Origin of the sequence: Chryseobacterium soldanellicola, from assembly GCF_900100115.1 — a bacterium.
In the GTDB taxonomy this organism is placed as follows: Bacteria; Bacteroidota; Bacteroidia; order Flavobacteriales; family Weeksellaceae; genus Chryseobacterium; species Chryseobacterium soldanellicola.
Genome location: NZ_FNKL01000002.1, coordinates 57,672 through 115,342 on the forward strand (window position 1 = coordinate 57,672; position 57,671 = coordinate 115,342).

Here is a 57,671-nt window from a genome sequence, read left to right on the forward strand (position 1 = left end):
CTATCTGTACATTTCTTTTCATTAAAGATTGAAATCTTAATTTTAATAAGATTTGTCTGCCTTCGATTGTTCTTGTAAAAATTAAATCAGATTTATCGAAAGTCTTATGCCACGTTTTTTGGAAAAATTCTGCATTTTTTTTATTTTTCGCAAAAACTTCAGGAACGGGAAAATATAAACTTTTCTTCCAAAAAAAGAATTTATTTTTCTGTTCTAATAAATATCTCGGATTATCAACCGTAGTTATCAGCTCCTGTAACGTCTGAATGAATTGTGATTTTTCATAGTTGGTTCCACCTTCCAAATGACAGATCGAATTTTTATAAACATCACTTGAAGTTATTATTTTTAATTTTTCAATAGGTGTTTGAATAATTTTTTGATTGATAAGACTTTTTAGCACAACATTTCCTATTAGTTCAAGATGTTTTGCAATGTTTTTATATTTTAAATATTGTTTTGTTGCTCTATAAAATTTTCCTCCATAAACAACCATTCCCATAATACCGGCAATCAAAGAAACCTTGAAAAAACCATCCATCGAATGAATATCATCGAATGATTTCGCCACTTCTGAAACAACCTCATACAAAAACGTAAAGAAAGTCGAAAGCATTATTCCTGAAAAATTTCCTATCATTTTTTTCAAATAGTTCATTTTCATTTCTTCATTTTCCGGCAACTTTCCAATCGGGATTTGTATTTCTTCGATTAAAATACTCCCTTTATCTAAAGCTTTTTTCCAACGTTTAGAAAGATTTTCTCGATCTCTCGCAAAAGAAAATGTTTGCAAGTTGATCAATGAAAATTCTTTCTTTTCTTCATTTATTTTAATATTTAGTCTTTCAAAACTGTTTTCAATAGAAGGATCATGATTATTTGAAACTCCAACGAAAGTTTTAAATCTTCTTTTTAAAATATCAAAATCCTGTCCTCCGTTTTCACTTTTTTCGTCAAAACACACAAGATGCCAAATATTTCCTGTTTTATGCGGATTATCTTTATCCGTCCGAATTACTCTTCCCCTCATTTGGTTTGAAAGAACGAATGAGCTTACGAAACTTGCGAGAATTAGGGAATTCATTTTCGGAGCATCCCAACCTTCTCCTAAGAGTGATTTTGTCCCAATCAAAATCTGAATTTCACCACATTGAAAAATCTCTGTGATCATGTGAACAATATCGTGTCTTACTTGATCTGTAATATTGATTAAGAAATAATCCTTGTCATACGGAAGTTCAGAAATTGAAACATTAAAAATTTCTTTTTTATTACAAAATTCAATAAAAATATTTTTGGACGTCTTGGGAATAATTACAATGCTTCCCGTAAGAACTCCTATCTTTTTCTTATCAGGATTTTCTCTTCTTAATTTTTCAAAAATAGAAATTGCTCCAATTTTATCCAATTCAAAATTATTTTGAATATTATTCGTTAGAAATTCTTTTTTAATGAAATCTGTAAGAATTACCATCTTTAAATTATCCCTGAGTATTGAATATTCAAAGTCCACCACTTCTTTTATTCCCTGAAGCTTTCCGATACTTGAATTAAAGATTTGCGTTAAATTTTTATTATTGAAAAAACTCACCATTTTTTTCTCCAAAAAACCATTTCTTCTTAATCTGTTTTCGAGATTGGTGCGATGTTTTTCAAATTGTTTAAAATTAATTTCATCTACAAAAAGATAAAAATCAATTAATTCTTCAAGCCAGAAAAAATCAAAATGAGGAACAAATTTCTGTTGATCACCAACGATTTCAAAATGAATATCTTCAATTTTCTTTCTTCTGAAATTTAAATAAACCAACCCCGAAGTATATGAAGACAGATTTTCGTAAATCCAATCAAGATAGAGTTCTGGGTTCCGATAAACAGGATGATTTTCTAAGGCATGGAGAAGAACTTTATCATTTTTAATTTCCTCGAAAAAGTCCTTGGCATGTTGATAATAATTTTCAATTTTATTTTGTTCAGCCTTAGTTGGCAAAGTAAAATAGACAAGATCCTGATGTGGACAAAGATCTCCTTCTATCATCAATTCCGGAACTGAAATTTCTACGTTAACATTTCCATTTAGCTGAATATATTTTTGCCATTCCGCAATAGATACATCGAAGGGAGGGGTCGCAGTAAGTGCAACAAGCGTTGGATTAATTTTAGTTTTAAGTTCAATCAAACTTTTCCACCATGCATTTTTCAGGTGATGAGCTTCATCAAGAATGAAGGTGCCTATTTTTTGCTTCTTTAGATTTTTTAAAACACTTGAAAGGTTGCCGTCGAAAGAAATTTCATCCAAATTTTCGTTCTCAGTTTCATTTTCTTTAATGTTATTACATGCTGAGTGAATACCTTGGTATGTTGTGACCGTAACAAAACCTGGATTTTTAATATCTGTTGAGATCCAATCGGGAACATTTTCCTGATCTAAAAACAATTCGCAAAATCGATGAACCCATTGATTTCTTATTGCTAAAGTTGGCGCAACAATGAGCGTAGGTTTGTTAAGACGTAACATGACTTCCAAACCAAGAATGGTTTTCCCTGAGCCAGGAGGCGCAACAATATGTAAATGATTATCAGATAAATAATCTTTTGCATTATCTAGAAAAGTTTTTTGGTATTTTCTCCAGTTATATTTAAACTTTAAATCTTTTGGAAATGAATTCATTCAGTAAGAACTTTATTAGAACCCTTTATGTTTTGCTTCTATTTTTTCAAAGCTAAAATATATTTATCAATATACAATTGTTTATCCTTTAATTTATATTGCTGAATATATCTCGGATGTTCCAAAACTGTCATTTTATCAAAAAGCTTGGCTTCTTTATTAAGTTTTGCAATAAAATCTGCATTTTTCTTTCCTAAAATAAAAACTTCTGACGTGTCGAGATGTAAGCTGATATGTTTTTTTAAAGAATCAATCATAAAATCTTTTACCTCATCAAACAATCTTTTATCATCATAATAATTGGCATTAAGCCAGCCCGTTTTTGTTTTTCTGACAATCGCAAGAGGAAAAGGTGAATTAATATAAATATCGTTATAAAATTCTTCGGCGCCTCCATATTCTGCAATCATGTCATACATAAATACTGAGGAAATCTCGTGCGTGTGAGCGGATTCCATTTTAATGCCGCAAACGCTTTCCAGACGTTTTGTATCTGTGAACGGAACCCCCGTAACACCTGCTCCGTGACGGCTCGGATTGATGCCAACAATGAATTTTCTCCGGTTGGAATCATTGTAATATTTTTCATAAAACTTTTGCATGACTTCCATCGTTTCCGGATTATCCAGATAAGGATTCAGGACCTGAAAATCATCGGGAAGATTTCCGTCATATTTTAAATTCTGGTTAAAATCAATAACTTTATCAGCAAAAGATTTATTCATGATTAATCCTTAAGAAACACGAAATTTTCAGGTTGATCATCATCATAATCTTCCTCATCACCTTCTTCACTTAAGGCCAACTCAATGTCAATAAACTGAATATATAGTCCGGAAATTTCTCCATTTTCATCGTAGCCAAAATAAACGGGATAGCTTCCGTCACCAAAACCGCTTGCAAACATCGGAATCTGATAATCTGTATTGGGAATCACCCAATTGATCCAGTCACCGGCATCTCTCTGATTGTTGGGATGATCTTTATAACTTTGTGCGAAAAGCTCTGCAAAATAATCATCATACATATTGTCGACCTCTGCCTCAGCTACAAATTTATCTACATAAGGAAGCACGTGTGCATCAGTAATACAACCCAAACCGGCATCTACACCAAAACCAAAAAAATCATCTTCGGTTACGCCTTCCAATTCTTCAATCCCGACTAAAGCTTCTCTGTAGATAACGGGTTTTTGTTTTGTAAATTCAACTTTTACCACTGCATATCTGTCTCCCCAATCTTCAGATTTCACAACGGCAATGGTAACAGGGAAATTTCCTTTCGGAGCCTGAATAAAATAAGGCGATTGATTTGCATTCAGAGAAACAAGAGGATCTCTCACCACAACTTTCCCGGAAGGAAGAGAAACGTTCCCGATTTCCATGGTTTCTAATGGCTGTCCCGCGATTTCATGTAAAGTAAAATAAGTTTCCAGGTCGGTCGGGCAAACCAAGATATCTTTAACTTCCTCATACTTCTGCATCCAGTTTTCGTTCATTTTTTTACTATTTTAAATTGAGTTAATAATTAAAAGTACAGTTTATTTATTCGGTATCAAATTCTTCTTCATCCTTTAAGCCTTTAATAAAAGTTTCAAAATCTTTAGCTAAAAATGTCTTTCTGTAATCATTTTCCTGATCGATATGCACCACTTCGGGTTCGCCGTCTTTTCCACATTTTGAATAATCTAGTAAGATCATATCATGCCCTGCCGAAGGGCAATCTGCAATATAAACCCCGGTTGCAGGATATCCCCATTCATCGATCATAAACTGGCTTCCGAGCTCTCCGCAAACAGAATATGTTTTCTCTCTTCCGATTCCCATAATTCCTGTAATCGCAACATGATCTTCTGCCCAGGAATTGCCTTCTGTTGTCGGAAAGCAGGATTTATCAACCAGTCCGCCATTTTGAATTCTCATTAATTCAATGTAGGACGCAGGCAATTTATAGCCCAATTCTTTTTCGATTGAGGCAATCATTTCATCATCCGGATATTCTTCGATATAATCTCTTACCGAATAACTGCTTTCATTCCAGAAATCTGTAAAATCGAAGTCTTTGAAAAATTTTAATTCCATATTTTGTTTTAGATAAATGAGATTCTGATTTTACTGTAAAAGTAACTATCATTTTTTAATAAAACACTTCTTCAACTAAGATTTTGTATGGACATTAAAGATGCTTAGAATCCTTGTCAAGTTTTTAATCCTGACAAGGATCTTGAAACTCATAAACTATTTAATCATCAGTAATAACGACATCTGCAACACCAGAGATAAGATTGAATTCAGCTTTGATACCACCTGCCGTAATATTATAAATTCCTCCACCCATGCATCCTCCACCCAAAGTATAATCTTGCCCGTTTGGAGCATAGATAATTACCTGATGCCAACTAACAAGATCGGTATCAGAAGTACTTAATGGTGCTAATGTAAGATCATAAGTTTCTTCAAAACTACCTCCTACAAGATGCCAATATCTTATTGGCAGATCGTTTACAAGACTGTCATTAATCTGACTGTACGAAATTGAATGCCCAGCCGGCAATACAGCAGGAATTTCATTGTATATAATAGGAACACAATTCATTAGTGGTTCCGAAAGATTCATACTTACTGCTACAAACGAAATGTCATGTGAGGAAAAATTTGTTATTTTAAAATGATTAGTCTGTGCAAATAAAAGAGCATTGAAGCACAATAGAAAAAGTGATATTATATTTTTCATGTTAATTTTAAATTTAAGCGATTAGTTTTTATGTTTTGAAGGTTTTGTATTCTCAATATAAATATCCAAAGCCCAGTTTATAATGGCTCCTTTATCTCCTGAAGTTTCTGTATTTATATGAGAATCGCTGATTCCCGTAGATTGTATAAGTTCTTTTGCAACCGGTAAAAGCAAGCTTTTCCTTCTATCACTCATTTCCGGAAAATTTTTCATTCGTTGTTCCTCAGGCGTTGCTAAATTTTCAGGTTTGCTCATATTAATCATTGCCTGTCTGAAATTTTTCATTGCATCAGTCTGCAAATTCTCCTGAGATGTAATGGCTAAGCTCTCATTACTACAGGATGCAAAAAATAATGCACCTGCAATTATTAAAATTGTTTTTTTCATGGTAAAAATTTTTTAGTTTAATAAAAATATAAATTTTCAATAAATATTTCAATAATTTGTGAATAAAAACCCCTTTCAGTATAAAACCAAAAGGGATAATAAAAAAATTATATTTTAAATTAAATCAATCTAAATTTAAGAATCAGCACATATATAACATGCTCTCGGAATATCTGGCCATCTTCCAGGGAGGCAACAACTTCCCGGAGGACAAGAATTAGGCAGACAAGCCCAGTTTGGACCGGCGCCTTTAAGAGATCTCAATTCATTTCTTGAAAGTTTTTTTAAATTTTTCATAGTAATAGTTTTTGATGTTCTTTCCTACTCTATACGCTTTTCGGATTCCGCCTACTAAAGTTACTCATTTTTAATATAAACTTCACATAACTATACAATTTTTCAGCTCATTAGATTTTATTTTGATTCTTAAAAATTCTCATTGCAAAAAAAATGCAGCAATTTATTGTTAAACTGCTACATTGTTATACTGTAAATTAATTAGATTAAACCAATCCAAACTGCTCAAAATGATGCGTAAAATGTTTTTTATGAATCAGTTCCCACATTTCTTTATTTAATGTTCCGAAAACAAAATTCATATGCTCAGCCTGCGGATTTTCTTTATAATAAATGGAGAACTTCTTCAAATTATCCATGAAAGACTGTTTGGCAACTTCAAGGTTTTTATGTCTTAAATCCAGCAACTTTTCATCTTCCGCTAAGAAAGGCGCAGGAAAATCTTTCGGCATTTTTCTGTGATTGTACAGAGAATCCTGCCATTTTTCCAACTGCTCTTCAGGAGTGAAACATTTATCGGCTTCCGGCTCGCCAATGCTTACCAAAACACTGTGCTCTAAATGCTCTATCATTTGCTGAGGAGACATTTTACCCCAATTTGGCTGCGTATTTTCGGTTAAACCATTTACAATTTTCTGAATATTTTTTATGTTTAAATCGATGAAAGGGGATTTTTTTGCCACCAACGTCAAAATCGTTGCCACACAAACAATCTCATCTCTCTGATTGACAACCTCAACCAGCCATTTTACAACACCGGAAGGTATATTTCTTCCTTTTACTCCACGATTGATTTTCTCTTTTGCCGTTAAATAAACCGTAATTGTATCTCCTGCATAAACAGGCTTAAAGAACGAACAGTTTTCTAATCCGTAATTGGCGATAACCGGTCCTTTTTTCCCTGAAACAAACAATCCTGCTGCCGCAGAAAGGATGAAATATCCGTGAGCAACTGTTTTATCGAAAATAGTTCCCGTTAAACTCGTAGCATCCGTATGTGCATAGAAATGATCCCATGAAACATTAGAGAAATTAACGATATCGGCATCAGTAACCGTTCTACCGGCTGTTTCAAGAGAATCCCCGACCTCAACATCTTCAAAATATTTCTGGAAAGGATGTTTGTCAGCAAATTTTTTCTCTGCTCCTTGCTGATATACTTTCGTAATGGCCGTCAAAACGTCCGGCGAACCTTGAATGGCCGTTTTTTGAAGGAAGAAATGAAGACCGTTCAGTCCGCCCATTTCTTCACCACCACCTGCTCTTCCGGGACCTCCGTGCATCAAAGTCGGAAGTGGTGAACCGTGACCTGTACTTTCTTTAGCGCTATCTCTGTTTAGCACGAAAATTCTACCGTGCTGAGAAGCCATTTTCCAGGAAGTTTCTGCCACAAATTCATTATCATAAGATACAATTGAACCTACCAAACTTCCTTTTCCTCTTTTTGCCAACGCTGCAGCTTCTTCCGCATCTTTGTAAGGCATTAATGTAGAAACCGGACCGAAAGCTTCGACATCGTGAGAGATATTTTTAGTGAAAGGAGAATCATTTAAGAACAATTTCGGACTCATAAATGCGCCATTTTCATAGTTGGCATCTACTAATTCGTGCTGTCCGTCATAAACAAGCTCATTTTCAGTTTTTAAGATATTTATTTTTCTTAGAACTTCGTCATATTGCTGTTTTCCTACCAAAGAGCCCATTCTGGTTTCTCGGCTTAACGGGCTTCCGATTTTAGTTTGATCTAAAGCTTTAGATAAAGCATTCTGAACATCTCCAACCAGGTTTTCAGGAACGATAATTCTTCTGATCGCCGTACATTTCTGTCCGGCTTTTGTCGTCATTTCGTTACGGACTTCTTTGATGAATAAATCAAATTCAGGCGTTCCCGGTTTTGCGTCCAAACCAAGAATTGAACAGTTCAAAGAATCGGCCTCCATATTGAAACGAACAGAATTCCCTGAAACAGAAGGTAAAGACTTCAATTTTCTACCTGTCGTTGCAGAACCTGTAAACAATACAGAATCTCCATCTTTAACATAATCCAGAATATTTCCCGGTTCACCACAAACCAATTGAACGGCTCCTTCAGGAAGAATTCCGCTTTCGACCATGTCCTGGAAAACTGCGTTGGTTAGATATGAACCATACGGAGAAGGCTTTACGATACTTGGTACACCCGCCAATAATGAAGTGGATAATTTTTCCAACATTCCCCAAACAGGAAAATTATAAGCGTTGATTTGTACAGAAACGCCTTCACTCGGTGTTAAAATGTGAGTTCCTAAGAAAGTTCCGTTCGCAGAAATCTTCTGCGTATCACCATCCACCCAAAACGGGGTATTTGGAAGCATTCTTTTCGCCAACCCGGAATAGGTGAAGAAAGTACCGAAACCTCCTTCAATATCCACCCAAGAATCAACATGTGTTGCTCCGGTTTTATATGATAATTCGTAATATTTTTTCTTTCTTTCTAAAAGGTAAAGCGCTACTTTTTTTAACATCTCCCCACGATCATAGAATGTCATTGAAGAAAGATTTTTGTAACCTACCGTTCTACCGTAATCCAGCGCCTGCTCAAAATTAAGCCCTTCCGTATCTGAAACAGCAACCTGCTCTCCTGTCACGGCATTGTATAAAGGAATTCCGTTTCCGGTACCTTCTACCCATTCGCCGTGGATATAGTTTTTTAATTTTTCCATATAGTTTTTTACTTTTTACTTGATTTTAATATTTTAGGTTTAAAAACTTCTCTAATGATCAGATAAGGAATAAATACTATTAACCAACAATCTAAAATAAAGAGAAAGCCGAAAAAAATTGAATAAATATTTTCTTTCGTCTTAAACTTTTGGATTACTTCTTCAGGTTCTGCATGCTCATATATATCTAAAAAATCTGGTGAAGTTTTAATTAAATAAAATCCCAAAAAATTAATTGCAATAAATACAATCAGAATTAAAAGCCAATATTTCTTTAAAACAGTTATCATTCCAACGTTGATTTATTTCGGTTCATGATAAGGAAACATTTTCACCAAACCTTCATACAAACTTCTGTGAAGAATCGTTGCGTGATTATCTCCTTCCATCATTTTATATTCTACCGTCCAGTTTTTTTTGTTTGATTTTTTCAGGATATCAAATAAATTTTCGCCATCTTTAATCATCACCGGATGTTCACCTTTTCCTACAGAAACGTAAATAAATTTCTTTGTATCCGGTATTTTAGTTAATAATTGATTGGCCTGCTTTAAAAGACTTTCATCATCCCACCATAAACTCGGGCTGATGATAAAATAATTGTTGAACATTTCCGGTTTTTTCAATAAAATTTCTGTTGCCAGAAGTCCGCCAAGTGATTGTCCGAAAATGTAAGTATCGGTCGTTTTAAACTGACTTTCGATATATGGTTTTAATTCTTTTTCCAGGAAATTAATGAACTTATCAGAATGTCCTGTCGTAGGATAATCTTTCTGTAAATCTTTTAAATCGATGTGAAAAGTGAAATCCCTTTTTCTGTCAATATTGGCAATTCCGACTACAATTGTTTCCGGCATGGAATACATTTGATTAAAGAACTGCACCAAACCCGTTACGTGAATAAAATCCTCATTCATACTTCCATCCAAAAGATAGATAATCGGATACGATTTTGTTTTGTCGAAATTTTGCGGAAGATAGATGTTTAAGATTCTTTCTTCATTTAAAATTTTAGAATTTATTGTTCTGATTTCTCCAATAGTTAATGGTTTTACATTTCCGTTTTGGGCGAAAACCATACTTTGAAATGCAAATAAAATACTACAGAAAATAAGAATCTTTTTAATCATATTTAATTTTGAAGTTGAATTATTTCACATCATCCCAAATGCTGTAATCAACAATTTTTGTTGGGATCTGCTGTACATATTCTGTAAACGGTTCGCAAGGCAGGATCGCATCCTTTCCTTCTCTTGCCAACTCCTGATAGAGCTTTGTTCCTTCCGTTTTCCATTTAATCATTTCATCCGAAACATCACGGATGATTTTTGCCGGACTTCCTACAATTAATTTTCTCGCTTCACATCTGAAATTGGCAGGCACAAAAGCCAATGCGCCGATGATACATTCATCACCGATAACGGCTTTGTCCATCACAACAGCATTCATTCCAACCAGACAGTTTCTACCAATATGCCCGGAATGGATAATCGCACCGTGACCGATGTGTGCAGATTCTTCCAAAATCGTTTCAATACCCGGAAAAACGTGAAGTGTACAATTTTCCTGAACATTTGCCCCGTCTTTGATGATAATCTTACCCCAGTCGCCACGGATTACTGCGTTTGGACCGATGTAAACTTCTTCACCGATTTCCACATTTCCGATAATCACCGCTTGAGGGTGAATGTAAGCGGATGGCTTTATGATGGGGCGAATGCCGTGATATGAGTAGATATTCATCTTATTTAATTTTATTATTAAATTCTTTTGTCTTGAAATCGAAGATTCGACGTAGTCAAACAAAAGAACCAAAAATTCAAGACTGTAAACTTTTATGCTACAAATTGAAAAATTCCCTAAAAAGTTTAAAACTTGCTTCGCTCAAACATAAAACTTTTCTTAACGGTAATTTTGAAATTTGCTTAACGCTAAAAGTTTAAATGTCATTTTTAGACACGCTCAATTACCATTGCATAGCCTTGTCCGACGCCGATACAAAGGGTACACAATGCATATTTTTTATCTTGTTTTTGAAGTTCTATGGCTGCAGAACCGATGATTCTTGCTCCGGAAACTCCAAGTGGATGACCGATTGCGATCGCCCCTCCGTTTGGATTTACTCTTGAATCGTCATCTTTCAACCCTAAACTTCTTGTTACTGCTAAAGATTGAGCAGCAAAAGCTTCGTTCAGTTCGATAACATCCATATCTTCTAATGAGAGATTTAATCTTTTTAATAATTTCTGAGTCGCTTCAACTGGTCCGATTCCCATAATTCTTGGTTCAACACCGGCAACAGAAGATCCTAAAATCTTAGCTTTTGGCTTTAAACCATATTTTTTAACGGCTTCTTCGCTGGCTAAAATAAGAGCTGCCGCTCCGTCATTCATTCCGGAAGCATTTCCTGCTGTTACCGTTCCTTCTTTTCTGAAAGCAGGACGAAGTTTTCCTAATCCTTCCATTGAAGAAGTCGGCTTGATAAATTCATCTTTATCAAAGATTTTTGGATCACCTTTTTTTTGAGGAATTTCAACTTTTACAATTTCTTCTGCCAGTCTTCCGCTTTCCTGAGCTTTTGTTGCTTTCTGTTGTGACCAAAGGGCAAATTTGTCCTGATCTTCACGGCTGATATTATGCATATCTGCTAAGTTTTCAGCGGTGTCGCCCATTCCGTCAACGCCATACATTTCTTTCATTTTTGGATTAACGAATCTCCATCCGAAAGTCGTATCAAACATCTGGCTGTCTCTACCGAAAGCTGCGCTTGGTTTTGACATTACATAAGGCGAACGCGTCATGTGCTCTACTCCACCTGCAATGTAAATTTCACCTTCTCCGGAAGCAATCGAACGGAAAGCATTTGCTACCGCGGACATTCCTGAAGCGCAAAGTCTATTTACTGTTTCACCTCCGATTTTGTAAGGAAGTCCGGCCAATAAAAGTCCCATTCTTGCTACGTTTCTGTTATCTTCACCTGCTTGGTTAGCGCATCCGAAAATAACGTCCTCGATTTCCTCAACAGGAACTTCAGGATTTCTTGCAACAATTTCCTTAAGGACAACCGCTGCCAAATCGTCTGCTCTAACTTCTGATAATCCTCCCTGTAGTTTCGAAATAGGGGTTCTGATGTAATCTATGATATATACGTTGTTCATAATTTTGCTTTAGGCTTTAAGCTATATGCAGTAGGCTTTACCAGCTTTGAACAAAGCTTACTGCCTATTGCCTGAAGCTTACTGCTTATTTATAATTCTGTTACTTTTTTTCCGATTTTATAGACTGTTCCGACAAATTTTGCAATCAATTCTTGATTTTGATTGGTAATTTTAATATCGTAAACAGCGGTTTTTCTGGTGTCGTTCACCAAGATACTTTCTGCTCTGAAAACATCGCCTTCTTTTCCGGCTTTGGTAAAATTGATGATACAGTTCAGGGCAACAGCCGCATCTCCGGTGTTGTTGGACGAAAATGCCAATGCAGAATCCGCAAAAGCAAACGTAACACCTCCATGAACCGTTTTCAGCCCATTAATCATGTCTTTTTTAATGGGCATTTCCAGTAAACAATAATTTTCTTTGACTTCGATCAGTTTGATATTCATCCATTGGGAAAAATAATCCTGATCGAACATATATTCTGCAACCTGTCTTGGATTCATTTTTAATTTACACTTGTTATTTTATCATATAATTCATCAACCAATTTGTCGTAAATACTCATGGTTTTACCAAGAATCATCTGTTCGTTTGAAAGATTTTCGGAATTTGACGGATGTTCGGTTGAATAAGAAGCATTTAAATCAATTCCTTCTTCATTGGCAATTCTTTTAATCAATTGTTTATATTTTTCATTAAATTCCCCCAATAATTCAAGTTTTTCCTGATCATCATTCATGGAAAAAAGTCCCTTAATGATGTATTCTTTTTCAATAAGAAGTCTTGTTTCTAACTCGGCTCTGATTCCGTCTATATTCATTTTTTTTAATGCAATAATTTAGCAATGTAACAGTTTACCAATGAGATTCTCGCTTTGCTCACAATGACAAACAAATTGCTACATTGTTAGATTGGTATATTGTTACATTTTACGCAGTAACGGGCTTTGTTTATATCTTTCCTCCTGATATTCTTCGTAAAGATTCTGCAGGATTTCGGAGATTTTTGAATAACCGATTTCTTTTCCCCAAGCTAATAATCCTTTTGGATAGTTTACTCCTTTCTGCATTGCCAGTTCGATATCTTCATCATTCGCAATACCTAATCTTTTTGCCTCCACCGCTTCATTGATCAACATTGAAATAATTCTTAAAAATATTTGCTGATACAATGCATCATCTTTTTGAGCGACAGGTTTGTCAGCCCCTTCACTGTAATCGTAGAAGCCTTTTCCGGTTTTTCTACCGTGAAGTTTTGCTTCGGACATTCTTTGTTGAAGAAGAGAGGGTTTGTATTTTGGGTCGTAGAAATATTCGTTGTAAACTGTTTTTGTAACTGAGAAATTAACGTCAACACCAATTAAATCCATCAATTCAAAAGGACCCATTTTGAAATTACCTAATCTTTTCATGGCATCATCAACCTGTTCTACTGTTGCGATGTTTTCTTCAACGATTCTCAACCCTTCACCGTAATAAGGACGGGCAATCCTATTCACGATAAATCCAGGAATATCTTTGGCAATTACAGGAGTTTTACCCCAATCTTTCATTAGATTGTAGATTTTTTCCGCTAAAGATTTTTGTGTTAATAAAGATGGAATAACCTCAACCAAAGGCATTAATGGAGCCGGATTGAAGAAGTGAGTTCCGATGAAACGCTCCGGTTTCTGTAATTCTGCACCGAGAGAGGTGATGGAAATGGATGATGTATTAGAACCGATCACGCAGCTTTCTGAAACGTGTTTCTCTAATTCCGTGAAAACTTTGGTTTTAATTTCTTTGTTTTCGATGATGGCTTCGATGATTAATTCACAATCTTTGAAGTCCTTCAATTCTGTAGCGATGGAAATATTAGCTAAAATTTCAGTCATTTTTTCTGCCGAAATTTTTTGCTTATCCACCAATTTAGTCAGTGTTTTTTCCAACCCTACGGTTGCGGTTTCCACTTGTTTTGCGTTGGCGTCATAGACCCAAACTTGGCATCCGTTCGTGGCGGCTACTTGTGCGATGCCGATTCCCATCGTTCCGGCACCGATAACTCCTATATTCATAATGTAACAGTGTATCAATGTAACAATGTAACAATCACGTCCTATTATGCTGAGCCTGTCGAAGCATCTCAATTGGTAAACTGCTACATTGGTACATTGTTATATTAATTCCTATTTTCCTTTATAATCAGGTTTTCTTTTTTGTAAAAAGGCACTTACGCCTTCTTTAAAATCTTCTGTTTCAGCTGCTTCCTGCTGTAGATCACCTTCTAATTCAAGCTGTTCTCTCAATGTATTATGGTATGATTGAGCAAAAGCTTTTTTAGTTAATTTAATTGCTGCAGTCGGCATATTGGCCATTTTCTCAAGGATTTCCATTGATTTTGGAGCGAATTCTTCTTCGTTGAAAACTTCTGCAACCAAACCATAAGATTTTGCTTCTTCAGCAGATAATCTTTTTCCTGTGAAAGCCAAATAATTCGCCAATTGTCTTCCCAATAATTTTGGTAAGAAATACGTTCCTCCCGTATCTGGAATCAAACCGATATTGGAGAATGCCTGCGCAAAATATGATTTATCAACCGCTAAAACGAAGTCACAAATCAACGCTAACATCGCTCCGGCTCCCACTGCAGGACCGTTTACCAATGCGACAACAGGTTTTTTACATTTTGTAATTTCCGTCACCAAAGGATTGTAATAATCTACTACAATTTTTCTGATAATGTCATTGTCATGGTGCTCATTGCCCTGTACGAAAGCATCATCCAGGTTCTGACCGGAGCAAAAAGCTCTTCCTCTTCCTGAAATGGCAACACATCTTACAGTTTCATCTTCGCTGCATTCTTTAATAAAATCTTTCAGATCTGATAAAGATGGTTTTGTAAGCGCGTTCATTGTGTCCGGTTGATTCAGATAAGCAATTTTCAGCTTTCCGTCAAAATGCGATTCGATATCGAGTTGTGTGTACATAGTTTAATTCTTTAATTTAACAATGCTCTAATTTAGTCATAATGTAACAATTTATCCATCTAACAGTCTAACAATTATAATGTCATGCTGAACATATTGGTCAATTGCTACATTATTATATTGTTATATTAAATTAGTGGCATTTAAAATAATCAAAAGGCTCCAAACAGTCTAAGCACTGATATGAGGCCTTACATAGCGTAGACCCAAATCGGCTAATCTGTTTTGAATTCATAGAACCACAACGCGGACATTTTTTCGGTTTCCCGATGTGATGTTCATCGGCTCCTTTTTCGGGAGGTGAAATTCCGTAAACACGAAGTTTTTCTCTCGCTTCATCCGTCAGCCAGTCTGTTGTCCAAATCGGAAACATTTTGGTGACTACTTTCGCATCCCAACCATTTTCTTTCATGATTTTCATGATATCTTCCTCAATGGTAAACATAGCGGGACAGGCAGAATATGTCGGCGTAATCGTTATTTCACAAGAATTCTCGCTGGTAACTTTCGCTTCTCTTACAATGCCCAACTCCACGATATTGATTACCGGAATTTCCGGATCGGGGACTTGTTTTAATATTTCTAAAGGATTTTTCAATCTTTTTAATCTGAAAGTTTATATTAAAAATAAATTTATTAATTCAAACAAGTTTATCAATTTAAAATAGTATAGTTTATTATATATTCTGATAAAATCTGTAATAAAAATAGAATCTTGTTATAAAGATTATTTATTTAAAAGGTACTCAAAAAATAGAATCCCAAATTTTATTCTGTCTTAAAATTAAATCCTCAATGCTTATTTTCTGATACAATTCATTAAAAATTTCAAATTTTCCAAACCAAATTTTTATTTCAATATCTTCATCAAAATCATCTTGAAATAATTCAATCGAATCTTGCTCGTCATAACTCTCAGATGTTATATAATCGAAGCTAGAATTCTCAAAATTAAAATTTGATTTTTCTATATTTACAAAATCCCATCCGTAAATATCTTTATTAATAAATTTTTCAACGTAATATGAAATTTCATTTGGATTAATTTTTTTTACCTTGATAATATCTTCTACTTTCTCAGAATATTTCGCAACAAATCTAAAAATATTTTCAAATTTAAAATTTGCAATATTTGGAGTTTTATTGTCTTTTTCTCTTAAAAGTTCGAATTTGCAGAATATATAATTTTCGATTTCATTAAATTCAATATTTATGATTGATGCTTCATTAAGAATTATATTTAGACCCTCTCTAATATCTTTTGATATAGCCATTTCATAAATTACTTTTAAATCTGTTAGGTTTGTATTTTTACCATGTACAACCCGGATATGCTCTCTGCATATACTGCAATTCACAAAGCATAAATCCGAAATATTCTGTATGATATCCTGTTCTTGATTTTGGCTGCATGAAAGGATTCGCAGGATATTCTAATCCGAAATCTGTAAAATCTCTTTTGGTAATAGCAAGGAAATCTTCATAAAGAGCATCAACATTTGGAGCGATATTTAAAGCAATTAAGTCATCTTCTCCTTCCACTTTTGCGAATAACCCTTTTGAATATTCCCAGATATTTTCGATTGCTTTTTCTAAACGGGTTTTACTTTCTTCTGTTCCCTGTCCGAAAATTTTCATCCATGATGCAGCGTGAGTATAATGATATCTTACTTCTTTTAAAGATTTCTGAGCGATGGCAGAAAGTTCTTCATTAGCAGAATTGGATAATGCCTCGTACATTAATTTCTGATATACGGCGAAAACATACACTTTAAGAATCGTCTGCGCATAATCTTCATTCGGAAGTTCAACCCAATGTGCGTTTACGTATTCGTGTTCGTATCTCAAAAATGCTAAATCATCCTCACTTTTACCGTTGTCAATCACTCTTGAAGCATAAACGTAAAAGTTATTCGCCTGTCCAAGTTCATCCAACGCGATGTTTGTTAATGCAATATCTTCCTCTAAATAAGGACCTTCACCGCACCACGCAGACAAACGCTGTCCCATGATGAAACTGTCGTCCGCTAGTTTTAATAAATAATTATATAATGGGTTCATTTTTTATAGAATTTAGAAATTAGAGGTTAGAAATTAGACTAAATTCCAGAATCTAACTTCAAACTTCTTTATTACATATTTTTTACATCGTTTGGAATATCGTAGAACGTCGGGTGACGGTACAATTTGTCATCAGCCGGATCAAAGAAAGCTTCTTTATCAATTCCTTCCGAAGTCACAATATATTTACTTGGAACTACCCAAACAGAAGTTCCTTCTTTTCTTCTTGTATAAACGTCTCTTGCGTTCTGCAAGGCCATTTCTGCTGTTGGCGCCTGTACTACTCCAACGTGTTTGTGAGATAATCCCGGTTTAGTCTGAATAAACACTTCCCACATATCTAAATTTGCCATAGTCAAATTAATTTAACAATGTAGCAATGTAGCAGTTTACCAATAAGATGCTTCGACAAGCTCAGCATGACAGTGATTGTTACATTTTTACATTGGTATATTGTTACATTATTATATTACTTCTTTTCCTTGTTTTTCCGCAAAAGCAATAGCCGCTTCTTTTACCCAAAGGTTTTCCTGCTGTGCTTTTACTTTTGTCTGTAATCTTTTCTTATTGCAAGGTCCGTTTCCTTTTAAGATTTCCATGAATTCACCCCACGGAAGTTCACCGAAATCATAATGCTGTCTTTCCTCATTCCATTTTAAATCTTTATCCGGAATGGTTAATCCTAAGAATTCCGCCTGAGCAACGGTAACATCAATAAATCTCTGACGAAGGCTGTCATTGCTTTCTCTTTTCACTCTGTAATTCATAGAGATTTTAGAGTTGGGCGAGCTGTCATCATTTGGACCAAACATCATTAAAGCCGGCCACCAGAAACGGTTTAGCGAAGCCTGAGCCATTTGTTTCTGCTGTTTTGTACCACGGCAAAGCGCCATCAAAATCTCGTAACCCTGTCTTTGGTGGAAAGATTCTTCTTTACAGATTTTCACCATCGCTCTTGAATAAGGACCGTAAGAATTTCCCATCAACATTACCTGATTCATGATGGCTGCACCATCAACCAGCCAGCCGATGGCACCGATATCTGCCCAGCTCAATGTCGGATAGTTGAAAATACTTGAGTATTTCGCTTTTCCTTCCAACATATCTTCGTAAGTCGCGTCTCTATCCGCTCTGATAGTTCCGTTTCCTAATGTTTCGGTAGCGGAATAAAGATATAATCCATGACCCGCCTCATCCTGAACTTTAGCCAATAAAGCCATTTTTCTTCTCAACGAAGGCGCTCTGGAAATCCAGTTAGCTTCCGGCAACATTCCGACAATCTCAGAATGTGCGTGCTGTGAAATCTGACGAACCAATAGTTTTCTGTAATCATCGGGCATTACATCTTTTGGCTCAACTTTATTTTCGTCGTGTACGTATTGTACAAATTTTTCTAAATCCATAATTTTTCCAATTTAGCAATGTATCAGTCTAACAATGTACCAATGATTGTTACACTGGTAAATTGATATATTGTTACATCAATTTAATTATACATCATAATTAAGCATCACCACATTCGTTGTCGGGTGACATTGACACGTCAGAACGTAACCTCTGGCTACTTCGTCTTCGGTAAGCGCGTAGTTTTTCTCCATAAAAACTTCTCCTTCCAGAACCTGCGCCTTACACGTACAGCACACTCCTCCTTTGCATGCGAAAGGCACAGGAAGATTGTCTTTCAATGCTTTATCTAAGATACTCTCTTTTTTAGAATTAAGGTGAAACGAATATTCATCATCATCGATAATGACCGTTACCATACTTTCCAAATTAGCAATTGCCTTGAATTCATCGCTCATTTCTTCCGTATTTTCTTCATCCGGAGCGGTGAAATATTCAAATAAAACCTGAATAGCAGGTACTTTTTTATCTTTCTTTAAATAATCTGCAATCCCTTTAATCATTTCTGAAGGACCACAGATGAAAAATGTAGATTCTTTTACATCGATATCTGCATATCTTTCAAACAGCTGATCTAATTTTTCAGGAGAAATTCTTCCTTCAAAAATCGGATCTTCATGCTGCTCACGGCTTACTAAATAAACGACTTTTAATCTTCCGTTAAAAGTTTCAACCAATTTATCGATTTCAGCCTTCTTCATCACATGATTCATGCTTCGGTTGCTGTAGAACAGATAGGCGTTTGAATTTGGCTCTTGATAAAGACTTTCTTTAATATTTGACAACACCGGAGAAATTCCGCTTCCTGCCGCTAAACCAACGTAAGTTTTTACATTTGTCGGGTGATAAGACGTATGAAAACCGCCCATTGGAGGCATCACTTCAAGAATTTCATCCATGTGAAGATGCTCGTTGAAATAACCTGAAACTTTTCCGTTTTCCAACAATTTCACCAATACTTCCAGCGTGTTGCTTTTTTCACTCGGAGCGTTGCAGATAGAATAAGAACGTCTCTCTTCGTTTCCGTCGATCATCATTCGGAAGTTAAGATACTGCCCCTGCTTAAATCTGAATTTATCTTTCAGTTCCTCAGGAATTTCAACAGCTACATTCACTGCGTCGTTGGTATCTTTCTGAACCCTTACCGTTTTTAATTTATAAAATGAATTCATTTTGTTTTTAGTATTCTATTAATTTTTCCACCTTCACACTTAGGCAAACTGTCCTGAGCATGAATTTTCACTTTTGTGGTTATTCCTACTCGTTTTTTTATTTCGTTTTCTATACTTTTTGCAAAGTTTCCGACAAAAATAGCATAATCATCGGTATTTATTTCAATTTGTTGAGCTTTCACAAATTCATCATCAATTTCCAGATCGATATCCAATGCTACACACATCTGTTCTTTCTCAATCGGTGTCAAATAATAATTCGGAACCACGCCTTCCACATGAGAAAATGCCTCTTCAATCTGACTTGGATATACATTTACTCCTCTTACGATCAGCATATCATCGGCTCTTCCAAGAATTGGTTTCATTTTAACCATTGTTCTTTTTGAGTTTTCTTCATAATAAAGACTTGTGATATCATTCGTCCAATAACGTAAAAGCGGCATTGCTTTTTTCGTTAAAGTCGTAATCACCAAAACGCCTTCTTCTCCGAAAGGAACGGGCTGTTTTGTAATCGGGTCTAAAATTTCAGGATAAAAATGATCTTCCCAAATGTAAGAACCGCCTTTTTCCTCAAAATCCTCCATCGAAACTCCGGGTCCGATAATTTCACTCAATCCATAAATATTGGTTGCATGAACGCCTAATCTTTCTTCAATATGATGTCTTATTAATTCCGTCCAAGGTTCTGAACCTAAAACGGCATATTTTAAACTGATTTCGTCTGCCGAGATTCCTCTTTTTGCAAATTCATCAGCGATTGTTAAAGCATAAGACGGTGAGCAACAGATCACTTCCGGTTTAAAATCTATAATTAAATCAACCTGTCTTGAAGTCATTCCTCCCGAAATCGGAAGAACACTCATTCCTAATTTTTCTGCTCCGTAATGAAGCCCAAGTCCGCCCGTGAAAATTCCGTAACCGTACGCGTTGTGTAACTGCATTCCCGGTTTTGCTCCGGCTGCATTTAATGATCTTGCTACTACTTCACTGAATAAATCAACGTCTTCTTTTGTGTATCCTACCACCGTTGGTTTTCCCGTTGTTCCGCTTGAACAGTGAATTCTCTGCAATTCATTCTTCGGAACAGTAAATAATCCGAACGGATAATTATCTCTTAAGTCTTGTTTATATGTGATCGGCAATTTTGAAATATCTTCAATTGTCCTTATTTCCTCAGTTGATATTCCTAATTCATCAAATTTTCCTTTATAAAAATCCGACTTCTCCTCAAGATAACCCACCAAATTCACCAGTCTTTCCGACTGAAGCTGTCTCAATTGGTCGAGCTGTAAGTATTCAACTGAAAAATCCACATTCATGACTAACTAACATTTGTTAGGTGTAAATTTAAAAAGAATTTGGGAGGTGACAAAATTTTTATGATTTTCGTCACATTTTGAATGATTCTAAATGGTTTTAAGGTTGAATTTAAGGTTTAATTGAGACAAACCTTTGCATCGAGATTGTCATTCAGAACGGAACAAAGCGGAGTGAAGAATCTATTAATATAACTTAAATTAGATTTCTCCTTCGTCGAAATGACAAAGAGATGTTATAAAAGCTTATTAAATAAAATTACTGTTTGTGATTTCCCAAAAGTCCAAAAAGAATCTTATCTCTTATTTCATCGGTAATTTCAGTAGTCGATTCAATGTTTCTTTTGAACCAGAAATAGGAATTATTTAAAGTATGAAGAATAAATCTTGTTGTAAAAGTCGGTGATTTCAATTCCCAATTTTCGGCTTTATAAATTTCAGAAATCAATTCTTCAACCTCCTGTTGATATTTTTTTCTTAATTCTACAAATTCGGGAAGTCTTTCTTCCAGATGCTTCCATTCATTAGAATAAATATGCGTAACATCACGATTTCTGAGAACTATTGATAAATGTTTATCGATGAATAAATTTAATTTATCTTTTGGATTGATGTCCGTACTTTTTATAGTTTGAAGTTCGGTAAAGAAATCATTGGCAATTCCGAAGCAGATCCACTCCAAAATTTCTTCTTTAGAACGGATGTGCGCATATAATGAAGCCGCTTTAATATTGAGTTTTGTCGCCAAATCCCTCACAGAGCTGCCCATATACCCTTTTTCTTTGAAAAGCTCTACGGCAGCGTCTAATATTTTCTTTTGTTTTTCTTTTAACTCCATCTAATATTCACAAAAGTAATTATTTTGATTTTAATATTTGATTTTACGGGATGTTTTTTAACGTTTTATTGTCATTGTGATGAAGGAAGATCTATTAATATTATTAAAATCTGACTGTTCTTCCTATAATTTTATTAAATCCCATATGAATCGGAAATTTTGTCTTTCCAAAATCAATATTAAATATAAATTTCGGAAATTTTGTCCATTATTTTTAAAAATTTAATAATTGAACACTTTTTGCGATATAGCTATCAGAATTAAATGATTAAATAAGATTAAGGACATCAGAAATTAGAAAATCGGATTTAAAAATTAACATTTAATTAGACTCTTATGGTCTGAAATCTGATGTCTAAAATCTAAAATTGAAAACTAAAGATTAAAGAATCAAAAATATACACAATATGAACTTAAACCAATATACTGTAAAATCACAGGAAGCCATCCAGGCCGCACAGCAAGTGGCTATGGAATTTGGCAACCAAAGCATTGAACCTCAACATCTCCTGGAAGGAATTTTTCAGGTAGATGAAAATATATCACCTTTTTTATTAAAAAAATCTGAAGCAGATGCCACTTTGGTAAGAGAGCGCAACCGTGAAAATTTAGAAAAGCTCCCAAAAGTGCAGGGAGGAAATATTTACCTTTCACAATCAGCGAACAAAGTTTTGCTTGATGCTCCTAACATCGCTAAAAAAATGGGTGATGAATTTGTAACGATCGAGCATTTATGGCTTTCCCTTTTAGAAACCAATTCAGAAGTTTCAAAAATGCTGAAAGATATGGGCGTAACCAAAAGTCTTTTGGAAGGCGGAATTAAAGAATTAAGAAAAGGAAGCAAAGCTACTTCTGCAAGCTCGGAAGAAACTTACCAATCTTTAAATAAATATGCTAAAAACTTCAATGAATTAGCAGCAGAAGGAAAATTAGACCCAGTTATCGGGCGTGATGAAGAAATCAGGAGAGTTTTACAGATTCTTTCAAGAAGAACAAAAAACAATCCGATCTTAATCGGTGAGCCAGGTGTTGGTAAAACTGCCATTGCAGAAGGAATTGCACACCGAATTATCAGTGGAGATATTCCTGAAAATTTGATGGATAAGACCTTGTATTCCTTAGATATGGGAGCTTTGATCGCTGGTGCAAAATATAAAGGAGAATTTGAAGAAAGGTTAAAATCTGTCGTTAATGAGGTGATCAAATCAGACGGACAAATCATTCTTTTCATTGATGAGATTCACACTTTGGTAGGAGCCGGAGGTGGTGAAGGTGCGATGGACGCTGCCAATATTTTAAAACCAGCTTTGGCAAGAGGAGAATTAAGAGCAATCGGTGCGACAACTTTAAATGAATATCAAAAATATTTTGAAAAAGATAAAGCGTTGGAAAGACGTTTCCAGAAAGTGATGGTGGAAGAACCTGATACTGAATCTGCGATATCAATTCTTCGTGGAATTAAAGATAAATATGAAGCTCACCACAAAGTAAGAATCAAAGACGAGGCGATTATTGCTGCGGTAGAAATGTCTCAACGATATATTTCGGATCGTTTTTTACCGGACAAAGCGATTGACTTGATTGATGAAGCTTCAGCTAAGTTGAGAATGGAAATCAATTCAAAACCTGAAGAATTGGATGTTTTAGACAGAAAGCTGATGCAGATGGAAATTGAATTGGCTGCGATTTCAAGAGAAGGCAATCAGACGAAAATTGACCATTTAAAAGAAGATATTTCGAAAATCTCTGAGGAAAGAAACGAAATTAATGCTAAATGGCTTAAAGAAAAACAAAAATCTGAGGATTTAACACAGATTAAAAAAGATATCGAATCTCTGAAACTAGAAGCAGAAAGAGCTTCAAGAGCAGGGGATTACGCAAAAGTTGCTGAAATTCAGTACGGAAAAATAAAAGAAAAGGAAGATGCTTTGCAGAAACTGGAATTGGAGATGCAAAACCATCAGAATGAATTGATTAAAGAAGAAGTAACTTCCGAAAACATCTCTGAAGTGATTGCAAAATGGACAGGAATTCCTGTCACCAAGCTGCTTCAATCCGAAAGAGAAAAGTTATTACATCTTGAAACCGAGCTGCATCACAGAGTTGTAGGTCAGGACGAAGCCATCCAGGCGGTTGCGGACGCCATCAGAAGAAACAGAGCGGGATTGAGCGACGAGAAAAAACCAATCGGATCATTCCTGTTTTTAGGAACAACCGGAGTTGGTAAAACCGAGCTGGCAAAAGCTTTAGCAGAATTTTTATTCGATGATGAAAACAATATGACCAGAATCGATATGAGTGAATATCAGGAACGTCATTCGGTGTCGAGATTGGTCGGTGCGCCTCCGGGATATGTTGGATATGATGAAGGTGGTCAGTTGACGGAAGCAGTGAGAAGAAGACCGTATTCAGTCGTGCTTTTAGATGAAATTGAAAAAGCGCATCCTGATGTTTTCAACACTTTGTTGCAGGTTTTAGATGACGGTCGTTTGACAGATAATAAAGGAAGACTTGTGAATTTCAAAAACTCGATTATCATTATGACTTCGAATTTAGGTTCGCACATCATTCAGGAGAATTTTGAAGATATTACTGAAGAAAATCAAGACGAAATTGTTGAGAAAACTAAAATTGAGGTTTTTGATTTGTTGAAACAAACGTTACGTCCGGAATTTTTGAACAGAATTGATGAAACGGTACTGTTCCAGCCTTTAAGAAAAAAAGAAATCGGAAAAATCGTTCAGTATCAATTGAGAGGTTTCAATGATTTATTGCTGAAAAGAAATATCATTATGACGGCAACTTCTGATGCTTTGGAATATTTAACCAACAAAGGTTACGACCCAAGTTTCGGAGCCAGACCGCTGAAAAGAGTCATTCAGCAGGAAGTTTTGAATAAATTGTCAAAAGAAATCCTGGCAGGAAATGTAAATGACGGCGACAGAATTACGCTGGATTATTTCGAAGAAACAGGTTTGGTATTCAGACCTGCAGAAAAATAAGTAGTTTTTTTTCATATATATTATTTTTGTAGTAAGTGCCGCAGACAAAATCTGCGGCACTTATTTTTTTTGTTAAAATCTTGATTTTTCTTTATAATTTTAATATAGAAAAACAATCCGTAAAAATACGGTGAAGAAATGGTGTAAAACCGTGTCATATTAACGTAAAAATTTTGCGAAATTTGCATTACTAACTAACAACATTACCCTATAAAGCTAACATTATGAAAACAAAACCTATTTTAGAAACTGAAACACTCGAACTTACTTCAGTCCCAAACACAATGACCTGTGACTTTATCCAGAAATTAGTTGACAACTACAGAACCAATCACTTAGTGTCAATTAAGGCTAAACAAGGGATTGACGATGCACATTCTATACATTTTGACCTGCCCACGTTAAAAAAATTCATTTCTGATATTGAAACAGAAACTCAAAAAAATAATCCAGCCGTTACAGATCAGGATTTAGGGATCAGATTTTATTATGCTGCCTATCCGAAAGCTACAGACTGGGCGATCATGGCAGATACCCCGATCGGTGTAGAATATGCTGAAAAACATACACTTGTCATGGTTCCGACCATGAAAATGGAAGATGAAGGCGGCCAAATGCTGAGCTATGATTTTAACCCGTTGGAGAATGACAGCAAAATTCTGGCAATGGCATCAAGCAAGAATTCAGGAATATCAGGAGAAGTGATCTCACAAAACCACGGAAATCTTATTCCGCCGGACAGCACAAAAACTGAATCATTTTAAGATAAATACATTAAATTATAATTAAAGATAACACAATGGTAGAGTTCCAATTAATGGTACAAGAAGTAATGTTTTGGACAGAAGGGCTTGCAGCCGTCGTAGCACTATTATATTACAATCGTATAAAAAACCAGTATTGGAAGTACTTTGTCTATTATCTGATCTTTATTTTCCTTGCTGAAGCGGTTGGAAAATGGGGGCTCAATTTTATAGAGTTTGACAAGAGCGCCTTTTATAATTATCTCGTAATCCCGGTACAGTTTATATTTTTTTATTGGCTGTATGCTGCAAAATCTTTTAACAGGCCAAAGCTTTTCGTAGGATTATCTTTAATATATGTCCTTTCATTTATTCCGAGTGAGATATTTTTCCCTTCAGCTCATAAAATAATGCTCTCGCTCAACTATACTTTAGGATGCCTTCTTCTTATGATTCTGGTAATTATGGAATATAATAAACAGATTAATTCCTCCAATATTCTGGATTTTGACAAAAACAGAATGTTTTACATTAATTTAGGAGTCACTTTATTCTACATCGGGACCTTACCTTTTTGGGCGTTCTTTGAATGGCTCAAATTTTATCGAAAACTCTCTGATATCTATCACGAAATTTATGATATTTATTATGTCGGGTTTTTAGCAGCCATAATTGTTATGAATACCTTATTTTCAATTTCATTCATATGGGGAAAACAGAACTCTTAATAACACTTATTCTATTCAACATTTTTTTCGTGTTGTTTGTTGCCGCTGTGATCGTTTACATCCGTAAATACAAACAGCGAAAAAAGGAATATATTAATGAAATTGAAGTAAAAAACGAAATTCATAAACGTGAGCTTCTGGCCACACAGCTTGAAATTCAACAGGCCACCATGCAGCAGATCGGGCGCGAATTGCATGATAATATCGGGCAAAAGTTAACCCTCGTAAGCCTCTACACCCAACAGCTTTTATATGAAAATAAAGTTCCCGAAGTAAGCGAAAGAATAGATCAGGTATCACAAATTATCAATCAATCGCTTCAGGATTTGAGAAGCCTTTCAAAAACCCTGACCGATGATAATATTAATCAAAAGGAAATCGTAACTTTAATCCAGGAAGAAGTAGACAATACCAACAGCTTTAAAAAGTGTAAAGTAAGCTTTCAGCACAATTTTAAACAGCTCGATTTGGGATTTGCACACAAAAATGTACTGCTCAGGATCACTCAGGAATTTATTCAGAACAGCATCAAGCATTCAAAATGCAGGAATATTCTCATCAGTCTAAGCACTTCTGAAGAATCTCTCTGGGAGCTCAATATTAAAGATGACGGCGTAGGATTTGACAAATCACAGACAAAATCCAACGGGATCGGGCTTACCAACATGAAAAACAGAGCCGAGATCATCGGGGCCAATTTCAGTCTCGAAAGCCAGAAAAACGTAGGAACAATGCTCAATATTATTTTAAAAAGACAGCCATGAAAAAAACTATCGTTATTGTTGATGATCACGTGCTTATCGCAAAAGCTTTAGAAGGAATCATTGATAATTTTAAAGAGTTTGAGGTCATCTATGTCGCAGAAAACGGCAAAGACCTCATCCAGAAATTTGAAAGTAACAGCAAGATTCCGGATATTATTTTAATGGATATCAGCATGCCGATTATGGATGGTTTTGAAACTGTTCTCTGGCTGAAAGAGCATCATCCGAATATTAAAGTAATGGCTTTAAGCATGCAGGGCGATGATAAAAGCGTCATTAAAATGATCAAAAACGGAGCAAAAGGCTATTTACTAAAAAACACGCACCCAAAAGAGCTGGAAAACGCCCTGACAAAGCTTAATAACGACGGATTCTTCTATCCGGAATGGGCCTCGAAAATCATTTTTTCAAACATGAATAATGATAAAGCCGATGGCGTAAAGATTTCCGACCGCGAAAAAGAATTCCTGAAATACACCGTCACCGAGCTGAGCTATAAAGAAATTGCCGACAAAATGTGCTGCAGCCCGAGAACCGTAGAAAGCTACCGCGACCAGCTTTGTGATAAATTAGATCTCAAAACCCGTGTCGGCCTTGCAGTTTTTGCCATTAAAAACGGCTTCGCAGAATCATAAGTAAAACACATTCACTCATATTTAGCTTAAACAAAGTCCTTTCTCAATTTCCGGGAAAGGATTTTATTATTAATACCATTGGATGATATACCCCCGGCAGCCCATCCCTCCATCTACCCCTTCTCCAACCATCGGGAGACACTTCAACAAGTCACCGTACCCCCTTCACCAAGTATCCATGGGTACTTCTGAAGTCCCTTACCCCCTTAGGTACCCCCCCTCGGAGGCTTCCGTAAGGCCCACGGCCACTTGTACAACCCTCCGAGGATACTTATGAAAGTAGCCATAGGGAGTTCTGAGGGGCCTTTACCCCCTTTATTAAGGGTCTGTTGATACTTGTACAACAGGGTGCATAGGCTTTAGAATATGCTAAAGCAGATTTTTAATAAATAAAATGATCTGCAAAGCCGCAGCTCTACAGATCATAAGGGGAATGAATTTATATGGATGTGTTTTTAAATAATTTTTCTTAATAATTTATCATTATTCACCTAAATAAATAAAGGTATTTACCGACAGATACGGAGATCTGTTATCCAACGTCTCACCCGCACCACCCGTAGGAACCGATGCTCTTACATTATCCAGGGAGTGTCTGTGGTTGCCGCTTTCGGTTGATATAACATTAAAGGCGTGGTTGTGGGCTCCTGCCGCCTGAGCGGTTCCATCCAGGGTGTGTCTGTGATTTCCCGCAGGCGCTGTTGTTGTTGCGGCACCTACACCACCCCATGAGGAAGGATTTGCCCAGTCACCGTGATAATTTCCTGTATGGTTATTTCCAAGGGTTGAATTTCCGAATAAAAAGAGCGCATCTCCGGTGTTACCCGCTCTTGGCCTTGATGATTCGTGCGGTGTATGTCTGTGCTCACCGGTAAGATTGGTGGTTCCTACAACGTTGTGACTGTGCTGTCCGCCGTTTCCTGTATTTCCCTGTACCCTGTGCTCGTGAGCGCCCGCCATATCCATAGCTCCGGTAAGGGTTCCCGTAAAATTGATATTGGGCAAATTAACTCTATTAATCGTTATGGTGCTTATTCCACCGGTAGCAGCCATGGCTTCGGCGGCTGTTTTAGTTTTCAAAACCCTGTCTGTAGCATTCGGAATATTTCCTGTAAATCCTAAAGCAGCAGCTGCAGTACGCGCAGCAACGGGCAGAGATGCTATGGCTCTTCCGTTTAGCAGATACCATCCGCCGTGATCTGCAGTTCTGGCAGAATGTTTAATATCTCCGGTAAAAGTCCCGTCCTGTGACATGCTTTGCCATATGGTTCCATCGAAATAGTAATATCCGGGCGCAGTAATCTTAATTGTTTTTGCCGTAGGACCGCTTACGGCATTGGTCGCATAAACGAGGGTTCCTGTTTGCGGGGCGGTATACCTTGCATCGGCAGATTTGATCTGGTTTCCCGTAAGCCTCGGAGCGATGATCCCTTCTGATGTTGTGCCATCGGTTTTTATAGCAACAACGTCGAAAGTTGCCTGAGGTGTGGCTGTGTTTAATCCTACCTGGCTTAATGCCAGTGTGGAAATAAGTGAAGTCGTAATAATAAAGATTTTTTTCATTTTCTTGATTTTTTTTAATTAATGTATAATCGTATTCAGTTAGTATAATAGCTGCTGACTCCATCATCCGGAATCAGGGAAATGCATAGAAATATCCCTCACCTTGTGCAGGCGAAAATTTTCTAAGTCTGTTGTTGTGGATTTCCTGCTATTTAGGAAGGATACGGGTTTAAGCCTGTAAACCTTTAGCAGCATTGTAAAGATTATGGAATGTTGATTGTTTTCATCGGTATAATTTTTTGGTTCATCCTTAATTGAGTTGTGTTTATTGCAAATGTGTTCTGTGTTTTCTTGTGATAAGCGTACCAGTTTTTAACGCTGATAAGCTTCACATTTTCTTCGGGCTACGAATTTTCAGCAGCTGTACTATTGTCTTATCATGTATAAGACCTATTGCAGGAAGTTTTACAGCTTGCGCCGTTTCCTTTGTGTAGTTTGGGCGACACGTTTAATTATTTTTTTCATAGTTTTTTTTAGACTCCAAAGGTATAAGATTTGGTTTCGAGAACAATAATTAAAGCTGTAGTAAAAACACGATGACCCGTACTAAAACTACTACAACGGCATCGATAAATATCTATAAGACTTACACTTACAAAAAGCCTTCAATATTTGAAGGCTTTTAATTTATATTGCTTTTGCGTTGTCTTCGGGGGTGTAATCCATAAAAAGGCCACCGTCGAGCGTTACAGATTTCACTTTTTTCTTGATAGGAATCGTTAAGGTGGCCTGCTTTTGATCCTTCTCCCAGATCGAGGGTGAAAAGTGAAGCTTCTCAACAGTTCCGTCTTCATAAGTGAGCATGGTATCAAAAGGGATGGCAAAACCTCCCACATTATCTACATTTATTGTAAGAAGGTCATTTTGCTGAGCTGTGGCGGCCACTTTCAGGTCGATATAATTATTGGTGTAAAACCAGTTGTTGAAAAACCAGTTCAGATTTTTCCCCGATCCGGTATTCATAGAATAAAAATAATCCCACGGAATCGGATGTTTCCCATTCCAGTTATCCATATAATGATGTAAAGCTTTTTTGAACAAATCATCACCCAGATAATCTTTTAAAGCTAAATAAGACAAAGACGCTTTTACGTAAGAATTGTTTCCGTAGCCTGCTCCGCTCACCTGTGTGCTCATTGTGATAACCGGTTGATCCTGTTCTGAGGAAGGATCATTGATCCATCTTTTAACCCTGAAATTCTGATAAAAATCTTTGGCTGCAGCCTCGCCGTTTTCATCGATTCCGATTAAATATTCCAGTGTGGTAGCCCAGCCTTCATCCATAAAGGCATAACGTGTTTCGTTAATTCCCATGTAGAAAGGAAAATAGGTATGCGCGATCTCATGATCTGCCGTAAGCCTTGCATCCTGAAAATTATCCGGAATGGTTGAATCATTGATCATCATTGGATATTCCATATCTGCATACCCTTGAATTGCTGTCATGACATTGTACGGATATTCAACTCCGGGCCAGTTTTTTGAGAACCAGTCGAGGTTGTAGCGCATCCATTCCACATAATGTTCAAAATCTTTTGCACCGGCTTTATAACCCGCCTGAACGCTTGCTCTTTTTGTTTTAAGCTGAACGCTTGCCGCATCCCAAACGTAATGGTTGCTCAATGCAAAACAGAAATCTGTGATATGAGCCGCTTTGAATTTCCAGACATTCCATTTATTGGGTTTTGTGACTTTTCCGGACTTCATTTCCTGTTCGGTCGCGATATGCATTACTTTATCGCTTTTTAAGGAAGCTTTATATCTTTTTACATATTCGGGCTGCAGAACGGCATCAGGATTTAAAAAATCTCCTGTCGACCAGACGACATAATTTTTCGGAGCTGTAATTGCGAAATTATAATCATTAAAATCATTATAAAACTCCTGTCTGTCGGAATGCGGGATCATATCCCAGCCGTTATAATCGTCATAAACAGAAATCCTCGGGAAAGAATACGCCACGTAAAAAGTTTCAGGATCGATTTGCCCTTCTCTTCCACTTTGCAAGGATAACGGATATTCCCATTCTATTTTAATTTCAGCTTTAGCTTTTGATTGTAAAACTGAATTTAATTTTATTTTTTCAACGGTTCCCCAATCATCACTGTCTACGGAATATTTTTCGTCATTTACGATAAAAGACTTAATATGTAAGCCAGATGATAAAAAATCTTTGGAAACAAATCCTGACCTTGGAGACTGAGGCTTATGGAGGTTATTAACAAATCTTATTGCTAATTCATCAAGATCATTCGGGCTGTTGTTAGTGTAAACGATCGTTTCTTTGCCGGAAACTGTCTTTGAACCGGCATCCACTTTCACCTCAACATTATAAATCCCTTTATTCTGCCAATAATTTTTCCCCGGCGCACCCGACAAATCACGTGTCCCGTTTTCGTATGCTTTTTTAATATTTCTCGGCATATAAAGTTCCTGCGCGGAAAATTGACTGGAAACAGCTAAAGCAAAAGCTAAAATTATCCCTTTCATTTGAAGTTATTTTACAATAAGTACTTAGTTTAACATAAAAGTAACAAAAAAGAGCCATAAAATGCTCTGTTTTTACCCGTAATCTGGTATCAGAAAAATTTTAATTATAAATAGATTTACTAAAAATATTTTACAATTTTAAATCTACCAAAACCGGAAAATGATCTGAAGGATACAAAAGATTCGGTCTTCTGTCGTTGATGTGCCTGTGGGACTTTATTTCAAAGCCTTTTACAAAAATATAATCAATTCTGTCTTTTGGGATTTCATTGACATTAAATGCCGTGAAGGTAGCTTTTGGCCCGTAATGTTTCGTTTGTGAATGATAATAAGTATCCTGAAGGTTTTGTGAAATAATTTTAACCGGTTCAGAATCTTCTGTTAAATTAAAATCACCACTCAAAGTTACCGGTAAATTTTTAGGATTAAGCTCTTTGATTTTCTTTAAAATTAATTCCGAGGATTTTACCCTTGCTATATTTCCGATGTGATCGAAGTGAAGATTCATTGCTAAAAATTCTTTTTTTGATTTTTTATCTTTGAAAACCGCGTACGTACAAATTCTGTTCAGCGCTGCATCCCATCCTTTAGAAGGAATATCGGGAGTTTCGGAAAGCCAGAAAGTTCCTGATTTTACAACATCAAGCCTGTTTTTATCATAAAATATCGCGGAAAATTCGCCTTTTGCTTTCCCGTCATCTCTTCCGACTCCTACATAATCATAGTTTTTCAATCCGGTTTTGATATCTTCCATCTGCTCCGGCAGCGCTTCCTGAACGCCGAAATAATCGGGATGGTAATAGTTTAGAAGATCCATGACATCTGGTTTTCTGTTTGTCCAGGAATTTTCTTTGTCAGAATCTACATTAAGCCTGATATTGAAGCTCATTACCTTAAAATCCTGCGAAAAACTTAATGCAAAAGCCATCAGGAATACGATTGAAAATCTGAAATTCATTATTTTTAATTTAAAAATTAAACAAAAATAAAACTTCTGTATCAGAGAAAAGCTATGAATACAAAAAGTTTTATCATTAAATTAAGTTCATGAAAAACTCCGGAAAATTATCGGAGCTAATGCTTAATTTGAAGATTTGAGTCATTAAGATGATCATTAAGATTTTAAGCCTTAAAAGATCTTAATGGTTCAAAAAAATTATTGAGAATTTGATTTTTTGACAAACGTATTATTTTTTTCCTTCTGCAGAGGTCCAGCTATTATTTTCACTGTTAATATCTGGAATCTGATAATTAGGATCAAGTTGTACTTGCTCTATTTCTTTGGTCGAATTGATTTTAAATGTCCATTCTTTATTTCTTTTCCAGACTTCAATCGGTAATTTTACGATCTGCTGTGTTCCATCCTTGAATTTAATCTGAACGGTTGTAGGCATCGGCAATTGACCGATATTCTCTACCGTAATCTGAGCGCCATATTTGGCATCGCCATTTACATATTTTACGTTTTTAACAGACTGGTCAACTTTCCATTTATTCATAAACCAGCCTCTCCAAAACCAGTTTAGCTCTTCTCCTGAAACATTTTCCATCGTGTGGAAAAAATCCCAAGGTGTTGGGTGCTTGAATGCCCAACGCTGAATATATGTTCTGAATGCTTTATCAAATTTTTCAGGTCCGAGAATAGATTCTCTTAACACCTGCAAGCCAAGCCCTGGTTTAAAATAAGCTAAAGCCCCGATGCTGCCTTCTTTCATATTGTCCGGACCCACCATAATAGGTTCAAAACCATCGCCCAAAACATAAGCCCCCATTGCAGCTATGTTTTTCTTTTCATAATATTCACCTTTATTGAAAGCTTCCGTTGAAAGCTCGTTGATAAATGTGTTAAAACCTTCATCCATCCATGCAAATAATCTTTCATTAGAGCCCACAATCATTGGAAACCAATTGTGCCCGAATTCATGATCTGTAACCCCCCAAAGAGATTCACCTTTAGAATTCATATGACAGAAAACGATTCCCGGATATTCCATTCCGCCTTCATTTCCGGCGACGTTTGTTGCTGCGGGATATGTATATTCGTACCATTTCCCAGAATAATGCTCTATTGCCGCTTTTGTATATTCTGTAGATCTTCCCCACGCTTTTTCTCCCGCACTTTCCACAGGATATGCTGAGATTGCCAACGATTTTTTACCGCTTGGAAGATTAATTTTTGCTGCGTCTACAATAAAAGCTGAGGAAGATGCCCACGCAAAATCTCTTGCCTGAGTGATTTTAAATTTCCATGTTTTTGTTCCGGTCTGCTGATTTTTGCCGACTTCAGATTCAGAATGGATCATTACCGTTTTGTCGCTGTTTTTCGCCTGTTCCCATCTGCTGTTTTCTTCTTTAGAATACACTTCTTTTGCATTCAGCAATTCTCCGGAAGCTACGACATAATGATTGGCAGGAACAGTAATATTCGCAGTAATATCTCCATATTCAAGATAAAATTCGGATGCACCTACATACGGCAACGTGTTCCATCCCAAAACATCATCGTACACACACATTCTCGGATACCACTGTGCGATAGTAAAGATCTTTCCGTTTTTAGTATTCTGAATTCCCATTCTGTCGGATCCATATTTTGGGGAAACGAATGAATATTCAATTTTAATTTTTGCTACCCCTCCCTGAGCTTTCAATTCAGAAGGAAGATCAATCTGCATTCTTGTATCGGTGATGGTATATTTCACATTTTTATCATCGAGTTTTACAGATTTTATCTTATAGCCGCCTTCAAATTCTTCACCGTGAGCTCCGTTTCTGCTTCCTGACTCAGGAACCACCGCATTTCCTCTAGAATCTTTTGCAAATAAGTTCTGGTCCAGCTGCAACCACAAAAACCCCAGCTTATCTGTACTGTTATTGGTATAAATAATTTCCGCCGTTCCTGTGATTTCATTTTTAGCTTCATTAAGACTGACATTCAGGTTATAATCAGCAGAGTTCTGCCAATAAGCATATCCCGGCTGTCCGCTTGCAGACCTTGTCGGTGTTCCCGTCTGGGGATAGAAAAATGGCTTAAAAGCTTCTACATAGTCATATTTTGGAGTTTCCTGGGCAAATGCTGATGGTGAAAAAAACATCACGGCAAAAGCAGAAACAAGCGTTGGAAATTTGAAATTCATAATCATTAATTTAGATTAGTAAAATAACAAAAATAAGACTTCTCCCGAACAGAAAAGCCTTAGCTGTCAATTAAATTGTTAAATTATCTTTATCTTCTTCCACTGAGATAAAATAATCATGAAAATCTTTCGCGGAAACCGACGACTCACTTTCCAGTTTTACTACTTCAATGGTTTTGTAGTGAGCCGCCAGTTTTATGTTTTTCTTTTTAAGTTCTTTTTCGAGATCTTTAATATTGATATTTTTCTTTAAAACTGCTAAATATGTTTTCATTTTTTATGCTTGTATTAATCCGCTTCCGATGTCTCTGTATTTCAAACCTTCGATGGGTTTTGCTTTGGTTTCTACCAATTCCCAAATCTCTTTCGCCGATTTCTCAGGAAACTGCTCCATATATAATGCTACCAATCCCGAAACATGTGGTACTGCCATACTTGTTCCGCTCATTGCGTAATAATTGCTTTTATTTTTTGAATTTTTGGGATATGAACTAAAAATATCAACTCCAGGAGCACAAATATTGATATTTCCTCCTGTTGAAGGATTTAAGCCTCCGTTAGAAAATTTGGCGACTCTCATTTGTCCGTCAATCGCTGCAACCGCCATGATCGACATTGAGTTTGCGGGCGAAGAAACGGGTTTCGGCAATGAAGGCCTGCTGCTGTCATTTCCGGCGGCGGCGATAATCAAGCAATTATTTTCCAATGCTCTTGCTCCGACGGTTTCAAACAAAGGTGACGGTACGTCATTTAACGCTACCGGCGATGCCAGCGAAAGTGATAATATCCTGAATTTCTTGGTGATTGCCCAGTCTATCGCATCAATTACGCTGCTTGTTGTTCCTTTTCCTGTATCGGAAAGAACTTTTGCGATTTTTAAATTGGCATCTTTTGCAATTCCGTAACGTTTTCCGGTGTCTGTTCTGATATTTCCGGTTGAGACGCCCGCGCAATGCGTTCCGTGACCGTTGGGATCGCGGTTCCAGTCTTCGCCGCTAATGAAAGATTTCCCTTCAATTTCTTTTGACAAAAAATCGGGGTGAGAAAGCTCAATCCCTGTGTCCAAAATACAGATATCGACGCCTTTTCCTGTGTATGATGATTTTTCAAGACCGATGGCTTTTAAGCCCCATTCCATTTCTACCAAAGCTTTTGGAGGCAATGGTTTATTATTTATATATTTTTCTAATTCTTCAATTTTACCTGTCAATTCAGCAGATTGTTTTTTTAATTCATTAATAATGGATAGTTCATCCGTAGAAAAAAATTCTCTTTCTTTTTCGAAATAAACAATAGGATTTGCCTCGTTTTTTACCGCACTTTTCAGTTGTGCTTCATCCATATTTTCGACGACTAAAATGCCTAAATTTTTATATAAAACTCCGTTATTATTATCAATTACGTCATATGAACGATTTTCTGAGGAAAGGAATTCAGATGAGGTAATGGTCACTTCCAACTCATTCTCCACTTTTTTAAGGGAATTTTTCTGTTGATCTTCGAGAACAACAATGTATCTTTCTTTTTCCATGGCTTTTGTTTTTTAGATTAATTTCAAAAGAACTTTTTCCAGAATTAAGAAAATATCTTCCGAAATCATGGTCAATCTTAGTTTTTTATTAATTCCGGAAATTGTGGTGTTTTGAGAGACAAGCGATGCCCAGAAGACCTCAATTTTAGCAACAGAACTTAAATCTTTCACTTTATTATCATCCAAAATACCGTTCTGATACAGCGAAACGATTAATCCGGAAAGGATTTCTTCTGCTTCGTCCAGTTTCTTTTGTTCTTTAGAAAACATTTCCATTAAAAATCCGTGAATGCTTTCTATCCCGTTGAATGAAAATCCCCAAAGAAGCTCACGTTTTCCGTTGGCAATTTTTTCCATTTGCACGGGGTTAAAACCTCTTTTTACCGTGGAAATCATGTTCATGACTTTCAAAACCTCGGATTCGTAGGTTGTGTTTCCTTTGGTTTTTAAATATTCTAAAAATTCATAAAGAAAAATTTCAAACTGCGCATCAAAATCAAAAGATTTCGCCAGATAAAGCTCCTGAACTTTATTAAAACGCTCAAGCAATTCCTGAATTTTCTGTAGAGTATGATGGATAAGTTCCTGCATTATTCAAAAATTATCTGTTCGATTTCTTTTCCGTCTTTGTCTGTGTATGACACAATTCTGATTCCTTCCTCTTCCATTTCCACATGAAGATTAATGAATAATTTATCCCTGTCTTCCGCCGAATTGGTGTTGGGATCGATAAGAATTTCATTAAGCTTAGAATTGAGTAAGCTGTATCTGTTCAGAATTGAGGCATAAATTTCTTTCAATGCCAAAGATTCCGTTTCATTGGTTGTTCCGTCGATGGGTCTGTCTTCAACAGGTCGTGCAACATTGGCAGCAACAGCTCTTGATGGTGCGACTTTAATATCCGGTGTTTTTGATGTTTCCGGGTTTGTTGTTGACAATCTGCTTGTTGGGATTCCGCCGCCAGCTCTTACAGAATTTAATAATGTTTTGAAATCATCGCTCAGAATATTTCTTGTTGAGATCGGCTGCAGATTTAGCTGTCTTTCTTTATTTACCACCAAAATCCTTTCATTGACGTCTTTTATAAACTTCATTTCATCGAATTTAAAATCATAATCCGAAGTAGAATCAATGTCAGTAATTTTGATAGGAATATCCATTTTTACGCTCGGCAAAGAATATCTCGGAACCTTAAAATACTTTAAATACTCGTGTTGAGCATACTCTTTTGCGATGGCTACCGCATTTTCGTCTGCTTTTTTACGAGCCTGAATTATCTCATTGTTGAGATAATTCAGGTAATCTGATAATTTAATCATTTCTCGTAAAAGTTTTTATTGAGCAAGCAATCCAAGAACTTTTTCTAATCCTGCAGGCATTTCGTCGTTCGTGGCCTTCACTTTTACGCCAAGAGAATATTCTTTTTCCACTTTAATTCCTGTGCTTGAAGTTCTTTTGTAAGAGACGTCAACATTGAATTTTACCGGACCGAAACCTCCTGAAACTCCAGCTTTGATACCGAATTCGTCGCTTACGTCTTTTGTATACGTTGAATTTAATTTTACGTTAAAATCAACCTCGCAAGTTTCAATTCTAAAGCTTGGAACGTTTAATAATGCAATGAAAGGAACAGAAATTTCAACTTCTTCTTCAATCGTCGGCTCTTCGTTCGGTGTATCCGTTTCATTTTTGTAAGCAGGATTTGGTACATGTTTTTTGTATTTAAATTCCGCCATACGAAGTTTGTCTTCTTCCCCATCTTTTTCGAAACCAACTTCTTTGATGAAGTTTACGGTACTGATCGAAGCGTTTGACTGAGCGGTAACGCAAGCGTTAAGCGGTCCTCCGATGATTTTTGCGAAATCAATACTGCCTAATTCTGCTGCAAAATCTGCACTTTCTGCACCCGAAGTTTTAAAAACCTGATCATCTGCAGCCATTTTACCTGCGATCATTTTCATTACTTCTGTAGAAACGGCTGCAAAAGATTTTTCCCATTTGCTGTCGTAGTTTTTCTTAAAATCTTCGATGATGCTCAACAATTCTTTGCTGCTTAGATTGGCCAGCTCAGAAGTTTCGATACCTGAAACTTTTTCGTAAACCGCTGGTGTTAATGACTTTTCCAGTCCTGTTAAAAGGTCAATTAATTCATTTTTTGTTTTCTTGGTGTAATTTGCTTCTAACACCGACTTTAATGTTTCCATGTTTTTGTTTGTTTTTGGTTATTAAAATTTTGTACTGCAAATTTATGTCGCACCACAGTGAACTATTTCAGTAAATAACCTAAAACTTATACCGTAAATTCCCCCAAATAAAAAAGTAGATTCCCTATGAGAATCTACTTTTTACTTTATTTAATTAAAGGCTTTTCCAAATTTCAATGTAGAAAACCTTCTTCTATTTTTATCGTATTGTCATTCTGACGAAGGAAGAATCTAAGCAATTTTTAGAGATTCTTCACCTCATTCCATTCCATTCCATTCAGAATGACAAACACATATTGACTCAGTTTAAATAATTAATTTGATTTTTTCGCTTTAATCATTGCTTCCAAGGTGTCCCACATTTCCTGCGGAATATCTTCAAGCATATTAAATTCACCTGCGCCCTGCAGCCATTCACCGCCGTCAATTGTTACGACTTCACCATTCACAAAAGATGAAAAATCCGAGACCAAATAGGCAGCAAGATTTGCCAGTTCCTGATGCTCTCCAACTCTTTTAAGCGGATTTTTTTTAGCTAAATCAAACTGATCTTTCATATTCCCCGGAAGCAGTCTGTCCCAGGCCCCTTTTGTTGGGAATGGCCCCGGCGCGATCGCATTAAACCGGATATTATATTTTCCCCATTCTACGGCAAGAGATCTTGTCATGGCTAAAATTCCTGCTTTTGCACAAGCTGATGGAACGACATATGCTGAGCCTGTCCATGCGTACGTTGTTACGATATTCAAGACTGTGCCAGAATTTTTTGAATCAATCCAATGTTTTCCGATGGAAAGTGTACAGTTTTTTGTCCCTTTTAATACAATATCCAAAATAGAATCAAATGCTGAATGCGTCAATCTTTCGGTTGGAGAGATAAAATTTCCTGCAGCATTATTTAATAAGATATCGATTTTTCCGAATTCTTTTAAAGCTGCTTCTTTCATTGCTTCTACTTCATCCCAGTTTCGTACGTCACACGCAACGCAAAGAACTTTTCCTCCTGTTTCTTCTTCTAATTCTTTTGCTGTTACCTGTAATTTCTCCAAATTTCTGGAAGTAATTACCACTTTTGCACCCAATTGAAGAAAATATTTGGTCATTGCTTTTCCAAGACCGCTTCCTCCGCCCGTTACAATAGCTACTTTATCTTTCAGTGCATCCTCACGCAACATCGGTTGTGTATATAGATTCATATATTTTTTATTATTTCAGTAAATTTAAGATTTTAAGTTATGCGACCAATCATAAATTATATGCTCAAAATAATAGATGTACTTAAAGGTTTAAGATTTCGGCGGCGGCTTTGCCGCCGCCGAAATCTTAAACCCAAAATAAACTAAAAAAAACACTTTAAAATTATTTAAATTTACTCTCCTAAAAATATTCATTCATGAAAAAATTTGAAACTACTATTTTACTGTTTCTTTTATTTTTTAGTTCACATTTGAAAACTCAAACATTTGAAAAATTAATTCAATACGTCAATCCATTAATCGGGACTGAAAAAATGGGACATACCTATCCCGGAGCAACCGCGCCTTTTGGAGCTGTTCAGCTAAGCCCCGAAACGGATTCCATTTCTTATGAGCTTAATGGGAAATACAATGGCGAGGTCTATAAATATTGTGCAGGATATCGATATGAAGACAAAACGATTGTCGGTTTTAGCTCGACACACTTCAGCGGAACGGGGCATTCTGATCTGGGTGATTTTCTCGTGATGCCGACCGTTGGAAAATTACAATTGAATCCCGGAACAGCTTCCCATCCCGAGAATGGCTACAGAAGCAGATTTTCCCATCAAAATGAAAAAGCAGAAGCAGGATATTACAAAGTAAAATTAGACGATGATCATATTTTGGCTGAATTAACGGCAACCACGAGAGTCGGAGTTCATCGCTATACATTCCCAAAGTCTAACCAGGCTCATATTATTTTAGACTTGATGGCCGGAATTTACAATTATGATGGTAAAAATGTATGGACTTATGTTCGCGTAGAAAACGGAAATACAGTTACCGGATATCGACAAACCAACGGCTGGGCGAGAACAAGAACGGTTTATTTTGCTATGAAATTTTCAAAACCATTTAAATCTTATGGTCAGAAAAATTATGATGCAAAACAGGTGTATAATGGTTTTTGGAGAAAATTTGACCAGACCAAAAACTTCCCGGAAATCGCCGGAAAAAACCTGAAAATGTATTTTGATTTTGACACCAATGAAAATGAGGCTATTGAAGTTAAGCTAGCTATTTCACCTGTAAGTCAGGCCAATGCATTGGAAAATTTAGAAAAAGAAGTCGGAAACTTATCTTTTGACCAAGTCAAAGCACAAACGCAGGAAAACTGGAATAAAGAATTAAATAAAATCGTCGTAAAAGGCTCTGAAACAGATAAAACGAACTTTTACACAGCAATGTATCATACTTTTATCAATCCGACAACCTATACGGATGTCAACGGAGAATATAAAGGTTTAGACCAAAACATTCACAAAGCGGAAGGTTTCACCAACTACACAACCTTCTCAATTTGGGATACTTACCGTGCACTTCATCCATTTTTCAACATCATTCAACCCAAAAGAAATGGGGATATGGTAAAATCGATGATGGCACATTACGATCAGTTTTCAATGAAAATGCTTCCGATTTGGTCACATTATGCCAATGACAATTGGTGTATGAGCGGCTATCACAGTGTAAGCGTGGTTGCAGACGCGATTATTAAAGGAAATTATGACGGTGATGCAAAAGCAGCCTTACAAGCATGTGTTGAAACTGCCAACAAAAGGGATTATGAAGGCATTGGACAATATATAGATTTAGGATATATTCCTGCTGAAAAAAGCGGAACTTCGGTTTCCAATACGTTGGAATATGCGTATGACGACTGGGCAATTGCTCAACTGGCGAAACATTTGGGTGAAACCGAAATTTATAATCAGTTTATCAAACGTTCTGAAAACTGGAAAAACAATTTTGATAAAACCATCGGATTTATGCGTCCCCGCTTAGCAGACGGAAGTTTCAAAAAAGATTTTGATCTGTTGAGTACGCACGGACAAGGCTTTATTGAAGGAAATTCCTGGAATTACAGTTTCTTTGTTCCTCAAAATCCAGATGAATTAATGAAGATGATGGGCGGAAAGAAAAAATTCGCTTCAAAACTGGATGAATTGTTCACCATGCACTTACCAGACGAGTTTTTTGCAGACACTGAAGATATTACGAGAGAGGGAATTATCGGTGGATATGTTCACGGAAATGAGCCTGCACATCACGTTGCCTATTTTTACAATTGGGCTGGACAACCGTGGAAAACTCAGGCGCAGATCAGACGAATTTTAGAAATGCAATACAAAGCGGCACCCGATGGATTGGGCGGAAATGATGATGCCGGACAAATGAGTGCCTGGTATATTTTGAGTTCGCTTGGTTTTTATCCTGTAGCTCCGGGTTCGGAAGATTACGCCATCGGAAGTCCGGCAATTGACAATGCCGTTTTGAATTTAGAAAACGGAAAAACTTTTGAAATTGAAGCTATCAATCAAAGTCCGAAGAATGTCTATGTTGAAAAAATCCTATTAAATGGAAAAGAAATAAAAAACTTTACCTTAAAACATTCTGAAATTATGAATGGTGGGAAATTGAGTTTTTATATGAGTTCTAAAGCTAAAAAATAGATTTTTAACAAGAATTATGCTAATGTTTTTGCACTAATTTTCACAAATAATTAAATGTAAGTTTGTCATTCAGAGCGGAACGTAGTGAAGCGTGGAATCTATACATAGCTTTATTACGTTGTTTAGACTCGTACCGGAAAGACAAAAGTTAGATAAATCCTCCTACAGATTTCTCAGATTTTCACAGATGATTGTGTTGTATCTTTTTAAAATTAAAAAATACAATCCGTAATTTGAATACGACAATCATGGTTTTGCATACATCAGATTCTTAATTTCTGTTGAATTTTGTATCAATAAAATTTAACAATATGAAATTGAATCAAGTAAAATTAGGAAGTCAGGGTTTAATCATTCCCAATATCGGTTTGGGATGTATGGGAATGACCGGTTTTGGTGACGCAGACATGTATGGAAAAGCTGATGAAAAAGAAGCGATCGCAACCATTCACCGCTCTTTGGAATTGGGTGGCAATTTTCTGGATACTGCCGATTTGTACGGACCTTTTACCAATGAACGATTAATTGCAAAAGCTATTGAAGGAAACCGCGACCAATATATTATCGCAACAAAATTTGGTTGGGAAATTGATGATAATGAACAAATCACCTGGAAAATCAACGGAACTAAAGATTATGTAAAAAAATCGATTGAACGTTCTCTTAAAAATCTGAAAACTGATTACATCGACCTTTATTACATGCATCGCCTTGATAAAAATGTTCCTGTTGAAGAGACTGTTGGAGCGATGAGCGATTTGGTAAAAGAAGGAAAAATCGGTTATATCGGCTTGTCTGAGGTTTCTTCTGAGACTGTAAAAAGAGCGCACGACGTTCATCCGATTTCTGCAGTTCAGAGTGAGTTTTCTCTGTTTGAAAGAACGGTTGAAGAAAAAGGTGTTATCCAGACATTGAATGAATTGGGAATTGGTTTTGTGGCATATTCTCCATTGGGAAGAGGATTTTTGTCCGGAAATATCAAAACAGTCGATGATTTGCCTGAAAATGATTTCCGAAGAGGAATTCCACGTTTTCAGGGAGAACGTTTCCAAAAAAATATCGAATTGGTAGAAGCGATTGAAAATATGGCGAAAGAAAAGAATATTACTTCTTCTCAGTTAGCTGTGGCTTGGATCATCAGCAAAGGAATTGTACCGATTCCGGGGACGAAGCGCAGAAAATATGTTGAACAAAATATTGAAGCAAGTAAAATTATCTTAAGCGAATCTGACATTCAGAAGCTGGAAAGTATTGTACCGTTGGGAACAGATACCGGCGCTCCTTATGATGAATTCAGTATGGGATTGTTGGATTATTAATTTGTAACTTTAATTGCTGAAAGCTCACGCAAACCTCATAGTTTTTGAAACCTGTGAGGTTTATTTTAAAACGCAAAGCTTTATCGAAGCTTACGAACGAAGTTCTAAGGCGCAAAAAAAATTACTATTAAAACTTAAAAATTATGAACACGATACAATCTATTTCTGCATTTCACAGATTGCTTTCACTCCCTGAACCGAAGCATCCGATGGTAAGTGTTATCAACCTTCATGAAAGTGTTTTTATTGAAGATGATGTCTGGAAAGGTTTTGTCAGCAGATATTACTGTGTCGCCCTGAAAAGAAATGCGAAGGGAAAAATAAAATACGGACAGCAACATTATGATTACGATAAAGGGGTATTGAGTTTTACGGCGCCGAATCAGGTTCAGTATCTCGATTTGAAGACGATGGATTGTGAGAACACAGGTTATTTATTGATTTTTCATGAAGATTTTCTATTGAAACACCCATTAGCAAAAATAATTTCTTCGTATGGATTTTTCTCTTATGCAGTGAATGAAGCTTTACATTTATCTGAGGATGAAGAGAATGACCTGTTAGAAATTTTATATAAAATCGATAAAGAATGCCAACACATCGATCATCATACACAGGAAATTATTCTGTCTCAGATTGAATTGCTGTTAAATTATTCCAAGCGTTTTTATGAGCGACAGTTTATCACCCGAAAAAGTGGAAGCCACCAGCTTTTAACGAAATTTGAATCTTTTTTAAATGATTATTTTGATCAACAATCATCTGATAAAGGACTTTTAACCGTTCATCACATTGCAGAAGCAATGAATCTTTCTCCGAATTATCTAAGCGATCTTTTGCGTGTTCATACCGGGCAAAACACACAGCAGCATATTCATGAAAAGTTAATTAGCAAGGCCAAAGAGAAGCTTTCAACCACCGAACTTTCGATAAGTGAAATTGCTTACGAATTGGGTTTCGAGCACTCGCAGTCTTTTTCTTCACTTTTTAAGAAGAAAACGAATATGTCGCCTTTAGAGTTTCGACAGTCATTTAATTAAAATTATATTTCTCGCTGATTTCTCAGATTACGCAGATCTTTTTTTAAACATTATCATCTGTGAAAATCTGAGAAATCCGTGGGAAATAAAATAAGTTTTGGCTAAAGCCAATTTTATCACTACAAATAAAAAAACGGGCTAAAGCCCGTTCCTATTGATGATTATTTTACGTTTTATTTTAAAAATCTTCTTTAATTTTCCGTTTATGCGTTTTTCCCCATTGTGAAAGTGCGATGATAACAGGCTTAAGTGTTCGGCTGTAATCTGTTGAAATATATTCTACAACAACAGGAGTTTGCTCTGCATGAACAACTCTTTTTACAAAACCATTCAGCTCCAGATCTTTCAGTTCATTGGAAAGTACTCTTGCCGAAATTCCCTGAATATTTCTTTGCAGCTCATTGAAACGGATGTTACCGCTTTCCTGTAAAACTATAATGATCTTCAGTTTCCATTTTCCTCCGATAACATAGATTGCATCTTCAACAGAAGAAAGATTTTCCGAACATTTCTGGGCAGTTATCGGCTCTTCTAAAATGACAGTATTTTCCATATGCTTCAATTTTCAACTAACCTGAAGGTTACTACTAACCTTTTGTTTACTACTAACTTTTGATAAGCAAATGTACATAATTTTGCTGTAGAAATTTTAATCATTAAAAAATGAAAAACATACTTCATATCATTACAAGTCCGAGAGGAGAAGTTTCTGCAAGCAGAAAATTGGGAAAAGCTATCGTTGAAAAAATTCAGGAAAAACATTCAGATGCTGTTGTAAAAGAACGCGATCTGACGAAAAACTTGGTTCCGCTTTTAGAAGAAGTTCACATCAATACTTTTTTCTCTCCGCCAGAAAGCCATTCTTCTGAACAGCAAGAAATCAACAAATATTCTGAAAATTTAATTTCTGAATTACAGGAAGCAGATATTATCGTAATTGATTCTCCCATGTACAATTTTTCGGTTCCGGCAACTCTCAGAGCATATTTTGATTTTACTTCAAGGGCAGGATATACTTTTAAATACGATGAAAGCGGGCCAAAAGGTCTTTTAAATAACAAAAAATTATACATCGCGTTCACATCAGGAAATATTTATTCTGAAGGTCCTTATCAAATTTATGATTCGAATGTACCTTACATTAAGAATGTTTTTGGTTTCTATGGTGTTACGGACGTGAGTGTATTCCGCGCAGAAGGTCTGTCGATTCCCGGGATTCAGGAAACTTCATTAGAAAAAGCAATTGAAGGCATTACTATTGATTAATTTTTTAATAAGTGTTAGTAAATTAATCCTTGTCAAGATTCAAAAACTTTGACAAGGATTTTTGCATCATTAAGTTTTGGCTAAAGCCAGTTATCTTTGAAAATGAGAAAGCGGGCTAAAGCCCGCTCCTATTGATATAATTATTTGGTTATAATTTATTCCTGAACTTCAAAAAGCAACCGCTCCCCGAATTTCTGTTCATTAATTTTTCCGTTATCGTAAACTAGGTTTCCGTTGACAAAAGTGTGGGTCACTTTAGAATGAAAATTCATGCCTTCCAGTGGGCTCCAGCCGCATTTGTAAAGGATGTTTTCTTTATCAACCGTCCAGTTTTCATTTAAATCCACCAAAACCAAATCTGCCTTATAACCTTCTCTTACAAAACCTCTTTTTTCAACTCTGAAAAGAATCGCAGGATTATGAGACATTTTTTCGACAATTTTCTCTAAAGAAATTTTTCCGTTTTTATAATTTTCAAGCATTACAACCAAAGAATGCTGTACCAAAGGCGCTCCGGAAGGACATTTTGTGTACACATTCTGTTTTTCTTCCCAGGTGTGAGGTGCGTGATCCGTTGCAATTACATCAATTCTATCGTCAAGAAGCGCTTCCCAAAGTCCATCTTTGTCTTTTTGGGTTTTTACAGCAGGATTCCATTTGATTAATCCACCTTTTGTATCGTAATCTTCATTGGTGAACGTCAGATGATGAACGCAAACTTCCGCTGTGATCTTTTTATCTTTTAAAGGAATATCATTCCTGAAAAGTTCCGTTTCCTTCGCAGTTGACAAATGGAAAACATGAAGTCTGGCTCCTGTCTTCTTTGCCAGTTCGATTGCTTTTGACGAAGATTTATAGCAAGCTTCTTCACTTCTGATTAAATGGTGAAATTTTACCGGAATATCTTCCCCATATTCATCCAAATATTTTTGAGTATTGGCTTTAATTGTCGCTTCATCTTCGCAGTGAACGGCAATCAGCATTTTTGTATTGCTGAAAATATTTTCCAGCGTTTCAGGATTGTCGACTAACATATTTCCTGTGGAAGAACCTAGAAACAGTTTAATGCCGGGAACATTTCTTGGATTTGTTTTTAAAACTTCCTCTAGGTTATCATTCGTTCCGCCCATCATAAAACCGTAGTTCGCGTATGCTTTCTGCGAGGCAATTTCATATTTATCTGCCAATAATTCCTGAGTCACAGCATTCGGAACAGTATTTGGCTGGTCGATAAAACTTGTTGTTCCACCTGCAATGGCCGCACGGGATTCTGTTTCGATGTCACCTTTATGGGTTAATCCCGGTTCACGGAAATGCACCTGATCATCAATAACTCCCGGTAAAAGATATTTTCCTTCACCATCAATAATTTGATCCGCATCTTCAGAAATTTGAGAATCTATTTTAGAAATTAAATCATTTTCAATTAAAATATCACCTTCAACAATCTTTCCTTCGTTGACGATTTTTACGTTTTTGATTAAGGTCTTCATTTTTATTTAGAAATTAGATGTTAGAAATTAGAAGTTAGTTTTAAAATTATTAATTATAAATAAGGCGTCATGCTGATCACTAATTTCTAACTTCTAATCTCTAACTTCTATTAAACACAAAATTAAGGTTTATGAATGAATTTTAACGTTGCTGATAAAAAATCAATTTCTAAATATTTACATTTGCAAGAAATTTCACATTTTGAAAAAACTTCTCAACGAGACAATTATATATGGAATTGGAGCAATTATGCCTAGGATAATTGTCGTATTGCTTAATTATTTATTTATCAAAAACATTAATAACAGCGATTTTGCGATCTTTACCAACCTTTATGCGCTGATTTCATTCATTAACATCGTTTTATCTTTCGGTTTTGAAACAGCCTATTTCAGATTTTCCTCTGATAAAAATAATGAACAGAAAGTTTTCAACACATCGTTTTGGTTTCTGACGGGTTTATCGACTATTTTTTTAATATTGGTTTTATTATTTAACCAGCCGATTGCCAACGTTTTCGGATATGAAAAAACTCCGGAATTCATCAGATGGTTTGCCTGGATTGCTTTCTTTGACAATCTTCTTGTGATCCCTTTGGCTTGGTTCAGATTTCATAACAGACCAATAAAATATACTGCAATCAGAGTAATACAGGCCGTTTTTCAAAGTATTTTCGCGATCGCATTATTCCTATATATTCCACAGGAATTCAGTCTAAAATTAGGCCTAAAAGAAAAAGTAGCTTATCCTTTTTACAGTAATCTGGCGGCAAGTTTTTTAGGATTTTTATTGGTTTTACCGATTATTTTAAAGGTGAAATTTCAATTTTCAAAAGATCTTTTCCTACAGATGATTAAATATTCATGGCCAATTATGATTGCTGGCCTTGCATTTATGTTTAATGAAAATTTTGATAAATTCATCCAGAAATTTATTATTAATGACGGAGATGCCGGAGCTTATGGAGGCTGCTATAAAATGGCAGTGTTAATGACGCTTTTTGTGACGGCTTATAGAATGGGAATTGAGCCGTTTTTCTTCAAACAGATGCAAAATGTGAATGCTAAGCTAACCTATGCTAAAGTAACGGAATATTTTTCTTTTTTTGCTTCAGCGGTTGCATTAGGAATTATCGCTAATGTTTCTTGGCTGAAAATGTTGCTGATTCCTAACAGTTCATACTGGATTGCTCTTAACATTATTCCTATTATTGTCATTGCGAATTTATTTTTTGGAATTTATTACAATCTTTCGACTTGGTATAAAGTAACTGACAGAACAAGGGTCGGGACTTATATTTCCTGGACGGGAGCAATTATTACAATCGTTTTAAACCTTTTGTTATTAAGAAAATATGGCTTTATGGTTTCCGCGTGGGTAACTTTAGCAGCGTATTTCGTTATGATGGTTCTTTCGTATTTTTTAGGTCAGAAATATTATCCGATTCCTTACAGGATGAAAAAAATATCATTTTTTATTGTTCTTTTGGTCGTATTCAGTTACCTGATCGTCCAATTCTTCAATTACAATTTTTGGGCAGGAAACCTCTTATTTTTAACCTACACCGGGATTTTAATCTATTCCGAAAAAGACATGCTATTATCAAGAATTAAAAAGAGCTGAATTTTGGTCTCTAATTTGATGATAATGATTTTTATTTTTAAATTAAAAAACGTTTAAGATAACAAATATTACTCTATTGAAATGGTTTTAATTATTATCTTTAACAAATTAAATTAACAAAAACATCCTTCTATAATTTATGAAAATTATTGTTCCTATGGCTGGACGCGGTTCCAGATTACGTCCACATACGCTTACTGTTCCAAAACCTCTTATCCCGATTGCAGGAAAACCGATCGTTCAGAGATTGGTGGAAGATATTGCTAAAGTTGCCGGAGAAAAAATTGAAGAAGTAGCTTTTATCATCGGGGATTTTGGTCCGGAGATTGAAAAATCTTTAATTCAGATTGCTGAGAAATTAGGAGCAAAAGGAAGCATTTATTATCAGAATGATCCATTGGGAACGGCTCACGCTATTAAATGTGCAGAACAATCGATGAGCGGAGATGTTGTGATCGCTTTTGCAGATACCCTTTTCCGTGCCGATTTTGTTTTAGATAAAAATTCTGACGGGGTAATTTGGGTAAAAAGTGTGGAAGATCCTTCCGCTTTCGGGGTTGTAAAATTGGATAATTACGGCTTTATTACAGATTTTGTTGAAAAACCTCAGACTTTCGTTTCAGATTTAGCGATTATAGGAATTTATTACTTTAACAGCGCTGAAAAACTGATGAACGAAATCAATTATATCATGGATAATGATATTAAAAACGGTGGTGAATATCAATTAACTACAGCGTTGGAAAACCTTAGAGCAAAAGGAGCTAAATTTTCTTTAGGAAAAGTAAACGACTGGATGGATTGCGGAAACAAAAATGCAACCGTAGAAACCAACAGCAAAATTCTCGAGTACGAAAGAGAAGAAATGTCAACATTCCCAACTTCTGCGACCATTGAAAATTCTTTGATTATTCAGCCGTGTTTTATCGGTGAAAATGTGAAAATCTCAAACTCAAAAGTTGGGCCGGGAGTTTCTTTGGGAAACAACACGATTATTGTTAATTCAAATATTGAAAACTCTTTAATTCAGGAAAATACAAGAATCAATCACGGGAATCTTTCCAATTCGATGATCGGAAATTCTGCTCAGTATTTCGGAGTTGCAAGAGAAATTTCATTAGGAGATTATTCAGTTTTGGATTTTTTATCTAAATAAGAAAAAGAGAGTAAATAATTTACTATAAATAAGATATCTTCAGACCACACAAAATGTTTTGTGTGGTTTGGCGTTAATATTGCAACGTATTTTTAAAAATTGAAAAGGTAAATACATGAAAAACTGGATTCCGTTACTATTATTGCTTTTCGTGGTAACTTCTTGTAAGACAAGAAACGCCAACAGAAAAAATGACAATAATGGTAAAACAGACAGCACCATCGTAGCAGAAAACGACCGAGATCCAAAAGATGCCACAGAACCTGTAAGAGATAAGCTTACATTCTACGAACATGTACTTATTCCCCAAAAATTTGATCAGATCAAGATCAACAGCAAAGTGAATGTAGAAACCGGAAGTTTCGTTCCTACTCTTGATGCAACGATTTATATTGAAAATAATCAAAAGGTCTGGATGAATTTATCTGCTTTATTCATTAATGTTGCAAGAGGTATTGCCACGCCGGAAGGAATTAAAGGGCTGGACAGAACCAGTAAATCTTATATTGACTCGGATTTTGAATATTTAAATAATTTACTGAATGTTAATTTCATTGATTATAAATCTTTGGAAAAAATATTGATGGGACGGACTTTCGTGAAAATCAGCGACTCCCAGTTTACCCTTACAAAAAATGCGCAGGGTTTCAGAATGGCATCCAATTCTAATCAAAAAATTGTAACAAACGAGAAAACAAGGGAATACAAAATTGTTTTAGACTATGATACAAATTACGATCTGCTGAATGTCAATTTAAAAGATGTTTTATCTCCCGACGAATTAGAAATTTCTTACAGCAATTGGGATGAATTCAATGGAATTCGTCTACCAAAAAATGTTAAAATAATTATAAAAGGGTCAAAAAGCAGTCAAATCTTACTGGAAAATACGAAATTTGACTTTTCGAGGATGGATACACCGTATTCTGTGCCATCTAGTTACAAGAAAATTGAGATTAAATGATTAAAAAATTTAGCTTTTTAATAGGTATTTTGCTGTTCTCGTTGCAATATGGGCAAAAAAACAAAGAACAGTTACAGAAGCAGAATGCTGAACTTAAAAAACAAATTGCACAAATAAATTCGGATTTAGCTAAAACTAGAAGCGAATCTAAGCTTTCCATATCTTACCTTACCAGTGTAAATCAAAAATTAGCCTTAAGAGAAAAGGTTTACAACAACACGCAAAAAGAGAAAAGATTCATCGAAGATGAGATCTATCTTCGTCAGCTGGAAATCAACCGCCAAAACAGAGAATTAGCAATTCTTAGAAAAAATTACGCTGAAGTTCTGGTCAATGCTTATAAAAATAAAGGCGTACAAAATAAGGTGACTTTTATTTTATCTGCAAAAAATATGGGCGAAGCACTTAGAAGAGTTCAGTATTTAAAGCAATATTCCGATTATCAGGAAAAAAAGGCGGCAGAAATTACAGATGCTGCCACACAGATCAAAAAATCGATTGCCCAGAAACAAAATTCTGCCAGGGAGAAAGCAAATTTGCTAGCGAATCAGCAAAAAGATTTAACAACCATCAATGCTGAAAGAGCTCAAAAAGAACAGCTTGTAACAGAATTCAAGAAAAATGAATCAAAATTAACGGCTGAGCTGAAACAAAAGCAAACACAATCAAAGGCGCTTGAAGGGCAAATCAGAACCATCATTGCTGAAGAAATCAAAAGAGCAAAAATTGAGGAAGAAGCAAGAAGAAAAGCGGAAGCAGAAAAAATCCGTTTAGCAAAAATCGCTGCCGACAGGGAAAAAGCAAGAATCGAAGCCGAAAACAAAGCCCGGGCAGAAGCACTGGAAAGAGAAAGACTGGCCGCAGAAGCTGAAGCTAAAAGAGCCGCTGAATTTGCCGCCAAAAGAGCAGAAGAAGAGAGAAAACGTACGGAAGACGCCGCAAAAGCCGAAGCCAGCTCCAGAGATGAAGCCAGAAAATTAGCTGCCAAAAAAGCATCTGACGAAGCCGCTGCAAAATCAAAAGAAGCGAACAATAAATTAGCTGCTGCAAAAGCCGCAGAAGCAGCACTAGAAAAGAAAAAAACAGAAGAGAAAAAAGCTGCCGAAACCAAAGCAATGACAAGCTACGGCGTATCTACATCATCAGGAAGCAATTTTGCTGAAAACAGAGGAAAGCTAGGTTATCCGGCAGACAGAATCGGGCAAATCACTCACCGTTTCGGAAGACAGCCACACCCTGTTTTTAAAAATATTTATGAAGAAAATAACGGGATCAAAATATCCGTCCCTTCAGGTACACGTGCAAAATCAGTATTTCCGGGGACAGTCTCTTCGGTTATTGCGAGTACTGACGGAACAAAAACCGTTATGCTGAAGCATGGGAACTACTTTACTATTTATTCAAACTTAGGAAGTGTAAGTGTTTCCAAAGGACAACAGGTTTCTGCAGGTACGGTTGTCGGCACAATAGGACAGGATTTTGACGGCTCTTATACCCTTGATTTCCAGGTATGGAACGGAAGTACACCAGTTGATCCATTAGGTTGGGTTTCTTATTAAAAAAAGACTAACTTTGTAAAAATTTAAGAGATGAATACATTAACAATACTATCATTATCTTGGCAGCATATCCTTATTGTTGCAATACTTTTATTATTACTTTTCGGAGGTAAAAAGATTCCGGAATTAATGAGAGGAGTGGGTTCAGGAATTAAAGAATTTAAAGATGCGGTAAAAGAAGAAGACAAACCTGGTTCTGAAAACAAGAATTCTTCAAATAATAATACACCCGGCAACTAAAAATTCTTCAAAATTAAATGAATTTTACTGAGACTGCATGGCAGGTCTTTAATCAAGCTATTGAAGATTATCATGTACACGATGACGTTAACACTCTAATTAATAACCCGTTCGAAAAAGACAGTTTGGAACGGATTTTGTATGCTAAGAACTGGATTGATACCGTTCAATGGCATTTGGAAGATATAATTAGAGATGAAAATATTGATCCGACCGAAGCTCTTCAATTGAAGAGATCTATAGACGCCTCGAATCAGAAAAGAACTGATCTTGTGGAATTTATAGACGGTTGGTTTCTTAAAAAGTTTGAAAATATAACTCCTAAATCTGATGCAAAAATCAATACTGAAACTCCCGCTTGGGCAGTAGACAGATTATCAATTCTTGCATTAAAGGTTTATCATATGTCGTTAGAAGCTAATAGAGCATCAGCTTCTGTAGAGCACCGCGCTAATTGTCAGGCAAAATTAGACGTGCTTCTTATACAGAAAGAAGATCTATCAACTTCTATAAATCAGTTGCTTACTGATATTGAGAACGGTGATGTTAAGATGAAAGTGTACAAACAAATGAAAATGTACAACGATGAAAGTCTTAACCCAATCCTTTATCAAAAGGGGCAACAAAAATGAAACGACTACTTTTTTTTGGAGTACTACTACTAACAACTTCTTGCGCAACAGAAAAGCTCAACTTTTCTCCGTTGTCAAACAGTTTTTATAGTGAAGCTAAAGGGTCGGATTCCGACAGGGCAAAGAAAAGCATTGATATCAACGTAAAAGAAAATGTAAATGCTTCCGAAATTTCAAATTTAATTTCCACTTTCCCTACATTTAAAAATACCGATCTCAATAATGAAGTTACAGCTCTGAAATATAGTTTGCAAAATTATCTTTACGCAATTGATGCCAACAATCTTTCAGGGAAAAACAAAGCCATCAAAAGCTTCGAAAAATCTTATAAAAAAATTCAAAAACTCAGACAGCAGCTTAATAAAGATGATGATGAAGTGCTTAACAGGTATTTGGTTCGCTTAAAAACCAATATTACCGTTATTGAAGATTCTTTAAAAGGAAGTTAAAAAAATAATTGAGATTATTAATGATTAAAACTCAGGCGGAAGCCAACGTTCCTACAGAACACGGCACTTTCCGAATGATTGCTTTTTCCGAAAGCGAAAATGACTGGATGCCTCATATGGCAATTATCGCAGAAAATACAGATTTTTCAAAACCTGTGAATGTGCGTTTCCATTCAGAATGTATTACCGGAGAAGTTTTCCATTCAAAAAAATGTGAATGCGGCCAGCAATTAGACGCCGCAATGAAATATATCCATGAAAATGGCGGAATTATAGTCTATCTTCGACAAGAAGGCAGAAATATTGGAATCATCAACAAATTAAAAGCATATTCCCTTCAGGAAAAAGGTTTTGACACGGTAGAAGCTAATTTAAAGCTTGGGCTTCCCGCTGATGACAGAAACTTTGGAGTAGCAATTGATATTTTAAACCTTTTGGATGTAAAAGATATCAATCTTCTTACCAACAACCCTGAAAAGGTGAAATACGTAAAAGAAAGTAATATTAATCTTAATTCAAGAATTCCTTTACAAATCCCTGCTAATGAAATAAGCAAAGGATATCTGCAGACAAAGAAAGATTATTTTGGTCATTTGCTAGATGATAATGATAATTAAAGATAAAATAAAAGCTCCGGAATAAATCCGGAGCTTTTTAATTATAAAAAAACTGAAAAGATATATTTTTAATTAGCCTTAATCTTAACTACTTTAGACTCATCAAGATTATAATATTTAACTACAGCATTGTAATCACTATAATCTACTTTGGCATTTTTGCCGCTAGCAGGAACCAATACAATTCTAAAAGTTTGATTATTTAAGTAATTACCAACTTCTGTAGAAGACATAGATGAAAGGTTAAAGTTTGCATTATCAATTCTGATTTGAACATTTTGAGAATCAAAAACAAAATTATAATCAAATTTTCTCGCTGAAGGAGAGGTTGACGAATCTAAATACCAGGTATATGGAACTTGTTGCCAAGCACTTCCCGCTTTTCTGTAAACAAGAACAACATCAGTGCCCTGAATATTAATTCCTTGTGTGAATGCGTAAGAATTTCCACTGTTAAAAGATCCCGTCACATCTTTCATCTGAGAATAGGTATCATGATCTACAAAATTGTCATTATTATCATCATCACAGCTAAATAGGAATAAGCCTACAAAAGCCAGAAGTAAAATTGGAAGAAATTTTTTCATTTTTATAAAGTTTAGTATTATATATTTTACATATTCAAAACATATACCAAAAAACTCAAAAACATTGTCTATCGTGATTTTTTAATTGTATTTTTGTTCTTATTCAAAAAACATGAGCAGAATAGTTTTTAATTTACTCTTCATATTTTTATGTATCGGTTCAAATCTCGGAGCCCAATATCAGCCTAAAAACATTTCTCAGGCAGACTTAAATAAGGCAAAACAATGGGTTGACAAGACCTACAATTCCCTTTCACAGGACGAAAAACTCGGACAACTCTTTATCGTGGCGCTTTATACAAATAAAGATGAAGCCCATATCAATCAGGTAAGAAATATTGTTGTAAATGATAAAATCGGCGGATTAATCTTAATGCAGGATGATGCGGCAAGAGAAATTACTCTCGTTAATGAGTTTCAGCAAAAATCAAAAGTCCCGTTAATGATCGGAATGGATGCCGAATGGGGACTATATCAAAGAATTGCCGCCGCTCATAAATTTCCATGGGCAATGACATTGGGAGCAATTCAGGATAAAAAATTAATTGAGCAGATGTCTGCCAAAATTGCCGAAGACTGCCATAGAATGGGCATTAACTGGGATTTTGCGCCAGTTGTTGACGTAAATACAAATCCTGACAATCCGATTATTGGAAACAGAAGTTTTGGTTCTGAAGTAAATAATGTGATTAGTTCAGCATTAGCCTATTCAAACGGGCTTCAGGACAACAATATTTTAGCCGCGATCAAACATTTTCCGGGACATGGAGATACAAGCACAGACTCTCACCTTGACTTGCCCGTGGTTTCTCACAATTTGGAAAGATTAAATGCAATCGAGCTCGCTCCTTTCAAAGCTTTGATGGATAAAGGAATCGGTGGTGTGATGGTGGCGCATTTATATGTTCCGGCTTTAGAACCCGCAAAAGGAATTCCGGCTTCGGTTTCTAAAAATATTATTACCGGTTTATTAAAAGAAAAATTAGGATATAAAGGTTTAATTATCACAGATGCCCTAAACATGGGAGCTGTAGCTAATAAATATAAACCCGGCGAACTTGATGCTCTGGCTTTCAAAGCAGGAAATGACATCATGCTTTTTTCGCAAGGTGTTGCAGACGGTAAAAAATTAATCCAAAAGGCAATTGATAATGGAGAAATTTCACAATCAAGGGTTGAAGAAAGTGTAAAGAAAATTCTATTGACGAAATATTTCTTAGGATTATATCAATACACACCAAAAAATCCGGAAAATATTAATCAGGATTTAAATAATGATTCTCACAAAATAGTAGTTCAGAATTTATATTCAAATGCTTTAACTTTATTAAAAGATGATAAAAAATTACTTCCGTTAAAAGAAGGGAAACAGATATATTATATTCCTTTGGAAGAAGCTCCTTATCAGACCTTTGCGAATCAATTAGGTTCAAATGTAATCATAAAAAAAGCGGGTGAAATCAATTCAATTCCGAAAAACTCAACCGTAATTGTAGGTTTTCATAAAGACAATTCAACAGCTTACAAGCCCTATAAAATTTCAGCAGAATCAAAAAAAATTCTGGCTGATCTTACAAAAAAACAAAATGTAATTTTAAACGTTTTCGGCAGCGCTTATGCATTGAAAGATATTGATATTTCAAAAATTTCGACGGTTCTTGTTTCTTACGAAAACAATGACGATTCAATGACTGCAACAGCAAATGCTTTAAACGGGAAAACAAAAATCTGGGGAAAACTTCCAGTTCTGGTAAATGACAAATTGAAACCGGGAATGGGAATTGACCTTAATGCAACAAGATCAAATTCAACGGTGTTTACAACGTCCAAACAACAATAATCCACATGAAACGCTCATGACAAAATTCTTTAACAAATAGAAAATTAAGCATTAGCGTTCCATCTGACTTTTTAAAACAATAAAATTAAACAGATGAAAATAGGCATACTTTGCTACCCAACATACGGCGGAAGCGGAATCGTGGCAACAGAATTAGGAATGTCGCTTGCCAACAAAGGCTATGAAGTGCATTTCATCAGTTCTGCGCTTCCTGCGAGATTGGATATCACAAATCCCAACATTTTCTTTCACAGAGTCAATGTTCAGACCTATCCGCTTTTCCAGTATCAGCCTTATGATATTGCTTTGAGCTCGATGATTTACCGTGTCGTAAATCTTTACAAACTTGATTTACTGCACGCTCATTACGCGATCCCTTATGCATATGCGGCGTTTACGGCAAAACAAATGCTGCAGGAAGATAATAATGATATTCCGTTGGTAACGACACTTCACGGAACAGATATTACGCTTGTCGGGCAACACCCAAGCTACAAACACGCGGTGGAATTTTCTATCAATCAATCAGATGCAATCACTTCCGTTTCTGAAAGCCTTAAAAGAGACACTCTTCAGTTTTTCAAGATTAAAAAAGAAATTCAGGTTATTACCAATTTTATTGATAATTCAGAATTTGATGAACTTAATGAATGTCAGAGAACACAATTTGCAAATCCTGACGAAAAAATC

The 57,671-nt window shown here is 35.8% G+C and carries 56 protein-coding genes (2 of these 56 cut by a window edge); 19 read left to right on the forward strand and 37 right to left on the reverse strand.

Annotated elements, in window-relative coordinates:
* The 24 genes from BLT04_RS04995 to BLT04_RS05105 form a co-directional block, all read right to left on the reverse strand.
* Positions 1-2,671 carry the 5' portion of a DEAD/DEAH box helicase family protein gene (locus tag BLT04_RS04995; protein WP_089754360.1) on the reverse strand. 26 nt of this gene lie to the left of the window's left edge, so only the first 2,671 of its 2,697 coding nucleotides appear in the window; the start codon lies at positions 2,669-2,671; the stop codon falls past the left edge of the window.
* A 38-nt stretch (positions 2,672-2,709) separates the two neighbouring features.
* Positions 2,710-3,396: an SMUG2 DNA glycosylase family protein gene (locus tag BLT04_RS05000; protein ID WP_089754362.1), complete on the reverse strand. Its 687-nt coding sequence runs from the start codon at positions 3,394-3,396 to the stop codon at positions 2,710-2,712.
* Between the two features lie 2 nt (positions 3,397-3,398).
* Positions 3,399-4,169, reverse strand: coding sequence for a DUF4241 domain-containing protein (locus BLT04_RS05005; protein WP_089754364.1), 771 nt, complete (start codon positions 4,167-4,169; stop codon positions 3,399-3,401).
* Positions 4,170-4,215: 46 nt separating this feature from the next.
* Complete coding sequence (locus BLT04_RS05010) at positions 4,216-4,752, reverse strand: SMI1/KNR4 family protein (protein WP_089754365.1); 537 nt, start codon at positions 4,750-4,752, stop codon at positions 4,216-4,218.
* Positions 4,753-4,912: 160 nt separating this feature from the next.
* Entirely contained in the window at positions 4,913-5,287 is a 375-nt protein-coding gene (locus BLT04_RS05015; protein ID WP_170828435.1) for a hypothetical protein, read from the reverse strand.
* A gap of 138 nt (positions 5,288-5,425) precedes the next feature.
* Positions 5,426-5,791 (reverse strand): hypothetical protein, encoded by a 366-nt coding sequence (locus tag BLT04_RS05020; RefSeq protein ID WP_089754369.1) that lies wholly within the window; start codon positions 5,789-5,791, stop codon positions 5,426-5,428.
* 135 nt (positions 5,792-5,926) lie between these two features.
* Positions 5,927-6,088 (reverse strand): bacteriocin-like protein, encoded by a 162-nt coding sequence (locus tag BLT04_RS19195; protein WP_449384765.1) that lies wholly within the window; start codon positions 6,086-6,088, stop codon positions 5,927-5,929.
* 206 nt (positions 6,089-6,294) lie between these two features.
* The gene (gene paaZ, locus BLT04_RS05025; RefSeq protein WP_089754371.1) at positions 6,295-8,790 is read right to left on the reverse strand and encodes a phenylacetic acid degradation bifunctional protein PaaZ; all 2,496 of its coding nucleotides are present in this window, start codon (positions 8,788-8,790) and stop codon (positions 6,295-6,297) included.
* 8 nt (positions 8,791-8,798) lie between these two features.
* Complete coding sequence (locus BLT04_RS05030; RefSeq protein ID WP_089754373.1) at positions 8,799-9,080, reverse strand: hypothetical protein; 282 nt, start codon at positions 9,078-9,080, stop codon at positions 8,799-8,801.
* A 12-nt stretch (positions 9,081-9,092) separates the two neighbouring features.
* Positions 9,093-9,920, reverse strand: coding sequence for an alpha/beta hydrolase (locus BLT04_RS05035; protein ID WP_089754374.1), 828 nt, complete (start codon positions 9,918-9,920; stop codon positions 9,093-9,095).
* A 19-nt stretch (positions 9,921-9,939) separates the two neighbouring features.
* Positions 9,940-10,533 carry an acyltransferase gene (locus BLT04_RS05040; RefSeq protein WP_089755532.1) on the reverse strand — a complete coding sequence of 198 codons (594 nt, stop codon included), beginning with the start codon at positions 10,531-10,533 and terminating at the stop codon, positions 9,940-9,942.
* Positions 10,534-10,742: 209 nt separating this feature from the next.
* The gene (pcaF, locus tag BLT04_RS05045) at positions 10,743-11,948 is read right to left on the reverse strand and encodes a 3-oxoadipyl-CoA thiolase (RefSeq protein ID WP_089754376.1); all 1,206 of its coding nucleotides are present in this window, start codon (positions 11,946-11,948) and stop codon (positions 10,743-10,745) included.
* A gap of 89 nt (positions 11,949-12,037) precedes the next feature.
* Positions 12,038-12,451, reverse strand: a complete 414-nt coding sequence (locus BLT04_RS05050) for a PaaI family thioesterase (protein WP_089754379.1) — start codon at positions 12,449-12,451, stop codon at positions 12,038-12,040.
* 2 nt (positions 12,452-12,453) lie between these two features.
* On the reverse strand, positions 12,454-12,768 hold the full coding sequence (locus tag BLT04_RS05055) for a hypothetical protein (protein WP_089754381.1): 315 nt from the start codon (positions 12,766-12,768) through the stop codon (positions 12,454-12,456).
* 102 nt (positions 12,769-12,870) lie between these two features.
* Entirely contained in the window at positions 12,871-14,001 is a 1,131-nt protein-coding gene (locus tag BLT04_RS05060) for a 3-hydroxyacyl-CoA dehydrogenase NAD-binding domain-containing protein (protein WP_089754383.1), read from the reverse strand.
* A gap of 111 nt (positions 14,002-14,112) precedes the next feature.
* Complete coding sequence (locus BLT04_RS05065; RefSeq protein ID WP_089754385.1) at positions 14,113-14,913, reverse strand: enoyl-CoA hydratase/isomerase family protein; 801 nt, start codon at positions 14,911-14,913, stop codon at positions 14,113-14,115.
* A gap of 133 nt (positions 14,914-15,046) precedes the next feature.
* On the reverse strand, positions 15,047-15,511 hold the full coding sequence (gene paaD, locus BLT04_RS05070; protein WP_089754387.1) for a 1,2-phenylacetyl-CoA epoxidase subunit PaaD: 465 nt from the start codon (positions 15,509-15,511) through the stop codon (positions 15,047-15,049).
* A gap of 148 nt (positions 15,512-15,659) precedes the next feature.
* Complete coding sequence (locus tag BLT04_RS05075; protein WP_089754390.1) at positions 15,660-16,187, reverse strand: hypothetical protein; 528 nt, start codon at positions 16,185-16,187, stop codon at positions 15,660-15,662.
* 37 nt (positions 16,188-16,224) lie between these two features.
* Positions 16,225-16,974 carry a 1,2-phenylacetyl-CoA epoxidase subunit PaaC gene (paaC, locus tag BLT04_RS05080; protein WP_089754392.1) on the reverse strand — a complete coding sequence of 250 codons (750 nt, stop codon included), beginning with the start codon at positions 16,972-16,974 and terminating at the stop codon, positions 16,225-16,227.
* Between the two features lie 71 nt (positions 16,975-17,045).
* Positions 17,046-17,327: a 1,2-phenylacetyl-CoA epoxidase subunit PaaB gene (gene paaB / locus BLT04_RS05085; protein ID WP_089754394.1), complete on the reverse strand. Its 282-nt coding sequence runs from the start codon at positions 17,325-17,327 to the stop codon at positions 17,046-17,048.
* 111 nt (positions 17,328-17,438) lie between these two features.
* Positions 17,439-18,377 carry a 1,2-phenylacetyl-CoA epoxidase subunit PaaA gene (gene paaA / locus BLT04_RS05090; protein WP_089754396.1) on the reverse strand — a complete coding sequence of 313 codons (939 nt, stop codon included), beginning with the start codon at positions 18,375-18,377 and terminating at the stop codon, positions 17,439-17,441.
* Between the two features lie 87 nt (positions 18,378-18,464).
* Positions 18,465-19,550 (reverse strand): 2Fe-2S iron-sulfur cluster-binding protein, encoded by a 1,086-nt coding sequence (locus BLT04_RS05095; protein ID WP_089754398.1) that lies wholly within the window; start codon positions 19,548-19,550, stop codon positions 18,465-18,467.
* Complete coding sequence (locus tag BLT04_RS05100) at positions 19,547-20,866, reverse strand: phenylacetate--CoA ligase family protein (protein WP_089755533.1); 1,320 nt, start codon at positions 20,864-20,866, stop codon at positions 19,547-19,549. The genes BLT04_RS05095 and BLT04_RS05100 overlap by 4 nt, the downstream gene beginning before the upstream one ends.
* A gap of 262 nt (positions 20,867-21,128) precedes the next feature.
* Positions 21,129-21,707 carry a TetR/AcrR family transcriptional regulator gene (locus BLT04_RS05105; protein WP_089754400.1) on the reverse strand — a complete coding sequence of 193 codons (579 nt, stop codon included), beginning with the start codon at positions 21,705-21,707 and terminating at the stop codon, positions 21,129-21,131.
* Positions 21,708-22,114: 407 nt separating this feature from the next.
* On the opposite strand from BLT04_RS05105, the gene clpB reads away from it, so the two are divergent.
* The 5 genes from clpB (at position 22,115) to BLT04_RS05130 (ending at position 27,579) form a co-directional block, all read left to right on the forward strand.
* On the forward strand, positions 22,115-24,709 hold the full coding sequence (gene clpB, locus BLT04_RS05110) for an ATP-dependent chaperone ClpB (RefSeq protein WP_089754402.1): 2,595 nt from the start codon (positions 22,115-22,117) through the stop codon (positions 24,707-24,709).
* Positions 24,710-24,933: 224 nt separating this feature from the next.
* On the forward strand, positions 24,934-25,473 hold the full coding sequence (locus BLT04_RS05115) for a hypothetical protein (protein ID WP_089754404.1): 540 nt from the start codon (positions 24,934-24,936) through the stop codon (positions 25,471-25,473).
* Between the two features lie 35 nt (positions 25,474-25,508).
* Positions 25,509-26,180 carry a hypothetical protein gene (locus tag BLT04_RS05120; protein ID WP_089754405.1) on the forward strand — a complete coding sequence of 224 codons (672 nt, stop codon included), beginning with the start codon at positions 25,509-25,511 and terminating at the stop codon, positions 26,178-26,180.
* Entirely contained in the window at positions 26,159-26,944 is a 786-nt protein-coding gene (locus BLT04_RS05125; RefSeq protein ID WP_089754407.1) for a sensor histidine kinase, read from the forward strand. Before BLT04_RS05120 ends, BLT04_RS05125 begins: the two co-directional genes overlap by 22 nt.
* On the forward strand, positions 26,941-27,579 hold the full coding sequence (locus tag BLT04_RS05130; RefSeq protein ID WP_089754409.1) for a response regulator transcription factor: 639 nt from the start codon (positions 26,941-26,943) through the stop codon (positions 27,577-27,579). Before BLT04_RS05125 ends, BLT04_RS05130 begins: the two co-directional genes overlap by 4 nt.
* A gap of 483 nt (positions 27,580-28,062) precedes the next feature.
* Here BLT04_RS05130 and BLT04_RS05135 read toward each other — a convergent pair whose 3' ends face one another.
* The 10 genes from BLT04_RS05135 to BLT04_RS05180 form a co-directional block, all read right to left on the reverse strand.
* On the reverse strand, positions 28,063-29,142 hold the full coding sequence (locus BLT04_RS05135; RefSeq protein ID WP_089754410.1) for a hypothetical protein: 1,080 nt from the start codon (positions 29,140-29,142) through the stop codon (positions 28,063-28,065).
* A gap of 627 nt (positions 29,143-29,769) precedes the next feature.
* Positions 29,770-31,632: a M1 family metallopeptidase gene (locus BLT04_RS05140; protein WP_089754413.1), complete on the reverse strand. Its 1,863-nt coding sequence runs from the start codon at positions 31,630-31,632 to the stop codon at positions 29,770-29,772.
* A gap of 130 nt (positions 31,633-31,762) precedes the next feature.
* Complete coding sequence (locus BLT04_RS05145; RefSeq protein ID WP_089754415.1) at positions 31,763-32,590, reverse strand: endonuclease/exonuclease/phosphatase family protein; 828 nt, start codon at positions 32,588-32,590, stop codon at positions 31,763-31,765.
* A gap of 229 nt (positions 32,591-32,819) precedes the next feature.
* Entirely contained in the window at positions 32,820-34,769 is a 1,950-nt protein-coding gene (locus BLT04_RS05150; RefSeq protein WP_089754417.1) for a M1 family metallopeptidase, read from the reverse strand.
* A gap of 70 nt (positions 34,770-34,839) precedes the next feature.
* Positions 34,840-35,043 carry a hypothetical protein gene (locus tag BLT04_RS05155; RefSeq protein ID WP_089754418.1) on the reverse strand — a complete coding sequence of 68 codons (204 nt, stop codon included), beginning with the start codon at positions 35,041-35,043 and terminating at the stop codon, positions 34,840-34,842.
* Positions 35,044-35,046: 3 nt separating this feature from the next.
* On the reverse strand, positions 35,047-36,300 hold the full coding sequence (locus BLT04_RS05160) for a S8 family peptidase (protein ID WP_089754420.1): 1,254 nt from the start codon (positions 36,298-36,300) through the stop codon (positions 35,047-35,049).
* Between the two features lie 12 nt (positions 36,301-36,312).
* Positions 36,313-36,891 (reverse strand): hypothetical protein, encoded by a 579-nt coding sequence (locus tag BLT04_RS05165; protein WP_089754422.1) that lies wholly within the window; start codon positions 36,889-36,891, stop codon positions 36,313-36,315.
* On the reverse strand, positions 36,891-37,619 hold the full coding sequence (locus BLT04_RS05170) for a hypothetical protein (RefSeq protein ID WP_089754424.1): 729 nt from the start codon (positions 37,617-37,619) through the stop codon (positions 36,891-36,893). Before BLT04_RS05170 ends, BLT04_RS05165 begins: the two co-directional genes overlap by 1 nt.
* Positions 37,620-37,634: 15 nt before the next feature.
* Positions 37,635-38,504 carry a DUF2589 domain-containing protein gene (locus BLT04_RS05175; RefSeq protein WP_228421912.1) on the reverse strand — a complete coding sequence of 290 codons (870 nt, stop codon included), beginning with the start codon at positions 38,502-38,504 and terminating at the stop codon, positions 37,635-37,637.
* A 314-nt stretch (positions 38,505-38,818) separates the two neighbouring features.
* Complete coding sequence (locus BLT04_RS05180) at positions 38,819-39,700, reverse strand: SDR family oxidoreductase (protein ID WP_089754426.1); 882 nt, start codon at positions 39,698-39,700, stop codon at positions 38,819-38,821.
* A gap of 197 nt (positions 39,701-39,897) precedes the next feature.
* On the opposite strand from BLT04_RS05180, the gene BLT04_RS05185 reads away from it, so the two are divergent.
* From BLT04_RS05185 to BLT04_RS05195, 3 genes are all read left to right on the forward strand, one after another.
* On the forward strand, positions 39,898-42,195 hold the full coding sequence (locus tag BLT04_RS05185; RefSeq protein ID WP_089754428.1) for a GH92 family glycosyl hydrolase: 2,298 nt from the start codon (positions 39,898-39,900) through the stop codon (positions 42,193-42,195).
* Between the two features lie 311 nt (positions 42,196-42,506).
* Entirely contained in the window at positions 42,507-43,514 is a 1,008-nt protein-coding gene (locus BLT04_RS05190; protein WP_089754430.1) for an aldo/keto reductase, read from the forward strand.
* A gap of 143 nt (positions 43,515-43,657) precedes the next feature.
* Complete coding sequence (locus BLT04_RS05195; protein WP_089754432.1) at positions 43,658-44,554, forward strand: helix-turn-helix domain-containing protein; 897 nt, start codon at positions 43,658-43,660, stop codon at positions 44,552-44,554.
* Between the two features lie 178 nt (positions 44,555-44,732).
* On the opposite strand, the gene BLT04_RS05200 is transcribed toward BLT04_RS05195, so the two are convergent.
* Positions 44,733-45,107 (reverse strand): winged helix-turn-helix transcriptional regulator, encoded by a 375-nt coding sequence (locus BLT04_RS05200; RefSeq protein ID WP_089754433.1) that lies wholly within the window; start codon positions 45,105-45,107, stop codon positions 44,733-44,735.
* 110 nt (positions 45,108-45,217) lie between these two features.
* On the opposite strand from BLT04_RS05200, the gene BLT04_RS05205 reads away from it, so the two are divergent.
* Entirely contained in the window at positions 45,218-45,820 is a 603-nt protein-coding gene (locus BLT04_RS05205; protein WP_089754436.1) for an FMN-dependent NADH-azoreductase, read from the forward strand.
* A gap of 155 nt (positions 45,821-45,975) precedes the next feature.
* On the opposite strand, the gene BLT04_RS05210 is transcribed toward BLT04_RS05205, so the two are convergent.
* Positions 45,976-47,313: a dihydroorotase gene (locus tag BLT04_RS05210; RefSeq protein ID WP_089754438.1), complete on the reverse strand. Its 1,338-nt coding sequence runs from the start codon at positions 47,311-47,313 to the stop codon at positions 45,976-45,978.
* A 202-nt stretch (positions 47,314-47,515) separates the two neighbouring features.
* Here BLT04_RS05210 and BLT04_RS05215 point away from each other — a divergent pair, with 202 nt between their 5' ends.
* The 8 genes from BLT04_RS05215 (at position 47,516) to ribA (ending at position 54,554) form a co-directional block, all read left to right on the forward strand.
* Positions 47,516-48,937 carry a lipopolysaccharide biosynthesis protein gene (locus BLT04_RS05215; protein ID WP_089754440.1) on the forward strand — a complete coding sequence of 474 codons (1,422 nt, stop codon included), beginning with the start codon at positions 47,516-47,518 and terminating at the stop codon, positions 48,935-48,937.
* Between the two features lie 139 nt (positions 48,938-49,076).
* Entirely contained in the window at positions 49,077-50,093 is a 1,017-nt protein-coding gene (locus BLT04_RS05220) for a sugar phosphate nucleotidyltransferase (protein WP_089754442.1), read from the forward strand.
* 115 nt (positions 50,094-50,208) lie between these two features.
* Complete coding sequence (locus BLT04_RS05225; protein ID WP_089754444.1) at positions 50,209-51,057, forward strand: lipoprotein insertase outer membrane protein LolB1; 849 nt, start codon at positions 50,209-50,211, stop codon at positions 51,055-51,057.
* Positions 51,054-52,616 (forward strand): peptidoglycan DD-metalloendopeptidase family protein, encoded by a 1,563-nt coding sequence (locus BLT04_RS05230; RefSeq protein ID WP_089754446.1) that lies wholly within the window; start codon positions 51,054-51,056, stop codon positions 52,614-52,616. Before BLT04_RS05225 ends, BLT04_RS05230 begins: the two co-directional genes overlap by 4 nt.
* Positions 52,617-52,646: 30 nt before the next feature.
* Positions 52,647-52,856 (forward strand): twin-arginine translocase TatA/TatE family subunit, encoded by a 210-nt coding sequence (locus BLT04_RS05235; protein ID WP_089754448.1) that lies wholly within the window; start codon positions 52,647-52,649, stop codon positions 52,854-52,856.
* A 17-nt stretch (positions 52,857-52,873) separates the two neighbouring features.
* On the forward strand, positions 52,874-53,488 hold the full coding sequence (locus BLT04_RS05240; RefSeq protein WP_089754450.1) for a DUF4254 domain-containing protein: 615 nt from the start codon (positions 52,874-52,876) through the stop codon (positions 53,486-53,488).
* On the forward strand, positions 53,485-53,937 hold the full coding sequence (locus BLT04_RS05245; protein ID WP_089754452.1) for a hypothetical protein: 453 nt from the start codon (positions 53,485-53,487) through the stop codon (positions 53,935-53,937). Before BLT04_RS05240 ends, BLT04_RS05245 begins: the two co-directional genes overlap by 4 nt.
* A 20-nt stretch (positions 53,938-53,957) precedes the next feature.
* Positions 53,958-54,554 (forward strand): GTP cyclohydrolase II, encoded by a 597-nt coding sequence (gene ribA / locus BLT04_RS05250; protein ID WP_089754454.1) that lies wholly within the window; start codon positions 53,958-53,960, stop codon positions 54,552-54,554.
* 68 nt (positions 54,555-54,622) lie between these two features.
* Here ribA and BLT04_RS05255 read toward each other — a convergent pair whose 3' ends face one another.
* Complete coding sequence (locus BLT04_RS05255) at positions 54,623-55,141, reverse strand: hypothetical protein (protein WP_089754456.1); 519 nt, start codon at positions 55,139-55,141, stop codon at positions 54,623-54,625.
* A 112-nt stretch (positions 55,142-55,253) separates the two neighbouring features.
* On the opposite strand from BLT04_RS05255, the gene BLT04_RS05260 reads away from it, so the two are divergent.
* Both BLT04_RS05260 and bshA read left to right on the forward strand, forming a co-directional pair.
* On the forward strand, positions 55,254-56,981 hold the full coding sequence (locus BLT04_RS05260; RefSeq protein ID WP_089754458.1) for a glycoside hydrolase family 3 protein: 1,728 nt from the start codon (positions 55,254-55,256) through the stop codon (positions 56,979-56,981).
* Positions 56,982-57,074: 93 nt separating this feature from the next.
* Positions 57,075-57,671 carry the 5' portion of an N-acetyl-alpha-D-glucosaminyl L-malate synthase BshA gene (bshA, locus tag BLT04_RS05265; RefSeq protein ID WP_089754460.1) on the forward strand. 552 nt of this gene lie beyond the right edge of the window, so 597 of the gene's 1,149 nt are visible here — the first part of the coding sequence; it begins with the start codon at positions 57,075-57,077; the stop codon falls past the right edge of the window.

Bases quoted from the DNA above. Each gene is read 5' to 3' on its own strand.
- BLT04_RS05000 (WP_089754362.1), bottom strand. From the start codon at position 3,396: ATGAATAAATCTTTTGCTGATAAAGTTATTGATTTTAACCAGAATTTA.
- BLT04_RS05005 (WP_089754364.1), bottom strand. From the start codon at position 4,169: ATGAACGAAAACTGGATGCAGAAGTATGAGGAAGTTAAAGATATCTTG.
- BLT04_RS05010 (WP_089754365.1), bottom strand. From the start codon at position 4,752: ATGGAATTAAAATTTTTCAAAGACTTCGATTTTACAGATTTCTGGAAT.
- BLT04_RS05015 (WP_170828435.1), bottom strand. From the start codon at position 5,287: ATGAATCTTTCGGAACCACTAATGAATTGTGTTCCTATTATATACAAT.
- BLT04_RS05020 (WP_089754369.1), bottom strand. From the start codon at position 5,791: ATGAAAAAAACAATTTTAATAATTGCAGGTGCATTATTTTTTGCATCC.
- BLT04_RS19195 (WP_449384765.1), bottom strand. From the start codon at position 6,088: ATGAAAAATTTAAAAAAACTTTCAAGAAATGAATTGAGATCTCTTAAA.
- paaZ (WP_089754371.1), bottom strand. From the start codon at position 8,790: ATGGAAAAATTAAAAAACTATATCCACGGCGAATGGGTAGAAGGTACC.
- BLT04_RS05030 (WP_089754373.1), bottom strand. From the start codon at position 9,080: ATGATAACTGTTTTAAAGAAATATTGGCTTTTAATTCTGATTGTATTT.
- BLT04_RS05035 (WP_089754374.1), bottom strand. From the start codon at position 9,920: ATGATTAAAAAGATTCTTATTTTCTGTAGTATTTTATTTGCATTTCAA.
- BLT04_RS05040 (WP_089755532.1), bottom strand. From the start codon at position 10,533: ATGAATATCTACTCATATCACGGCATTCGCCCCATCATAAAGCCATCC.
- pcaF (WP_089754376.1), bottom strand. From the start codon at position 11,948: ATGAACAACGTATATATCATAGATTACATCAGAACCCCTATTTCGAAA.
- BLT04_RS05050 (WP_089754379.1), bottom strand. From the start codon at position 12,451: ATGAATCCAAGACAGGTTGCAGAATATATGTTCGATCAGGATTATTTT.
- BLT04_RS05055 (WP_089754381.1), bottom strand. From the start codon at position 12,768: ATGAATATAGACGGAATCAGAGCCGAGTTAGAAACAAGACTTCTTATT.
- BLT04_RS05060 (WP_089754383.1), bottom strand. From the start codon at position 14,001: ATGAATATAGGAGTTATCGGTGCCGGAACGATGGGAATCGGCATCGCA.
- BLT04_RS05065 (WP_089754385.1), bottom strand. From the start codon at position 14,913: ATGTACACACAACTCGATATCGAATCGCATTTTGACGGAAAGCTGAAA.
- BLT04_RS05075 (WP_089754390.1), bottom strand. From the start codon at position 16,187: ATGGCTATATCAAAAGATATTAGAGAGGGTCTAAATATAATTCTTAAT.
- paaC (WP_089754392.1), bottom strand. From the start codon at position 16,974: ATGAACCCATTATATAATTATTTATTAAAACTAGCGGACGACAGTTTC.
- paaB (WP_089754394.1), bottom strand. From the start codon at position 17,327: ATGGCAAATTTAGATATGTGGGAAGTGTTTATTCAGACTAAACCGGGA.
- paaA (WP_089754396.1), bottom strand. From the start codon at position 18,377: ATGGATTTAGAAAAATTTGTACAATACGTACACGACGAAAATAAAGTT.
- BLT04_RS05095 (WP_089754398.1), bottom strand. From the start codon at position 19,550: ATGAATTCATTTTATAAATTAAAAACGGTAAGGGTTCAGAAAGATACC.
- BLT04_RS05105 (WP_089754400.1), bottom strand. From the start codon at position 21,707: ATGGAGTTAAAAGAAAAACAAAAGAAAATATTAGACGCTGCCGTAGAG.
- clpB (WP_089754402.1), top strand. From the start codon at position 22,115: ATGAACTTAAACCAATATACTGTAAAATCACAGGAAGCCATCCAGGCC.
- BLT04_RS05115 (WP_089754404.1), top strand. From the start codon at position 24,934: ATGAAAACAAAACCTATTTTAGAAACTGAAACACTCGAACTTACTTCA.
- BLT04_RS05120 (WP_089754405.1), top strand. From the start codon at position 25,509: ATGGTAGAGTTCCAATTAATGGTACAAGAAGTAATGTTTTGGACAGAA.
- BLT04_RS05125 (WP_089754407.1), top strand. From the start codon at position 26,159: ATGGGGAAAACAGAACTCTTAATAACACTTATTCTATTCAACATTTTT.
- BLT04_RS05130 (WP_089754409.1), top strand. From the start codon at position 26,941: ATGAAAAAAACTATCGTTATTGTTGATGATCACGTGCTTATCGCAAAA.
- BLT04_RS05135 (WP_089754410.1), bottom strand. From the start codon at position 29,142: ATGAAAAAAATCTTTATTATTACGACTTCACTTATTTCCACACTGGCA.
- BLT04_RS05140 (WP_089754413.1), bottom strand. From the start codon at position 31,632: ATGAAAGGGATAATTTTAGCTTTTGCTTTAGCTGTTTCCAGTCAATTT.
- BLT04_RS05145 (WP_089754415.1), bottom strand. From the start codon at position 32,590: ATGAATTTCAGATTTTCAATCGTATTCCTGATGGCTTTTGCATTAAGT.
- BLT04_RS05150 (WP_089754417.1), bottom strand. From the start codon at position 34,769: ATGAATTTCAAATTTCCAACGCTTGTTTCTGCTTTTGCCGTGATGTTT.
- BLT04_RS05155 (WP_089754418.1), bottom strand. From the start codon at position 35,043: ATGAAAACATATTTAGCAGTTTTAAAGAAAAATATCAATATTAAAGAT.
- BLT04_RS05160 (WP_089754420.1), bottom strand. From the start codon at position 36,300: ATGGAAAAAGAAAGATACATTGTTGTTCTCGAAGATCAACAGAAAAAT.
- BLT04_RS05165 (WP_089754422.1), bottom strand. From the start codon at position 36,891: ATGCAGGAACTTATCCATCATACTCTACAGAAAATTCAGGAATTGCTT.
- BLT04_RS05170 (WP_089754424.1), bottom strand. From the start codon at position 37,619: ATGATTAAATTATCAGATTACCTGAATTATCTCAACAATGAGATAATT.
- BLT04_RS05175 (WP_228421912.1), bottom strand. From the start codon at position 38,504: ATGGAAACATTAAAGTCGGTGTTAGAAGCAAATTACACCAAGAAAACA.
- BLT04_RS05180 (WP_089754426.1), bottom strand. From the start codon at position 39,700: ATGAATCTATATACACAACCGATGTTGCGTGAGGATGCACTGAAAGAT.
- BLT04_RS05185 (WP_089754428.1), top strand. From the start codon at position 39,898: ATGAAAAAATTTGAAACTACTATTTTACTGTTTCTTTTATTTTTTAGT.
- BLT04_RS05190 (WP_089754430.1), top strand. From the start codon at position 42,507: ATGAAATTGAATCAAGTAAAATTAGGAAGTCAGGGTTTAATCATTCCC.
- BLT04_RS05195 (WP_089754432.1), top strand. From the start codon at position 43,658: ATGAACACGATACAATCTATTTCTGCATTTCACAGATTGCTTTCACTC.
- BLT04_RS05200 (WP_089754433.1), bottom strand. From the start codon at position 45,107: ATGGAAAATACTGTCATTTTAGAAGAGCCGATAACTGCCCAGAAATGT.
- BLT04_RS05205 (WP_089754436.1), top strand. From the start codon at position 45,218: ATGAAAAACATACTTCATATCATTACAAGTCCGAGAGGAGAAGTTTCT.
- BLT04_RS05210 (WP_089754438.1), bottom strand. From the start codon at position 47,313: ATGAAGACCTTAATCAAAAACGTAAAAATCGTCAACGAAGGAAAGATT.
- BLT04_RS05220 (WP_089754442.1), top strand. From the start codon at position 49,077: ATGAAAATTATTGTTCCTATGGCTGGACGCGGTTCCAGATTACGTCCA.
- BLT04_RS05225 (WP_089754444.1), top strand. From the start codon at position 50,209: ATGAAAAACTGGATTCCGTTACTATTATTGCTTTTCGTGGTAACTTCT.
- BLT04_RS05230 (WP_089754446.1), top strand. From the start codon at position 51,054: ATGATTAAAAAATTTAGCTTTTTAATAGGTATTTTGCTGTTCTCGTTG.
- BLT04_RS05235 (WP_089754448.1), top strand. From the start codon at position 52,647: ATGAATACATTAACAATACTATCATTATCTTGGCAGCATATCCTTATT.
- BLT04_RS05240 (WP_089754450.1), top strand. From the start codon at position 52,874: ATGAATTTTACTGAGACTGCATGGCAGGTCTTTAATCAAGCTATTGAA.
- BLT04_RS05245 (WP_089754452.1), top strand. From the start codon at position 53,485: ATGAAACGACTACTTTTTTTTGGAGTACTACTACTAACAACTTCTTGC.
- ribA (WP_089754454.1), top strand. From the start codon at position 53,958: ATGATTAAAACTCAGGCGGAAGCCAACGTTCCTACAGAACACGGCACT.
- BLT04_RS05255 (WP_089754456.1), bottom strand. From the start codon at position 55,141: ATGAAAAAATTTCTTCCAATTTTACTTCTGGCTTTTGTAGGCTTATTC.
- BLT04_RS05260 (WP_089754458.1), top strand. From the start codon at position 55,254: ATGAGCAGAATAGTTTTTAATTTACTCTTCATATTTTTATGTATCGGT.